Origin of the sequence: Bartonella sp. AA23NXGY (genome assembly GCF_042197165.1) — a bacterium.
Lineage (GTDB): Bacteria > Pseudomonadota > Alphaproteobacteria > Rhizobiales > Rhizobiaceae > Bartonella.
On sequence record NZ_JBHIRO010000004.1, the window covers coordinates 1 to 41,629 of the forward strand.

Consider the following 41,629-nt stretch of genomic DNA (forward strand, 5'->3'; position numbering starts at 1 on the left):
TGAGCAAACCATCCGCCATGCCTACCCTAGTTTTTGCTGGATATTCTTTCCAACCAAACATGCCCGCAAACCGCTGTGCCGCCTCGGTGCGTATTTCTATGATCTCTTTCCCAAAAATGAGACGGTCTGAATAAACAGTCGAAGCTATCGTCCCCCATGTGAGAGGTATCCGTTCACGACGACCTCCCACCAATTGGTGGATAAACTCACTTTGCTGCGAATAAATATTACCTTCATGTTCATAAAGACTCAGTCTTTTTGCACCATAACGCTCTAAATTTTGAATAAGATCTGTGGTAATATCTTCAAGCTTGCGAATGGACTCTGCATCAACTTCTGTCTTTTCTTGCTTGGCTTTGCCTAAACGTTTGAAAAACTCCACTAATTTATCCGTTTGATCAACGTGTGGATTCCACAAAATAGAAAGATAAAGATCATTGCGATAAAGCTCCTGTGAAATCATCCGCTCGCGATATTTATCATCTAATTGCTTGGCAAATGCCGATCTGAAAGTCCCATCCGGATAAATCGTTTCACGCTTTCTGATAATATGGCTATAAAGCGCTATCCGTTCATCCGCTATGTTTTTAAACAGATTATTGAGCTGTTCGTGAAGCACATTCAGATCAATAATATCTGCTGTCTCAAAGTTAATCCCTTCAAGTTTAATAACGCTCATGAGAGCGCGTGAATCCAGCGCAATGATGTGCTTGTTGACATGGCGCACATAAGGAATGATCGCCTCTGGCTGCTTTTCACGTTTGCGCTCTGTTCTATTCATTATAATTCCTCATAATTACGAATTAATCGTAATGGAGAAATACTTCCCCCACCCCATAGACTCGAATTTCTGGCAAAAATAGATGTCTTTTGCCATGTCAGAAGAATACGAAATTTGTTATGGTCATGCTTTAGGATTTCCTTGAATATGAAATGCAGCATCACACCAAAGGTTAGAAGAAAAATATTGCCTGCCATAATGAACAATATCATCGTTCCTATCCCATTTAATCCCATAGCTTCCACCGTCACGCCTGCAATCATTGCAGGGCGCGTGCAAGCAAGAAATAACGTATCTTCTGTTAGCTTGTCGTGCTCTTTCATGGCTTTGAAAGGCAACGTTTAATGGGAAAACATTGATACAATTTGCGTTGCACCCATAACAATGCCGATGCCAACACAAACGAAAAAAGCTTTACGCATTTCAACATAACCAGCAATCCATGCAAGCCCAATACCAGCAACCGCAATGGTTGCAATTGATGTTGCAATTTTTCCTGTTAAAGCTTCAATGATTTTATCAAGAGCAGTTTCAATTTTTCCGAAGCCGCCATCAGCAAATGCTGGTTCACTCAGTGCCATGAAGGCAATAAACAGCATCAATGCTGCTGTTAACCATTTCTTTTGGGTGTTGGATAGAATAGTTTTTTGTAAGGTATGTTCATTAATGAACGAATTATTCATGTTTTTCATGAAAATTCCCCCGCTTTATGTTTAAGTTGATCACAAAATTAATATTCAAAATATTAATCGGGAATCATATAAATGAAAAAAATAAATTTTTCTATCGATAAATTAATAATATTTAATCTTTTATTATTTAATGAACAAAAAATATAGTAATATTCAAAATGATACTTTTAAAATATCTTCGAGCAGCGCCTAAATATATTGTCTTAATTTGTATTATTATTTTAGGATACTTTTATTTCAGTCAACATACTGAAAATATTATGCAATTTTCTCTTTTTGAAGGATCAGAAAAGACAATTGGAAACCCCGTTCAAAATCCGAAGTCACAATTGGTTGATTATGCAAACCAACAAGACGCAATCCAACAAAATGTGGTGTTGCATTCAGAACCAATCGCATCACAATTTTATGAAGAAAATGTGCCGGTCTATTCCGGTGCTATACAGGTTACAAGTGGTGTGACCTTTAAAATGATTACGCTTGTAGATGATGGGTGGAGAAAAAAGATCATCCGTGATATCCGTTTATATGGTGTGGAAAGCTGTGAAATGAGGCAATTTGCCTCACGCAACGGAGTTAAGTGGCCTTGCGGCGCTTTTGTTACGGCTTGGCTTGTCTCAAAAACAATTGATAAAAAGGTTACTTGTCGGCAAGCACGTGTCGTTCAACAGGTTCATTATGCACAATGTTTTGTAGATGGGGTTGATCTGGCGCGGTTGGGGCTGGCAGAAGGGTTGATGGTGTTGACAAAAGATCAGCATCATTTTCCATCCCCCGCAGACTATAAAAACTTACAATCTGCCGCTCAAAAAGCACAAAACGGTTTATGGTCGAGCCAATTTCAACAACCAGAAGATTGGCGAAGAGATCATGGAAGCTATAATCCCATTGACCATAATTAATATTGACCATTATTGATAAAGCGTCTTTTCAAGCGCTATTTAAAAATCAAGACAATATTCTACTGCAAATCTTATCAGAAAAAAGTTAATGATAATCCACACAGTCCTTGGTGGACAACGCTCGTTATGAAAATTTGTTGTGTTTAAAATATCCTTATAGGTTGTTTACTACAGTGCTATGGGAGAGCGCGTTTCCTTGGCTATACGTCATTTCGTTTTGCTTTTTAAATGAAAAGCTCTTCGCTTCTCAAACTCTTAATAATCGCACCCCAAAATCATGACATCAAACCTGCATTTAAATGAGAAGGCTAAAAGCCTTAAGTTTTAAAGGCTGGGAAATTCTGTAAAAGCGTATCGTTAGGCGCACGTGTGCCCCTTATCAATAACCAAAAGGCCTATCTTGTTCTTTTCTCACGCGGCTTTGAGATCATGATTAAAGAGAAAGCTTATAGGGGGATAAGTCAAAAGAAAGTGATGAAAATAATAAGGTATTTTAAGTGATATATATTTGAAAATATTATAAAAAAGACAAGAAAAGATAATAAATGGGTATTTTGTTATATAAATACTTAGCGTTAAGCGGATAGGTTATGAAAAGCCTTTCCAAAGTTTTTAAAACTGATTGTCTTCATACGTGTTAAAGTGTACAATGACGTTGTCGGGTGTGAGTTACACAAAATACTCTTTTAGTTAGAGATTGATAACTCACATTTTATTGTCGTAGGGTATTTTTTAAAATGCATGATCACGATCTGTAGAGGTTAATTCTTCATCAAAAAACTTTTTAGCTTGTTCTTCTTGTTGGGCTCTACGTTTTTCCTCTTCACTTTTACCACAACCTGTAATATTCAATCCTATAGTCAATAGAGCCAAGCATATTAAAATAAATTTTTTCATTTTTCCCCTCTTTAAAAATTATATGTATTAATCTCATCAATTATATCGGAATACAGATTTAATTATCGTGATCTTTTGTTTTTTATTAGTATTGTTAATGGAAAAATATGTGAACAGTTTATTGTAAATATCTTATAAGTTTATCATAATAAAAAATTAGAAGGAAAGAGCCAAAACCTAATATAAACGAACAAATTGTAATGTTTATCAGTGCTTTTGACCAACCTATTGATAATATTATAATAGGAATTGTAAACAATCCCACAAACCCTATTATCACTATAAGGCTTAGTATCAATCTTAAAGGACCACGAAGCCATAAAAGCAAAAGGACGAGCGCCTCTTTGCTTATTTGTGATTTTGACATTATTTTCCCCTCACGCGCTTAAATCAAGATGCTCCACAATATACACAGTACGATAAATGATACAAGTTATTTTGTTATAAAATCTTCAAGATCTGTTTGATGTTCAACGGATGAAATATCCGGTTTGGTAGAAGATGATTCTATTTGATATTCTTTCATAAAAGAAACTTTTTCTTCTTTGAAGAACAGAATAGGATTCACTCAGTATTGATTAGGCAATTTTGGTTTTAAAATTCCTTTTTGTATGAGCTCTCTTAAACCGTTGTGAAAAGTTCTGTCGACCATATCGCGCTTTTTTCCATTTATACCCCCATCAAACCAAATTAAGGTAACGCTGCTGGGATCTTCGTTTGTTGATTTATTAGATCGATATTCTTCTAAAACTATTATCAAAGCACGATGTCCTGTACGAGATAAATTACAAATTGCTTGAATGCCATCAGCAAATATTTCTATAAAATTTTCTTTCTTTATTTTTTCTGTGACGTGAATTGTAGGTATGACCTCTGTTCTATTCGTATCAGAGTTGATAAATTTTTGTTGTGTAATGGACGTTTTTACAACTTTCTTATCGGTAAAAATTTCAGATTTTTTGAAAAAAGAATTTTCATACGGGGAATATTTTTGCTTTATAAATTCAAATCGATGACGTGACCTTTGGTTCTGAAAAAAGCTTATGAAAATATAGAGAAAGGCAGAAACGGAACATCATTTCCTTCAAAAAACAATAAATGGCTTCGAATTAAACTAGGACTTCTAATGCAAGCATTGCCTTATGTTGTTATGTTCATGAAAAATGGGTTGCAATCTGAAAGAGAGTGTAGCGGTTCTATGGAATTTTTAGCAAAATGAAGGGGATTTTTTTCAGGTATTTGAAGAAGCTAAAGAGACTATGAGGAAAAAAATGTGCTTTCTTTTGTTATAAAAGAAAGCACATTGAGAGGGGGATTTAGAGTGACAGCTTTACATATTTTACTCTGAAAAGCGGTCTTTTTTATCTTTTTTCCACAAAAAATAAGTTGCAAGTCCGAGAATGGGAACACCCAATTTGGCAAAAGGGAGATGTTGACTGAGAGCTGCAAGACTGGAAACAGTCGCATCTGTCATGAGTTTGTGGCGTTGTTCTTCTGTCTTTTTTTGTTGGTCATAGCGTTGATAAGTTTTGAGAACGCGACTGATAATAAGACCTAATCCCGCAAGAGAAAGACAAATTAAAAACATGATACTGGCGGCAGCAAGAGGCTTCATAACAGAACATAACGCAATAAAACCGATGGTACATAAAAAAAGCAAAGACATGAAGAATGAAATGCTAATAAACCCATAGAAAATTGCTTGAAGGCGTACTTGCTTGACTGTGCTTTTAAGCCCTACACCGACAAGATGGTTTAAAAGAGGCGCGATAAACTTATGCATTGCTTAACGACGTAGTAATTGAGAAAGAATAAAACCAACCCCTGCGGCAAACAAAACGCTTTTGCCAGGGTTTTTGCGAACGCATTGGTTCAGAGTTTGTTCAAGATCACTGATTTTGTCTTTTGCTTGAGACATCATGTCTTCACCACTTTCTTTCGCTGAGTGATATAGTTTTTCCGCTTTGTCTTTGGCGGCGTTGAATTTGTTTGCACCAAGATCTGTTAGGGTTGAGGTAATCCCTGAAATTTCAGTGCGTAACGTTTCTAATTGTCCTTGTAGGTCTTTTTCTACGGCTGTTTTATCGTGCTGTGTTGTTTTATTATGGGCCATGGTATTTTTCCCTCTTGATTCATTATATTTGTATTGGTGTGTTCATAGTGATCATTTGCATTGGAGTGAAAATTTTCACTGCTTGAGTAACGCCAAAAGCTTTTTTTGGTTCCTTTCATTTTGTCGAATTTAAAATTGTTTTTGATAAAATAAATCTTTCCTATACGATATGCTTTGTCTGTAAAGGGTCGCATCTGTTGAGAATTGCCTTATATGCTTTTATGCTTTTGCAGGAATTTAGCACCATTCTTCAGTTTCTCGTGGCGCAGTTTTTTTATAAAAGTTTTTTAAAAGTGTGCTGAGGCTTATTTTTTAAGCTTGTGACAGCTAAAAAACATTGTTGTTGCGATTTTGCGGCAGAAGTACTGTCATTTTTATACTTTTGCAGCAAAGAAAAAGAAAATAATATTGCGGCTCGTTGCTCTCTATGTATTTGGGGGCAACACGCGCTCCCCATGATACTTTTGGTCAGTTTAAGATATTGCGATCGTTCTTTTTTTTAAACGTAAGGTATATTTTTATTTTAGGATAGGAGAGGTACTTTAGTGCACTGGTTGTTAGAGAAGTGCATATCCTTTTCTCCGAGGATTTTATGATATTTTTGCTGCTTGTTTCATGTAAGAAAATATTTTGTTGGCTTCAAAAGAGCCGCAGAAATGAGAAAAGCTTTGCGATATGAGAGATTTATTTAACAGGAACGATGATAAATTATTCTTATAAATTAAAATATTATATGCGATACTTCTTGTAAGTTTATCATTTTGCCTAATTTATGCAATAAATTGATTGGGTAAGATAAACTTGTTGAATTGTTAGAGAAAAATTTCTTGAGTAATTTCTTTAGAATTAAGAGAGAGCTTGTGAAATAAAACTATACTTGATTTATCAAGTTTTCTTTCTTAAGAGGAATACACAAGTGACGTTAAAAGGGTAGTGGCATTGTGGAACAGTGATGCTATGCGGGGTGACGATCCAGCTCATAAATAAAGATAAGAGCACAAGAATGTGAGATAAAAATGGAATCTGAAACAGTCCCTTTAGATAAAACAGTCCCTTTAGATAATATGTCTGCTGTATTGACAGTGCATGATTTTTCTCCTCTTTCTATGTTTATGGCTGCTGATTGGGTGGTAAAAGCCGTTATCATTATTTTGTTATTTGCTTCACTTATGTCTTGGACAATTGCTTTTGTGAAAATTGTTGAGATCACTTTGGTAAAACGAAGAGTACGTCATGAACTTCAATTGGTTCTAAATGCTCAGACTCTTACGCGTTTGGCAGCTAGCTTGAAAGAAAGCAAAGGAGCTGGTGTGTTTTTTCTCAAAGAAGTCCTTAAAGAGGTGTATCTTTCTGCACAACAGGTTCATTTTTCTGCTCCTGAAGGGATAAACGAAAGCTCTGGTGAAAAAACCAGTACAGAGGAAAGGGCACAAACGATTGAAGATATTCTCTTTTATGAGGAGAGCAATCAATATGAAGATGTTTCCCGCGATGTTCGCGATGCTAGGGTTCGTGATGTTCATGAAGGTTTAAAAGAAAGGGTTCATTCACTTTTGTCACGCTGCTTGCTGGCTGCTACACGCCGTGTTGCATGTGGAAGTGCTGTTCTTGCAACTATTGGCGCAATTGCTCCTTTTGTTGGTCTTTTTGCAACTGTTTGGGGAATTATGAATTCTTTTATTGGGATTGCTCAGTCTCAAACAACGCGACTTGATGTGGTGGCGCCTGGAATTGCTGAAGCCTTATTCGCAACGGCTGTTGGGCTTTTTGTGGCTATTCCCGCCGTTGTTATGTATAATAGCCTTATGCGTGCTTTGAGTGGTTATCGTAGTGATTTAGGTGATATCGCTGCTGCTCTTGAAAGGCTCTTGAGCCGTGAACTTGATAGACAAAGACAACAGAAAAGTCATAAAAAATGAAAGCAAGCCTTAATAATGATTGGGATATAGACGAGAGTGGGTTGCAAAGCGAAATCAATGTGACCCCTTTTATTGATGTTGTATTGGTGTTGCTTATTGTTTTTATGGTTGCTGCGCCTTTGGCAACATCTGCCATTTCCGTTCAGCTTCCTTCTATAACTCAAGCACCTTCAGTGGTTCAGTCTGATGAACCTCTTTATGTTACGTTGCAAAAAGATCGTTCTCTTTACATTGGTGATCATCTTGTAGAACAAGCAGCTTTGAGAGACGCTTTGTTGAGGGAAACGACGCAAAATTTAGAGGCAAAAATTTTAATCAAAGCGGATAGCGAAATTGATTATGGTACTGTCATCGATTTATTAAATCAAATACGTATGGCTGGATATCATAAAATCGGTCTTGTAGGATTGCAAAACTCTACCAATCTTGTCTCGAGAGGTGAGATCAATAATAAAACAACAGGGGTAGCGAACGCTGCTGTCGATGGAGCGGGCGGTAGCGCGGGTGGTAACGTTGTGGGGCATGTGGATGCCGTAACAACGAGCACTACGGGAAACGCTAATATTCCAGCCGATGTCTCTGACCAGTGATAAAAATAGCCTTTGTTGCAGGAAGCAAAGCATATTACTCAAAGTCGTAGAGTGAAATTGATGAGGGTTCCGTGGATTTATTAAACCAAACACGCATGGGTTTGATATTACGCAGGGGGTTCATATATTGAATCGGTTTTTTAGGATTAAGCTCTACTCATCTTGCCGCAAGAGGTGCGATCAAGAAAACAGCAGAGGCGATTGTTGTGTGTCTTAATACATCTTAAAGCCCTTTTTGCGGCGGTGTTCATAAATGGTATAACCGTAAAGCCCCCGTAAAATAATCAAAAAATCTATCGAACCTCACTCTCTTTATGCTGAATAAAAGAGTAAGCGAGCACCATTATCGTATTTATATTTTTTTCCAAGACAGTGTTAATATACGTATTCATTGTAGGCATTTTTTCAGTTTTTATCTGTATGCTAACCACGTTTGGAATGTGAGAAACATGCTTTTGATTGATTTAATATAAATAGGCTTGCCATGAAACAATCTTACAGTATTGAGATTTCTCGTTTAAGTTGAAAGACAATTCATTATTATTATAAATCAATATGATGTATAGATTGTCGACATTACAAGCAGTGTGTGAACGCTCAATGGTTAATGCCAATTTTTTTGTTATGGGGGAGGGGTATCGGGCGATAATGAAGTTTTGTATAGCGTGAGAGACGTAATTGAGAGATGATTATTTAGAGGGGCGTTTAGTGAAAAAACTTTGAAAGCAAATGCGCATTCCCTCTGCACTTTAAAAGCGCAAAGAATTTCCAGTGAAAGAGTGGTTGGAATAAGTATGTGTGTTATTTTGAGAGGAGCGATTTTTCAGAGCTTCTTAAGTGTGTCCCGTTGAACCAAAACCTCCTGTTCCACGGCTCTCGTTATGGCTTTGGGTATTTTGCTCTGGTTCAATGGCGCAAACATTAACTTGGGATACAGGGGCGATGACTGTTTGGGCAATGGCGCGCATGCCCCGTTTAAATGGAAAAGTCTTCTTGGTCTAAATTGATAAGAAGGAGTTTGACTTCACTTCCGGATAGTCACACCCAATCGTTCTTGGAGTGTTGAGGCATGTGATGCCCGTGTTTTAAGGCTAAGCCAGAGCGTGGACGGATGCGTGCTTCAAACCCAAGAGATAAATGAAAAATGAGACCTGTTGGAATAAGTGTCCGCTGCCCAGGGGCAAGAACAAGCGTTTCTTCTTTACCAATTTGCTGCTTGTAAATCCAAGATCCGCAGAACCAGCCGTTGCGTAATGAGGAAGCTTTCTTGTCCCAAGCGTGCGATGCTGAACGGATAAAGTCAAGGGGGGTGTGAAGATTGAGAAGAGACAGGAGAAGAGTAAGGATACTTGTTTAGAGGGGCGTTTAGTGAAAAAACTTTAAAAGCAAATGCGCACTCCTTGTGTACTTTAAAAGCCCAAGGGGTTTTAAGTGAAAGAGTGGTTGGAATAAGTGTGTGTGTTATTTTAAGGATAGCGATTTTTTCAGAGCTTCTTAAGTGTGTCCCGTTGAACCAAAACCTCCTGTTCCACGGCTCTCGTTATGGCTTTGGGTATTTTGCTCTGGTTCAATGGCGCAAACATTAACTTGAGATACGGGGGCGATGACTGTTTGGGCAATGCGCATGCCTCGTTGGATGGAAAAGTCTTCTTGTCCTAAATTGATAAGAAGGACTTTGACCTCACCACGGTAGTCACTATCAATCGTTCCTGGAGTGTTGAGGCATGTGATGCCGTGTTTTAAGGCTAAGCCAGAGCGTGGACGTATTTGTGCTTCAAACCCAAGAGATAAATGAAAAATGAGACCTGTTGGAATAAGCGCCCGCTGCCCAGGGGCAAGAACAAGCGTTTCTTCTTCTCCAATTGCTGCCCGTAGATCAAGACCCGCAGAACCCGCTGTCGCGTAGCAAGGAAGTTCTAAACCTTGTCCGTGTGCAAGACGCTGAACAAATAAAGTCTGGGCATGTGAAGATTGAGAAGAGACAGGATGATTGTTTAGAGAGGCGTTGGTTTCAGTGTGCGACATGATCGAGGCATTTCCAAAATATGAGGTCTAGAAGAAAATGATACTTTAACAAAAGATATCTATAAAACCAAGTCGATAAAGGTGTGTGGATATAGGTTGTCCCCAGAGCTTGCTTATCATCTCTTACTGACCTAAAATATTCCACAACACCACCTAACATTATCAATGGCATTTTTCAATAATGGCATCATCAAGGATGGCTTATGCCTAGGGGCATGCGCTTATTTGAGATCTAAATTGTGGTTACAGATAAGATTTTTTAGATACTACCGATAAGAATACCCGTGGCAAAAACCAGAGCTCCCCCAATGATGACCTGTAAAGAAGCGCGCCAAAAGGGAGTTGACATGAATTTGTTCTGAATCCAGACGATGGCGCCTAGTTCGAAAAAAACAATGATAAAAGCAATAATTGTCGCTACATAAAAAGAGTTGATCAAATAGGGAAGCGTATGGCCTAATCCTCCTAATGTGGTCATAATGCCGCTGGCAAGACCTCTTTTTAATGGCGAACCACGCCCTGATAATTTTCCGTCATCATGGGCTGCTTCTGTGAAACCCATTGAAAGTCCCGCACCAATTGAAGCTGAGAGCCCTATCAAAAAAGTTTGATGCGTGTCTCCCGTGGCAAAAGCTGCGGCAAAAATGGGGGCAAGGGTAGAGACAGAGCCATCCATTAACCCTGCAAGACCTGGTTGAATCCAAGTCAAAAGTGTTTGTCTTTGCGTTTTCGAAGGTTTTTTTATGGTGTGATTTGCCGCTGTTGTTTTTTGGGAGGGATGGCGGTTCTTGCCTTTCACAAGAGAAGTTTTGTCACATAATGAACCGATAGTGTTTGCACGATTATGGCAAGAAAGGCACAAAAGTTGCTTATAATTTTTAAGCTCTTGAAGCCCCATGGCGGTAAAAACCGCGGCTTCCTTAGAGGAATAAGGTTCTAGAGCTTTTGCATATTTTAAATAGAGCGCCGCATGTTGCTCTTTTAATTTGAGCGCTTTAAGTATCACGTTTTGTGCTGAACGAAAGGACAGAGCTTTACGTTGTACAAATGAAAAAAACGATCTCAACATTTTCTGTTCCTCTGCACTTTAGAATAATTCTAAAACATAAGAAAAATAAACCGAAAGTCAATCTAAAAGTTCAAAACTGAAAAATTGCAAAAAGGTTGCACTGAGAAAAAAGGTGCTGGGATGTTGAGAAAGTACAAGGAGATTTGTCAAATGGAGACGACAGGGGCGCATGAAAGAAATGATTACGTGAAAAAATTTAAGAGACAATGTGCTTTATTTTGCTAAAGGGGCGTTTGAATGGAGCATTTCAATGTATTGATGCTCGAGAATATAGGAAAGGAATAAGCTAGCATCATCTTCATTCGATGCGTTCAAAAGACTGTACAGCTCTTAGAATTTGAAATGATTCTTTAAAGGAGATCTTTATTCAAGGGATAAAAGCCCATTTCGCGAGGGGGCCCCGTGAAGAGTATAGAAGGGTAGAGCGGCAAAATTTCCATGAAATAATATAAACTCCATTGAGTCTTCTTAATCTTTACGCTTCATAAAAGAGCAAGCCGGCATCATCATACACCTTAGCTCCCAGTGTTGCGACAGTCTTTAGCACTGTTCATTATAGGCATGACATTTTATTGTACAGTTTTACGCCACTCATTCTGCTTGTGGAGGTGTAAGACAGTATTCTTATGATATTTACGCGCATTTTAGCGTTGTTACAGCTTTTGCATTTAGGTGGATTTGTTAGCGTGTAACGAATTATCTTTTGTGCTGTAATTGCAGGGACAGATAAAGGTGGGAGTGCATAAATGACAGAGATATTATCATATCAAATTGTTTGATCACGCATAAAAATTTATGCTTTATGAAGGGGCATTTATCGCCTTGTAACTGGCCTGATATCTTGCATGAAAGCCCAAAATTCAGTAAAATTCTCTCACTTCAAAACTTCTTATCTTAAATCAATTCAAATCATTTTCTTGTGTATCACAAGGAGGAGTGTGGGTGCTGTGTTTTTATTTAAAGTATGGGATGAATTGAAATGTGAGAAGTGCATAATCTCTACGCGTTAACAAACGTTTTTGATGTTTTTAAAAAAGAGCGAAATTGTGCAGAAAAAAGAGGAACTCTATGGACATTGATGATAGTTTAGAATGGTTTTTGGGTTTGCACAAACTAACAATACCGCAGGCAGCGCTTTTAATAGTTGGATTAAATCCAGGAAAGTGTTTGTTTCACGATGAAATGGAACCAGAAAAGAGTGATATTTACGAAGATAACCTTTCCGTATCATCAGAGAAAACTGCTTGTTTCCGAGGAGCTTATAATGCCATAGTTCAGGCAGGAAAAGACGATCAATTAAAGATAGAATGGTCGAGTTTTTCTAATTATATAGAGACATATTCCTCATATGTTCTCGTTGATGATTTAAAAGAATGGCTTTCGTCGCGTGGTCTACGTCCTGCGTTTTTTTTTCCTGAGGATGATTCTGCTGAGACTAAGGATCAGAAATATTATGCGTTTCAAGATCCAACGCATCCACGTTATGCTCCAAAGCTTGCTGCTATTGTTGCGGCATGGGAAGCGGTGAGTGAGGCTGAGGGTGGTAAAACTGTTAAAGGAACGCTTATAAAGTGGCTTAGTGAACATGCCGTTCAGTACAAGTTGGTGGATGATAATAATTTACCAAGAGAGAAGCTTATTGAGGAGTTAGCGGCTGTTGCGAATTGGGAACCTACCGGAGGGGCGCCTAAGACACCTGCCAGCTCTCTTTTATCAAAAGAAAAAAAATAAAAAGATCACTAAAATTGTGCTGCTTTTTTTGATAATTTTGAAGATAAACTCTTTTTCTGGGGGAGATTTTTACTTTTCTTCCCTAGATTATAAGTAATTGTTTTTCAATAAAAATAATTTTTATAGTGTTCCTCTGACTGTTCAGGCGGGGAAAAATAGACATTTTGGGGCAGTAAAATTTACCCTGTAGTTTTCGTAACTTACCTCTCTATTTTTGTTTGATTTTTTGGGGCACTTTTAAAATCCATTATAAATTGAAATGAGAATGCAACATGAGAAAAATATTTTCTTTTTTTACGGTGCGTGGAAGTGCAAAAAATCCTCAAGTCAATGCACCGATATTGGAGCAGCCTGTTGCCGATGAGGTGGTACATAAATCGTTTAGAGTAGGTGTATTGTCGTGTTGGTTAAAGTTTGAACTTACCCTTGTTATGGAAAAGGTCAAAGCTGAGCGTCATGTGCGCTCTCCATAAAGAAATCTTGTCATCTATGAGCGAATGAGGATTTCTCTTGAAAAATTTGCACAATAGTAAAACTCGTTAGCAAAACCCGTTCTTTGGCGTAACAAAAAGGATGTCATAAATGATTATCTCATCATAAATATGCTTTAAGAATAACCCTTGCGTGGCGAAAGTCTATGGCGTAGTCTCTATAGACTTTTGCTCCGTGTGTGGTGATCAATGCTCTTGTTTATCTCTTGTCAATGCAAGTGCCCATGAAAGTGATGGGTGTCTATTGTTCCATTGTGATGCTTGGTTGTTCATGTTTAGAAACGACAAGTGTATTAAATGTGATAGGGTTGATAGAAAGGAAAACGTATCCTGTAAAAATAGGTGTGTCTTTAAAATAAAGCTGATAAACGAAATTATTTTTTTATCTACCTTTTATATGGTGAGAAAAAAGGCATTCAAAGTGCAAGCATACGCAATTTAGCAGTAAATCCCAAAATAGCTTAACATATATCGTTTTTCGGAGAAGAGGGAAGAAAATCTATCTGCAAAAGCTATGTTAGCTCGTGTGACCGGTGAAATAATGTGGTTAGGGCAATAAACAATTGTTTTTGGTGAAGAGATAGAAATCGGTTGGGTGTTGATTTCTGGTTTATTAGAGAATTTTCTTTGTTATCTCGTCAAATACGATCGTTTGAGGTGTGGTCATATAAAGCGAAGCTTTTTTTCAATCTTGGAAAGATATTCCCATTGCGGAAAATCATATAAAGTTTAAGCAACGGCAGCACGATTTTTTGTGCAATGAAATGATAAGTATGTACAATATCTCGGTAATCTCCATGGGAAACTTTACCGGATCCAAGGTGTGGATATTGTCTTCTGCTTATCCCAAATCGCAGATATTTCAAAACAACAACGGTGGAGAATGAATGTTGGATATGTTCTAGGGAAGGTTGCAAAAAATGGCAGTTTTCAAAAAAATACCAAAAATGACGAAAGGAGCGGTTTCCCACTCCTTCGTTCCTATCTCCCCTTGCGGGGAAGCGGCCACCATTACTGATGCCGTGTATGGTGATATAGATACACTTATTTTTCTCAAAAGTCAATAGTGTAAATGCGGTAAATATTTGAGCATCAGAGCTACAACTTTATGAAAATCTTCGCAGGATAATCTTGGAACGGTACGTGAGCAACTTAAACGACTTACAGAAACTGTTGTGACATAATTGCAGATAATCCATGCTTTTTTATTCTCTATAGGAGATTGTATTGGATACGCAGCGGGATTATTGGGTTGTGATTTCGTTGAAAAAGGTAAAACTGTCACATTTCCATATAATTTTGCATTCTTAGAAAGCACTAAAACAGGCCGCTTTTTCCAAAATTCAGGGAGTATCGAATCATGAGGAAAATCGCACCAAAAAACTTGTCTGATGCGTGGTGCCGATTTGATTCGTGGTTTTATATGAGGTGGTTTTTCGTAAGGCGCATTTAAATCCCTTTCTTTTATATGCTCACGCCATGCATTATGATCATGTTCCATCATAACACATGGTTCTTCAAGTTTGGTTATATCTAAGGAAATAGGTGATAGGGTAGAAGGCTCTGTGTTCTTATCTTCAGCCATAGCAGACCATTTATATTTATTGGTCCCCTCACTTATTATTTTACGGCTTTTCTATCACGAGTTTTTATCAAAATGTTGCTTATAAGTACAGAGAGGTGAAACCATAAAATGGATGTCTCTGCTTATTTTTGTCTTTTGAGTACAACGCTAGAGGAGGGATGTTGGTGACTCGTTGGTGTTGGTGGGTTGGTTTGGCGGTGGGTGGTTTTGGGTGGGGATTGGTGACTGGAGGGTTGGTTGGTAGGGGAAAGCGATTGGAGAGAACGAGTGCACGCGGTTTCGTTTCTATTTTATGGTTAGAGTTTTTTATGGATTGAAAGGAGCCCTTTTGAAGTAATATAGAGGCTTATAAGGGAGAAAAATAGGCTTGAGACGACATTCCAACCGGCAAATGAGAGAAAAAGAAAGCGTGCGGATGCTTCAGAACAAGAAGGGGGATGAATGCTATTTAATTGGTTAAGCAGCTGGTTAATGTCTGAGGTTTTTCTGACTGCGCTTAAACCACAACTGAGGGGAGCAGCCCAAAAGCCATATTCAACACCCGCATGATAAATGGCTAAAACAAGGCTGATGCACATTAAGACAAAAACACACAAAAATAAAAGTTGTACCCAAGCAGTTATGCGAAAAAAATATGCCCCAAAACCTGCTAAGAGCAAAAATGGTATGGCACCATAATAGGGGAAACGCTCTATGAGACATAAATCGCAAGGAAGATATCCTCCGAAATGTTCAAAACCAAGGGCAATACCTATTGTGGCAGACAAGCAAAAAGCGAGAAAAAAAGCCCACAAACTTTGTTCTTTTCTGCTGGGTTCAAGATGAAGGTGCTTGTGTAAAAGTGGGTGAGAAGACAAAACGCATGCCATTAAGTCTGTTCCTTATAAAAGCTTCTTGTTTAAAAAAGCTATGAAAATCCCATAAATTAAAAGGAGGCTAACACAACCAATGAGAACAATCCATTTGAAATGCTGTACTAGAAAATTCATTGCTTTTTGCCCAAAATGTTTAATCAGCCACGCGAGAAGATAAAAACGAGCGCCTCTGGAAAAAATACAAATAAGAATGAAAAATTCAAGACGCACACTCATAACACCGGCCAAAATTGTGACAATCTTGATGGGGGGAAGATGAAAAAAACCTGATGTTATCAGTAAAATGATTAGAAATTGCAGGGTTGCACTATTTTTCAGAGATTCAAAACTTTCAACCTTACCATAAATTTCTAAAATGGGTTTGGCAAGGGTATCATAGGCAAAATGTCCGATAAACCAACCGGCAATGCCTCCTAATACAGAACAGATTGTTGCAATCAAAGCATAGCGATAAACCCGCTTTTGATGGATAAGAAGCATCGGAATATATAAAACATCTATGGGAATTGGAAAAACAGAACTTTCAATAAAGGCAATGAAACCAAGCCAGTGTGGTGCTGTACGCCGATTTGCTAAAGAAATCGTCCAAAGCTTTAATTTGTTTAATATCATGAGGCTTTTATAAGTTTAAGAGGTAAAGACTTTACAAATGAGATTGCTATAAATCCGGTAGAGAAATCCAATAAAGAAAGTATTTCATAAAATAGATAAGAAAATGATATGAATTCTTAAAAAATGAGAAGTCTTCTGTTGACGAATCTGTTCTTCTTCATATAGTGCAAAGGAATAATCGACAAGTCTGTCTTTTATAGTCCTGTCTTTTATAGCAGTGTGCGGGTGTGGTGGAACTGGTAGACGCGCCAGACTCAAAATCTGGTTCCGAGAGGAGTGTCGGTTCGAGTCCGACCACCCGCACCACTTCATAAATATTTTCCTTTATCCTGTTATGGTGCATCACGTTGTTTTATAGAACATGGGATTTATAAAACATGGAATTTATAGACCGTGTTCAATGTTTTGTATGTTGAATGAAAAACCTCGAATACCGTAGGATTCTCTCATTTCAAGTCTGCTTATAGTAAATCAACCAAAATCATGTCGCTCGTGCGTTACAAGCTAGATGAGCTCGCGTGGAGTGAAATTTTACAAAAAATGAATAAAAATGCCTCTTATGCCGTTTCAAGGGCATCATTGGAGGTTAAAGTGTATGATGGATGGGGGTGCCTGCTTGCACTTTTATGAAGTGTAGAGATGGTGCTTTATAGATTTTATATTCTTGTAGGTGCTGTCGCAAAATGGGCTTGAGGGTTTTGAGAGCTGTTTCTTTAAAACATGCATGTGAATTGGCAACCCAAGTGTCTTGAATTTGAGTGTGTTTGGTTTGAAGCGTTGTCGTATGACATGAGGGGCGTGATCGCCAAAAAGATATGTGAGCAACAAAAACATGGGGCAATGTGTAATCTCCTCTCTTTAAAAGACAGGAGCATGAGAGGCTTAAAAGATTATGCTTTAGAGGCTTTATAGATTTTATATTCTTGTAGGTGCTTTCGCAAAATGGGCTTGAGGGTTTTGAGAGCTGTTTCTTTAAAACACGCATGTGAATTGGCAACCAAAGTGTCTTGAATTTGAGTGTGTTTGGTTTGAAGCGTTGTCGTATGACATGAGGGGCGTGATCGCCAAAAAGATATGTGAGCAACAAAAACATGGGGTAGTGCGTAATCTCCACTCTTTAAAAGGCAGGAGCATGAGAGGCTTAAAAGATTATGCTTTAGAGGCTTTCGAAAGTCGTAAAGCAGAGGGAAATGGTAAGATTAGAAATTGGTTTTTTACCTTGACAACTTCATGTTCTCTCCAAATGAAGCTGTCTTCTCGTTACAGAAATTACATAAACAGAGAACCGCAATATTCTCTCTCCACTCTTGGCATATAATAGCGGTAAAATACTGTTGTTTGAAGTGTGGTCATATAGGGCATACTTCCTTGAAACGTTACAGTATTTTTTTCGGTGTGTGTTGGATATTCTTCAGTGTTTGTCTTGCTTGAGATTTAAGGGCATTCCATGAGGAGGAGCCCAAAGAAGCCCGCCCAATATCCCCCAATATCCCCCAATATCCCCCAATATCCCCCAAGAGTCTCCAAGGGTTTTTGTGCTTTTATAAACGGACATGGTGTTTAAAAATGGGTGTTTAGAATCTTTATCCTTTAAGAGCGGGGAGGCCAAGTCAACATCATCTTATAAAACTGCAATTGATGCACAATATCCATATTTATTTTAAAGAAATATCTCTTAAATAACAGCTCTCATTTATTTTACGATGGCGCCCAGTGGTATGATGGTAAAGCTTTTATATTCCAAAGGCATTACATGAAAGGCTGAGAGGATAGAAATTTGCTTTAAGAGAGGGAGAGGCTTTATTGTTTCGTGACTATTTGTTTACAGTTTAGTACAGGTTTTTAGAATCTACGTCTTTTTAGGGGGAAAGGGGCATTAAAAAACCCCGTTTTTAACAGGGTTTTTTAATCGTTCAACTTTTCTAAAAAACTTAGAATTTATAAGCGATACCAAAGCGAACATCATGCGTTTGAGAAGAGATTTTAAGGTTATCGTTTGCAAATTTCTTTTTAAAAAAATCTGAATAACGATATTCTGTCCGCATAATGATATTATCTGTCATTGCAAGATCAAAACCACCACCAACAGTGTAACCAAACATTGTTTTTGTCTCATCTAACACATTGCCAGAAGCAAAAATTGTCGAATCTTCTTGCGATTTTGATAAAAGTGACATGATATATTGCATCTGTCTATAGGCTATACCCCCTGCAATATAAGGCATAAGACGATGGGAAGCAAAACCTATACGCGCGCGCGTGGCACCAGACCACGTTTCTTTCAATGTTACACTGCTAACAACAATGTCACCATAGTTGGATATCGTTTCACCCTGAGCTGCAGGTTTTATGATAGGAATCCCAGCTTTTTTAAAGGCAATGTTAATGGAGTTTGATTCATCTAGAATTTTCTTTCCATTGTCTGTTTGGGTGCTTTTCCTCCCAGACCAGACCATATCGGTATCAAAACTGAAAACAAGATCTCCCAGATCAATATTAGAACCTGCATACAAACCTGCTCTCAATCCTGATAGTTTCGGTGATAAATCTCTATCAACCAAAGCCCATTTTCCGTCCCTGGCTTCTTGTGCGTAATTTAGAGTATTTTTATTGGAAAAATATCCAATTTGTCCTCCAAAATAAAAACCAGACCAAGAAAAAGGCGCAGAAACAGTAACCGGTGAAATACGTGACGATGAAACATCTTGCAATGAAACCTTCGGTTCTGATTGCTTAAAGATTACTGTATCTGCTGCTTGCGCTGTTGAAGCGGTAATGAAGGTGAAAATAGATAGTGCAACTAAACATTTTGTTTTCATAAAAACGTCCCCAATTTATTTCAGATACAAATCGCATTATATACGAATTGGTTAAAAAAATCTATATTTAATATCATTATGAAAACTAAAACATTCAAAAACTCTATAATTATCCATATTTAAGCGTTCTTGAAACTTGTTTTCATGCTATTATCCCGCGTTTATATTGATTTTTCAGTATTTTTATATACTCTTTCAGTGTTCTCTGTGTTTTAGAAAAAATTATAGTATAGTAAACAAGCTTTCTATTTGTTAAAAAAATATTACTTTATATACATTAAAACACTTTTTGTTATTAAATGTATTATCCATTATGATTGACACCAATGTGCTTAAATATTCAATTTATCGTAAAAATGCATATTGGCACCGTCATATTCGTTGCTCGTTTTTGATATTGCATAGCTTTGTATTGCGGTAGCCTTTTGAGCACTCGAGGGGATGGGCGACTTTATTTCTTTTTTATCTATATGCCACTTTTGCTTATAATAATCTAAGCGAATAGTTTTGATTGATTGAATGGAATACGAAGAATCAGAAGGAGTAAAGTGCGAGAATCTCAAGTCTCATGAGGTTTCTTATGCGCCATGTAAAACGGATAAACTCTCCGTTCCGTTCGCTTAAAGCCGGAACGTGGATGAGAGCCTAAAAACTGAATGTCGTTGGCTATTTTAAAGAGATTAGCGCGTGCATTCAGGTTTTTGTGGAAATGGGTGAGGGCGCCATAATGGGCAAATGCCTCCAATTTCTTGCGAGCTGTCAAGGATATCCCCGTTAGAGAGCTGATTGTTTCAGCAAAGGTCAAAACCTTTCGGTGCATTGAATTTTGTTCCAACAGCTGTTCCTCTATTGAGCACCCCCATCTTCACGCTTCATAAAAGAGACATTTTTCAATGTTCCTAAACCCATTTCATGACAGCGATTGTGAATGATATAATAATAAATCTATTGAGCACTCCCATCTTCACGCTTCATAAAAGAGACATTTCGCAATGTTCCTAAACCCATTTCATGACAGCGATTGTGAATGGTATAATAATAAATCTATTGAGCATCTCTTTTACGCTTCATAAAGGAGCACGCCGGTACCATTACTATATTTGCCAGTTCGTGGGGTTGTTGTGACAGTCCTCTCCACAATGTTGTGACAGGAGGCCCCTTTGTCCGTTGTGACAGTCCTTGGCACTTGAGGTGGTTCATTAGAGGCGTTTGTAGTTCTTATCGGATACAATTTCTATTCACATATTCATTGCGTTTGTGATGTGCAAGTCAGTGATTTTGATTGATGCAACATGGGACCGATTTAAAATGAGAAAATCTTACGGTCTTTAGGATTCTCATTCAATATGGATAACGCTAGATTATCATTATAAATAAACACATTATCTCATTGAGATAAGAGTTATCTACCCAATGTTATCAATAATGATAACATTGTAAAGCGTAACTACGATGAATTCATTAATCTTTTTATACTTCGATTGAAATTATGTCTATTAATACCGATTTTTTTGAGCTCATTCTGTTTGGTTGATAGCTAATAGATTTTCAAAATCAAAACGCGAAGCTAGAATGAAAAACACCTTAAGGTCATATCCATTTAAATCACTTTCTGCCAGTATAGCCATTGGGTGTTGAGCTATGACTATCCATGCCTTTGCAAAACCGTTGTGCCTTTTAAGTACAATATAAGCAACAAAACCACCCATAGCATAAATGCGGATCAGAGCCTAAAATGAACGCTGTGGGTAATTGTTATCGGTCATCATCGGGGTGTTTACACCCCGATCTTTTGACAGAAAGATTTGTTTAAGATGTTTGCATCTTTTTTAGTGGGTTGTTTATTGGGGAGCAATCATCTTTTTAGGATCAACTAATCGGTCATAATCCTCTACAAAAACACCTGCTTTTAATGCTTCGGTGCGCAAAGTTGTATCATTTTTATGCGCTGCTTTGGCAATTTCAGCAGCTTTTTCATAGCCAATTTCTGGTGCAAGAGCTGTGACTAACATGAGTGAGCGCTCCATGAGTGAGTGAATATGAACACGATTAGCTCGTAATCCTTGAATGCAATGCATATCAAAAGAACGCATGCAATCACCAAGAAGGGTAATTGATTGTAAAACGTTATAGCCAATAACAGGTTTATAAACGTTGAGTTCAAAATGTCCTTGGCTTGCGGCAAAGGTTACGCTGGTGTGATTACCAAAAACTTGGCATGCAACCATGGTTAAGGCTTCACATTGCGTGGGGTTGACTTTGCCGGGCATAATAGAAGAGCCTGGTTCATTTTCAGGAAGACTGAGTTCCCCTAAACCGGAACGTGGACCAGAGCCTAAAAACCGAATGTCATTGGCAATTTTAAACAGATCAGCAGCGAGAGCATTCAAGCTCCCGTGGAAATGCGCAAGGGCACCATGATGGGCAAGTGCTTCAAATTTATTGCTGGCAGTTTGGAACGTTATTTCTGTGAGAGTGCTCACTGTTTGCGCAAAAGCAACGTCAAAACCTTTTGGCGCATTCAGCCCTGTGCCAACAGCCGTACCACCTTGAGCAAGCATTTGGACATCGGTTAGAGCATTTTCAATACGCTGAAAATTGGCTTCTAATGCGGCACGATAGCCTGAAAATTCTTGCCCTAAGGTTAAAGGGGTTGCATCTTGCGTATGGGTGCGGCCGATTTTAATGATATCTGCAAATTCTTGCTCTTTTTGTTTTAATGTCGCAATAAGAGCTTCAAGGATTGGCAGTAAGTGTTGGCGTGTTTGCAACGTGGTGGCAATGTGAAGCGCCGTGGGAAAGGAATCGTTCGATGATTGGCTCATGTTGACATGGTCATTGGGATGAACTGGTTTTTTGCTTCCAAGTTTTCCTCCCAAAATCTTACTAGCACGATTAGCAATGACTTCATTGACATTCATATTGCTTTGTGTGCCAGAACCTGTTTGCCAGACGGACAGTGGAAAATGCGTATCAAAATCGCCAGCAAGCACTTCATCAGCGGCGGCAATAATTGCTTTTCCAATATTTTCTGGTAGTTTTCCTTTGCCCATATTTACAATCGCTGCTGCTTTTTTGACAAGGACTAAGGCATAGATGATGGCAAGAGGCTGCTTTTCACTGCCAATATTAAAATTATGCAGAGAACGTTCAGTTTGTGCGCCCCAATAACGATCTTGACGTACCGAAATCGTTCCAAAGCTATCCGTTTCCTGACGTGTTTCAACCATGATAAGATCCTTTTTTGTTCACGGGTTCTCAAAAAAGATAGATAACGCGAAAGTGCAATAAGAGGCAAGACTTTGAAGCTTCATTTAGAGAAATTATTTTTATGGCTATTCTTGACATTGAGAGATGCCGATTTTATATCTAACACATGCTAGCACTCGTAATTTGAGAGTGCTAGCAAGAACTTTTAAGATTAATTCAATTATGTTCAGTTTTAAGGATTTAAAACATGGCTAATATACAATTCCGCCCACTTCACGACCGTGTCGTTGTCCGTCGGGTTGAATCTGAAAATAAAACGGCTGGTGGGATTATCATCCCTGATACAGCAAAAGAAAAACCCCAAGAAGGCGAAGTGATTGCTGTTGGCAATGGCGCTCTCGATGATAACGGAAAGCGCGTGCCTTTAGAAGTCAAAACAGGAGACCGTATTTTGTTTGGAAAATGGTCTGGAACTGAAGTCAAGATTAATGGGGAAGACCTCCTCATCATGAAAGAATCTGACATTATGGGAATTATGGGCTAATTGAAGCACTTAGTTTTTCATTGTGTACTATTTTGAGAAAACTCCAAGGAGAAATTAAATGGCTGCTAAAGAAGTCAAATTTGGCCGTGAAGCGCGTGAGCGTTTGTTGCGCGGTGTCGACATCCTTGCTAATGCTGTTAAGGTGACACTCGGCCCTAAAGGTCGCAATGTGGTGATTGATAAATCATTCGGTGCGCCTCGTATCACAAAAGATGGTGTATCCGTTGCAAAGGAAATCGAACTGGAAGATAAGTTCGAAAATATGGGTGCACAAATGTTGCGCGAAGTTGCTTCTAAAACCAATGATATCGCTGGTGATGGAACAACAACAGCAACTGTTTTAGGACAAGCTATTGTGCAAGAAGGTGTTAAAGCTGTTGCTGCGGGCATGAACCCAATGGATCTTAAACGTGGGATTGATGCTGCTGTTGAAGAAGTGGTGGCAAACCTCTTCAAAAAAGCAAAAAAAATTCAAACTTCAGCAGAAATTGCACAGGTGGGAACAATTTCCGCTAATGGCGCTGCTGAAATCGGTAAAATGATCGCTGATGCTATGGAAAAAGTGGGCAATGAAGGCGTCATTACCGTGGAAGAAGCTAAAACCGCTGAAACGGAATTAGAAGTCGTTGAAGGAATGCAATTTGACCGTGGGTATCTTTCCCCTTATTTTGTCACAAATGCTGAGAAAATGGTCGCTGATCTTGATGATCCTTACATTCTCATTCACGAAAAGAAATTGTCTAATTTGCAATCTCTTCTTCCTGTGCTTGAAGCTGTTGTTCAGTCTGGAAAACCACTTCTCATTATCGCTGAAGATGTGGAAGGTGAAGCTTTGGCAACGCTCGTTGTCAACAAATTGCGTGGTGGTTTGAAAATTGCTGCTGTAAAAGCTCCTGGATTTGGTGACCGTCGTAAAGCAATGTTAGAGGATATCGCTATCTTGACATCCGGACAGGTTATTTCTGAAGATGTGGGCATTAAACTTGAAAATGTCACTTTGGATATGCTTGGACGTGCAAAGAAAGTGAATATTTCTAAAGAAAACACCACCATTATTGATGGTGCTGGACAAAAGGCTGAAATTACTGCTCGCGTCAATCAAATCAAGGCTCAGATTGAAGAAACAACTTCTGACTATGACCGTGAAAAATTGCAAGAAAGACTTGCTAAACTCGCTGGTGGTGTTGCTGTTATCCGTGTGGGTGGTGCAACAGAAGTTGAAGTGAAAGAAAAGAAAGACCGTGTTGATGATGCTTTGAATGCAACACGTGCTGCTGTTGAAGAAGGTATTGTTGCTGGAGGTGGTACCGCATTGTTGCGTGCAGCAAATGCGTTGACCGTTAAGGGAAGTAATCCTGACCAAGAAGCTGGTATTAGTATCGTTCGTCGTGCTCTACAAGCACCAGCGCGCCAGATTGCAAGCAATGCTGGTGAAGAAGCCGCTATTATTGTGGGCAAAGTGCTGGAAAATAATGCTGACACTTATGGTTACAATACCGCAACTGGTGAATTCGGTGATTTGATTGCTTTGGGAATTGTTGATCCTGTGAAAGTTGTGCGCTCTGCTCTTCAGAATGCGGCTTCAATTGCGAGCCTTCTGATCACAACAGAAGCAATGGTTGCTGAAGTTCCAAAGAAAGATACACCAATGCCTCCGATGCCTGCTGGCGGAATGGGTGGAATGGGCGGAATGGATTTCTAAGCTCTTATTCCATAGAAGTAATAAAGAAACGGGTCTTCTGTGCCCGTTTTTTTATGCTTTTTCATGTTTTCCAATCGGTGAATTTGGTGATTTGATTGCTTTCAAGAATTGTTGATCCCGTGAAAGTTTTTGCGTTCTGCTCTTCAGAATGCGGCTTCAATTGCGAGCCTTCTGATCATAACAGAAGCAATGGTTGCTGAAGTTCCAAAGAAAGATACACCAATGCCTCCGATGCCTGCTGGTGGAATGGGCGGAATGGATTTCTAAGCTCTTATTCCATAGAAGTAATAAAGAAACGGGCCTTCTGTGCCCGTTTTTTTTTATGCTTTTTCATGTTTTTCAACCGGTGAATTCGGTGATTTGATTGCTTTCAAGAATTGTTGATCCCGTGAAAGTTTTTGCGCTCTGCTCTTCAGAATGCGGCTTCAATTGCGAGCCTTCTGATCACAACAGAAGCAATGGTTGCTGAAGTTCCAAAGAAAGATACACCAATGCCTCCGATGCCTGCTGGCGGAATGGGTGGAATGGATTTCTAAGCTCTTATTCCTAGACGTAATAAAGAAACGGGTCTTCTGTGCCCGTTTTTTTTTATGCTTTTTCACGTTTCATACAGTTTTTCCTTTTATGACAGTTCCTTTATCTTATAGGATTGTTCTATTCTCCTCTGGTTGATCTACCGTTATTGTGAATGAATCTCACTCTTAATCCATAGCTTTTTCTCTTGTTTTTATGAAATGTTTCTATTGTGCGGGGATCGTGGTTTCCTTTGAAAATATTGTGCTAATAAAAATACAATTCTTTGATTTATAGTCAGTTATTCCTAATACAGTTCTGTTTTTTCATTTCAGGTTTATGCATGCATCGTTAAAAAATCCTGGGTTTGTGCTTCATAAGGTGAGAGGTCACTACGGTTTTTATGAACCAACGCAATCATTAAAAGTCAGTAGTTAAGAAGAGTCAGTAGTTAAGAGTTAGTACCTATTGAGCGTTGGAAAGACAGAATTGAAAAGAGCATGATGGGGCTGGTTTGTTTTTTATGAATAAGATGCTGGTATTTCAAGCTTTTGCATAGAGGAATAAGCATCTCTCTGTTTAGTTGATCTCTGAAATGGGGAGACTGCTCCATTTGAGAAGCTTAAAGATAAAAGCTAATTTTTCGCCTTGCTCTCATCTTTTCTTCGGTAAGCTCATCACCTAAATTGGAGCCAAACCCATGTTGTTATACTCAAGTTCTGTTTGTTGCCTATATTGTGACAGAAAATTCTTGAGTGGGGAGCAATTTTTGAACTAAGGGGACCATGACAGTTAGCCGAAAAAAATCATGACAAGACAGTAGGCGTGCTTGTGTTAGAATTTTTAATGCTTCTGATGATAAAGGCACGCGAAATTCTGTTGTAGCCTCATGCCTTCTTTTCATATTTTCGAGCCAAGGATTTTCCATATATTCTCTTCAACTTGACCTTTATGCATAGAACATAAGGGAATTGGGAGGGTGGAAATTGGGAGGGTGGAAATTGGGAGGCAGGGAATTGGGAGGGTGGAAATTGGGAGGCAGGGAATTGGAAGGCAGGGAATTGGGAGGCAGGGAATTGGAAGGCAGGGAATTGGGAGGGTGGAAATTGGGAGGCAGGGCATTGAGAGGCAGGGCATTGGGAAGGTGAGAGGAGCCGGCTTGCTTTTTTATTCAACGTAAAGATGAGAGGCTTTATGTAAGGCTACCATTACATTGCTTGTTTATGCACTTCTTTAAAAGAAATGTCTTTTAATACAAATTCTTGGCAATGCTATTTATGAAGAGTATAAAATCATTTGGATATCAATAGTTTATTAAAAAAATGTATGTTGGTATGATCCTTTTCTTATGTTACCAAAGTTGCTGACTTACGCGTTGGTTAAAAATCTCTCTTCATACCCCTAAATTCATTTCATGAAAGTGTTTGTGAAGAGTGTATAAAAATTTCTCGTGAGACATGAAAAATCATCAATAAAATCTCCATGTTTTCAAAAAATAACGAATGGCTTTTTATATTTAAAAGATTTAACACGTCTCACGTTTTTTATTTATTTTAGAGCTGAATATTCGATTTTTGTGTAAAAATACTTCCCAGCACATCTACGATCCGTGAAAAATCAAGTGCTAATAAGAAAATGATGAATATAATCCATTTCGTATAGCGTGACATCATTTTTACACTTTTATACGTTGTGATGATTTCTTGTAGGACTTCTTTTTCCTTTTCTGTAAGCTCTGTTTGTTTTTCCGTTTTTTTTCTAGCCATGTTTCCACCCACACATGTGTTCCCCTTGTTTGTTATGCTTTAAAATATCTCTTGCGAGATTTGAACTGATGATATTGAGATCTTTGTTGTCTAAATAAATGGGCATCCAACCAACGCAAGAAAAAGGCTCATTGATTGTTTTTATCGCGCAACCAGTGAGTAAGAGCAGCGCGTACATCAGCATCACTTTTTTGATTAATTTCATTTTCCACCTCTAGCCGTGTTGTTGATGACTTTAGCGTTTTTTCTATTTGCTTTTGTTGTTCAACCTTCTTTCCAAGAGTGAAAGCTTTTGCTAAAGCGATAAAAAAAGCGGTCAGAGCCGCTCCTGTTATCATCAGATTTTTTTTCAACCACCACATCATAAGCGCTGCTCCCGAAACCGTTTTGCCACAAAGAAAATGCCAACGCAGGCGGCTAAAACCATAATGGTTGCTAATGCCCATTGGATGGGACCATTGCCTGCCAATAAGCCCCCAAGTCCAGAAAAAGAACCAATAATCGGTGTAAGCGCTTCTGCTTTGAAAAATCCCATTGGAGCTTGCGTTTCTACAGTTTGGTAGTTGGGAGAAACATAAGCCCCTTTTGCCCATAATCCCGATTCTGCTGCACGACGGTGCACTAAACCGTGAAGACGTTTTCCTCCTGCTTTAGTCCACTTTTGTAACTCAGCAGGGACGGCTTCATATTCGCCATTATTGAGTTTTTTGAGCAGGGTCGAATTACAAAAAGCCGATGTTCCTATATTATAGCAAAACGATACGAGCGCGGCGAATTGTTCATCCGTTAAAGAAACCGTCACATGTTTTTCAACGGTATTTTCAAATTGTCTTAAATCTTGAGAAAGAACTTCTTCTGCTTGTTTTTCAGTAATGATCATGCCCTTGTGAACGAACGGTTTGCCAGCCGCGCTGGTATGACCATAGCCAATTGTCCACACCCCGATGGCATCTTTATAGGCTTGTAAACGCAATCCTTCCCATTGTTTAATGAGCGCAAGCCCTGCTGATGATATTTTTCTCATTTGCTTCTCCATAAAATAAAGCCTCACGTTAACGTGAGGCTGGTTGACAGATTAAAAATGAATTTTTCACGCTTCAAAAACAGAAGAGATGTGAAACTTTTATGAAATCAAAAGGTTGGTTATGACATCTTAGGGAATGGGGGAATGGTTGGTCAAAAGGGATAATAGTTGGGTAAGTGGAATAATGGCTGGGCAAGAGGAGTAATAGTTGGGCTGGTGTTTTCCGTTAAGAGAGGTTGTAGATTTTAAGAGCTTTTCCTGGTGTTTTTGATGGAGCCTTCTTGGGGTGCGGGAAGCTGTTGGGTTGATGCACGATAAGTGTTGGTCTATTGCGGTTGTTTGGTCGTATGGCATTGATGTGGGGGTGTTTGAGATACGAAGTGGATACTCTCAGAAAAAAAAGACATATGCTTTTACTGAAGACGAAAGCATTAAATATTTTATGTATCAAACGTTTTGCTTATCCAAAGAGTCTCATTGTTACACAGAGCTTTGGGTTAACAAGAGCTGTGGAATTTTGATACAATTTTAAGAGGGGCTGGTTTTTATAGGACAATGGTGCTTTTTCTTTAAGAGGAAAGTTGTTGGCTATTTTTGTTTTATGAACGCAAAAGCTGGTTTTCTTAGAGAAATCTTAGCCGTAAAGCAGCATCTCTTCGTTCTTTGATGAATAGGAATATGGAAAAGCCTCAATTACATCGTTAAAGATTTGTATTCAGTAATCCTTTTTTGGTGAGAGGAAATAGAAACAGTTTTTCCCTCTGTTGTTTTTAAGTTTTTTTCAAATCTCTCTCTCAGGGTTTCGCCTTTTTTGTTGACTGTTTCATGTTCAGCTTCCGGATGGACTTTTAAATATTGTTCTAGACGTCTTCTTCCTTGCGCATGTTTATAAAAAGTGGTTGGAAGATAGGAATCTAACTTTTCAGCAGATAAAGATGAGTTGGGTTCACATAATACACCCTTAACATTATCTTTGTGCAATCTTGCTAATTTATCAGATTCAAGATGAAGCTTTTTGGCAAGGCTTAAGCTGAACATCCCACATTCAGAAGAGCTTCGCTGAATATCCATTTCTGCCGTGGTAAAAGAATAAGGAGGCAGTTGAAGACATTGAAGGGTTTGATTTATTTTTATCCCTAGTTTGCAAGCTGTGATATTCTGAAATGTTGTAGGTTCAAGCATAATCAAAGAGATTTTGTCATCAACTTTTTGATAATCAAGGACGGCAAAGTGGATTTTGCTTCCCGAATTTACTATAAATCGGGCAGATTTTGCGTCGCTCTCAACGACTTCTTTTAGGGCGTGCGAAAACTCTTCTGCTGTAAGAGCCAATTTGAGATTCATTTCTGGATATTTGCTGTTTGCTTTTTCTACGAGAGCCGGCATCAATCTAATATCTGTGTTTTCATAATAAGCGTTAATCCAACGGCCGGTGACAAGATCATCTTCTAAGCCTGTAATAATATCTTTTAATTCGTCAGAACTCGGTGCAACATGTTCTTCTTCTGTTTGGATGGAACTTTGCATCAAACGTGCAATAAGGTCTTCTAAAGATTCATTTGCACCTGCTCCTTCTGGTGTTTGTGAGGAATGAGGGAGGGAAGAATCTTGTGGCTTCATAAGCTTAGCCTCTATATTGATGATCGATAAATGATATTATTTCTTCAATTCTGGCTAAACAATGTTTGCAGGAAAGATTTTTATCTAAAAAAAACAAAGAGATGAAATCATCTTTATTTTAAAAAATTTTTGTTACGAAAGACAAAATCCCCCGCTTTTCAGAGTCAAAGGTAAGGTATCTTTTTGTCTTTTAAGAGGTCACGTTGCTTACTGTTTGCATCTTTACCTCAAAAGAAGATTTGCTAACAGCAATTTATGCCTTACCGTAAAGCCGCAGAGCTTCATTCTTTGTGGATGTGGAATATGGCTATGGCCAAAACGCTTATTACATCATTAGAGATTTGTATTCTGTGGCTCTTTTTCTGTGTTGTGAAACGGAAACAGTTTTTCCCTCTGTTGCTACCAAGCTTCTCTCAAACCTCTCGTTTAGGGTTTCGCCTTTTTTGTTTACTTTCTCCTGTGCTGCTTCTGGATTGGCTTTTAGATATTCCCCAAGACGTCTTCTTCCTTGCACGTGTTTGTAAAAAGAGGTTGGAAGATATGTATCTAACTTTTCAGGAGATAGAGGTGTATCTGGTTCACATAATACACCCTTAACATTATCCTTATGCAGTCTTTCTAATTTTTGAGATTCGGTATGAAGCTTTTTAGCGAGCGCTAAGCTGAACATTCCACATTCAGAAGAGCTTCGCTGAATATCCATTTCTACCATGGCAAAAGAACAATTGGGCAACTCATGCGCTTTAAGAGCCAATTGTGTTCTTAATGCCAGCACTGCTGGTTTCATATTGTTGAGTGTTGTAGGTTCAAAAAATATCACGGAGGTTTTGTCATCGATGGTTTGATGATCAATCACTGAAAAATGGATTCCCCTGTCCTTTGTGTGAATGATAAATCTAGAAGATTGAACGCCGTTTTCGATGGCTTCTTTGAGTGCAAGGGCAAAGTCGTGAGATGACGCTGCCAATTGAAGACGCATGTCGGGATATTTACGATTTGCCTGATCGACCAAGGCTGGCATTAGTTTAAGGTCTGTACTTGCATAATCAGCTGTAAACCAACGACCCATTAAGATGTCATCTTCTAAACGGGCAACAATATCTTTTAATTCCGCACGATTGAATGGGATATTTCTTCCTTTTTCGCTACTGGGTTGTTCTAAATGTGCAGTAAGAGTGTCTAACGATGCATTTGCACTTGCTCCTTCTGGTGTTTGTGAGGAATGAGGGAGGGAAGAATCTTGTGGCTTCATACTATTAGCCTCCATATTGATAATCGATAGGTGATATTATCTTCTTCAATTCTGGCTAAACAATGTTTGCAGGAAAGATTTTTATCTAAAAAAAACAAAGAGATGAAATCATCTTTATTTTAAAAAATTTTTGTTACGAAAGACAAAATCCCCCGCTTTTCAGAGTCAAAGGTAAGGTATCTTTTTGTCTTTTAAGAGGTCACGTTGCTTACTGTTTGCATCTTTACCTCAAAAGAAGATTTGCTAACAGCAATTTATGCCTTACCGTAAAGCCGCAGAGCTTCATTCTTTGTGGATGTGGAATATGGCTATGGCCAAAACGCTTATTACATCATTAGAGATTTGTATTCTGTGGCTCTTTTTCTGTGTTGTGAAACGGAAACAGTTTTTCCCTCTGTTGCTACCAAGCTTCTCTCAAACCTCTCGTTTAGGGTTTCGCCTTTTTTGTTTACTTTCTCCTGTGCTGCTTCTGGATTGGCTTTTAGATATTCCCCAAGACGTCTTCTTCCTTGCACGTGTTTGTATAAACGAGCTGGAAGATATGGATCTAATTTTTCAGCAGGTAAAGGCGTGTCTGGTTCACATAACACACCCTTAATATTATCTTTGTGTAGTCTTTCTAATTTTTGAGCTTCGAGATAAAGCTTTTTGGCAAGGCTTAAGCTGAACATCCCACATTCAGAGGAGCTTCGTTGAATATCCATTTCTACCATGGCAAAATGAATATTCGGAAATTGGTGATGTTCAATGGATTGTCGCGTTCTTAATGCAAGTAATGCGGGAAGCGTGTCACGCAGTAAGGTCGGTTCAAAAAAGATCAAAGATGTTTTATTATCAATGGTTTGATGATCGACAACCGCAAAATGAATTCCCCTATCTTGTGCGTTAACGATCAGCCTAGAAGATTTTATGCCCTTTTCGAGCGTTTCTTTGAGTGCAAGGGCAAAGCCGTCAGGGGGGCTTGTAAGTTTGAGATTCATCTCTGGATATTTACGATTTGCTTGATCGACCAAGGCTGGCATCATGTACAGATCTAAAATATCATAATAATTTTTGATCCAACTGCCATCGGCATTATGCTTTTCTAAACCGGCAATAATATCTTTTAATTCTGCACGATTAAAAGGGGTGTTTTTTATTTTTTCAATGTTAAGCCGTTCTAAATGTGCAGTAAGAGTGTCTAATGATGCATTTGCATGCGCCCCTTCAGGTGCACTTGCACCTTCTGGGGTTTGTGAGGAATGTGGTGGGGGAGAATCTTGTGGCTTCATAATCTTAGCCTCTATGTTGATGATCGATAAGTGATATTATCTTCTTCAATTCTGGCTAAACAATGTTTTGAAAAACAAGCCTTTGCATCTTGAAAGGTGAGGCGATGAGAGCATAATAATGCCGTTTTCATATTTTTATGCGTGTAGTGCTCATCATTGCTGTGATGTATGATATTGGTATTTTATGGGGGGATTATTAGGGCGTTCTATTGGGAGCCCTTATTGAATACCACTTGTTTTGAAAATCTCAAAATTATGGGGCTGTTGGTGATGCAAATTGTGTAATGCAAAAGAAAACAGTCAGAAAAGGACGAAAGATACCTTCAAACCGTAAAGTTTTAAACATTGTCGCGAAACACACTGTTTTATAACAGTCTATAATAATGCGAAAATTTTACGGTGAAATCTGGACGCAGAAAACCCCTTACCGCGTCTACCATTAAATACGATTTTTCATATTCTGTCAACCGCAAAACGATTATTTTTCCTCCTTTATCGCGGGAAAAATCTACAGAAAAAAGCTCATTCATTAGCTATGCAGCAAAATATCTTGTTTTAATGGAAAAGTTTTTGATGTGGCAAAAAACATTTTCTCCTTTGAGAAAGGCGTGGACAAGATGAAGGGAGAATTGTGGTTTTGAAATCCGTGGTATTTTATTGATGGAATTAGGAAGGCGGTGGTTGGAAGGTGTTGCGGGGCAAAGCTTTAGGTGTTGGCGATTTGTGGGGGTGATTGGGGCTGTGCTGGCTGTCGTATTAGTGGTGGTGTGATAGGTGTGGAGGGTTATCGGTGCAGTTGTTGATGAGGGAGGAGATTGTTGGTAGGGGCTTTTTCTTTCGTTTAAGGGATGATGCTTTTAATTGTGTCAAAAATCAACGGGTTATTTTAATGATAAGCTATTGATTTATAGTGGATATTTTATCATTATTTATCTTGAATGAGAAAACCAGATTATGCTGAAATAAAAGCCATAGTTTTTGTCCGTCATAAGATCAGAAGAGCCATATAGAATTGTACAAGAAAAGACGTAAAATGACGATAATGAATTGTCTGAAGAGCTAAGGATGTTGCGATATTGGGTGAATTGTATGATGAGGGTGGTTTGTTACAATGGGGGTAGAGGGAAGAATGTTGCTGTTTTTTAAAGAGGGGGCAATATTTATCCTGTCCATGCCGTGAAATATTGTCCTTTGAGGCATGGATTAAGTGAGGCACTGGTAGGTATAAGGTTAAGTCTCTTTGACAGTTGAAGTATTTTTTTAAAGGGTGTGGTGGATATTTTTAAGCTTGTTTGTTGTGCGCTTTAAGCTTGTCAATCCCATGAAATTCTATGAAAGGGCATGCTCAGAGGTTCTCAAGTGTCATTTGCCAAAGGGGGACTTTATAAAGGCGCTGGTTATAAAGAGGCATGTTATAAAAGAAGGGGGAGAATCTTTATCCTGTGAGGGGGAGGAAATGATGGGTGTTTTAGCCAAGGCTCTTTTGGGTAGAACTGTCAAAATGTTTATAAAGGGCATCAAGAATAATACGCAACGAACCAACAAGATTAGGCAGCGGTTGATCTTCTATAACAAGATAGTGTAATGCCGCATGGAAGTTGTGTTGACGATGTAGATATTGTGCTTCTTTAATCGCTTCTTGCATAGCTTCATAGTGTTCCGTTGCTCTTTGGACCCATTGCTTTTTTGCTTTCTCATCTGATGCGCTGTGCGTAAAACCATCATAATAACCGTTTGGTAAACCTTTTGCACATAAATAGTCGTTTCTAATTTGCAAGTATTGTTGCGCCGTGTCATATTGCTCTTTACTGATGCCTGATGAAGCCTCTTTATAGCCAAGCAAACAAAGACGCCCAATATAGGTTCCGACAAGCGGATTTTTCGCTTCTTCGAAGCTTAAACCAAAGTGTTTTGCACGCATTTCAATCGCAGATTGAAGCGCAGATTCGCTGGAATTTTGGGCACGTGAAATACAGCTATTGGGCTCTCGCTTTCCTGTTATTTTCGATCTACCGCGTTTTTTACGTATTTTCATGAACTTAACCATTTGAATGAAAAAGAAACTGTCTGTTGATGGGGGACAGTGATGTAAAAAGCACTTGGCGCAAATATTGGGGGGAGCAAATACTTAAGAGGGGGAAAATACTTAAAAAGAGGAAAATACTTAAAAGGAGGAAAATACTGGGGGGGAGTGAGCAAATACTGGGAAATATCAGCCGTTGCAGATCAAAAAACAAACGATACTAAAGGCGTTTTAAATGCAAAGAAAAGCAACGGTGTGGGGCGAAAAAATCATCTTTAAGGTGGTTTCTTACCTTTTTTATCTTATCCCTATCAGTCTTATCTTCCGCCCCTGTCATGCTTATTTTTTTATTGCTAGCGGATTATTTGCTTTTTAAATATTTCTTAACTGTTCTTGAGAGATTGAAGGAAAATTTTTGTCAAATGTGAATGAAAAAATAACAATGGATTTCAAGGGCATGTCATCGTCTTTCTAATGGGAAGTTTTTTTTAATGGGATTATTTGTCTCTTTTTTCACGAGCGCTTTGTGGAAATTTTTCAATTCCACTTTTGAAAGGTCATTGTTTTCTTAAGTTGGAAGCTTTTTATTTGGGTTCTCTTATTTTTTTGTTGTTGGGCGCTTTCCCAAGATATTTGATATACATCACGCTGTTAAGCATACTTTTATCCTTTATAGGAGATATATTGTCTTCTGTTGAGTGGCAGAGAGCGGCAAAAAGCAAACCTCCGCATTCTATTATAATAGCATAAGATGCCCTATATTTTCAAATAAAATATCGTTTATCGGCTTAAAATAAACTGTGAATGATCTCGCTATTTTGTTTGGTGTATCCTTTGTAAGTATCCTTTATAGAGTATAAGTTTTCCGTTTTAATGGATCTCATCATAAGACGAGGGGATGTCGTTTAAAGGACGGAATGCATTATCGAAAGAGGCTGTTTTTATAAGAAGAAAATGCCTTTATAAAAATGCCTTTATAAGAAGATGCTTTTATAAGAAATGCCTTGATGAATGTAGGGGCTATACAAATGTGGGGGCTGTGAGATATTTCATCTTTAATGAAGAATTTTTAAAATGAAGCCTTTTTGATTAAGAAGCTTTCAAATGAGGATTAAGGTTGTTTGTCGCACGTTTTTCATACTGGATAATCGATTGCTTGTTTGACTTTGTTTTGTGTTGCTTTTTAAAGAGCCATGTCTTAGGGCTCTCTTTTGCCCATTTTTCAAGGGTGCTCATGAAGGGTATAACGATAAAGTCCCCAATGAAATCCATATAAAGTTTGAATAATATAAAATCTATTGCACACTTCCATTTTTACGCTTGTGAAGAAGAAAGTCTATAGCATCACACATTTTGCCAGTTCTCATTGTTGGACAGCCCTTGGCATTTGAGGCGCTTCCTTAGAGGCATTTATCATCCTTTCTTAATGTTTTACTCTATATGGCTCTTTCTGCTTGTAACGCACAAGAGACATGGTTTGGGTTGATTTAATATGGAATAGGTTTGGAATAAGACAATCCTACGGTATTTAGGGTTCTCATTTAATATGAAAAACAATAAATTGTTATAAATCAGTGTATTGTTTGTAAACTTTACACATCAGATATTTCTTAGATTGAATATTTTTGCTTGTTGAGTTTTGTGAAACATTGTCTTTTGAAGTGTGGGTAATAGATAAGAGGATACAATGGCATTTGTGCTTGTAAGGTTTAGGGATTGTATGTTGTCACGTATGAGAAATTTTAAAAATAGACTTAAAGGGGCTTATAGCGCGTGTTTCATGGTGAAAAGAGTGCTAGATAAACCGGTTTTGCTGGTTGCATGTTCTCAAAGAGTGAGTGGGCATGTTAGAAGTGAGAAAATATCCGTATGATCGAAGATAAATCACAACACCAATCTGCCCATAAGGGAAATACGGCTTTTGCGTCACAGCCCGTGTTAAATCAGTGTGCGGTTTTCAAAAAATGGACGGCTCTCTCAAGAAAAGATTACGTCATCATTTTGTGTTTGGCTATCCTCTTGTTGGTGCTTTTTGCCGCGACTGTCTATATGAATCCTTTGGAGTTTTTTCACTTTATATCCAAAGAACAGTTTCAAGCACTGGGACAAATGGAACAAGGAGATCTTCGAAAAATGATTAAGGAGATCTTGAAACAGCCTTTTGAAAATAATCCTGCAATCGTGTTTTTGCGTGACGCGGGATGGAATAGTGTTTGGGCTTTTTTATGTCTCTTGCCGCAAATGATTTTTGGTGTTCTTGTGGTGTTCTTTCCACTCTTTTTTGTCTTTAACGCTATCTCTAAACGGGAGGTGAAGGAAATGATGAAGCTGTGGGATACATTGCCAGAGCTGCAACAGCTAGACAACCAATTTCTCAACAGAACACAATAGGAAAATAAGTGGCTGCTTCTTTTATAAGTACTTTTGTAATTTTGACTACAGTATGGTGGAGTACTGTCATGTTTCTCGGGGAGATCATGATACTTTTTTCTACTCTGATGACAATCTTGGTACTTTATTATTCTTTGATAAAACGGACAATATTGTTGTGTGGGATGCGGCGGAAATTAAAAAAGGGTGCATTACAGAATTTGGGGCATAATCAGAAAGTCAGCATAGGACAAAATACAGTTTGTGCAATAAAGTTCAGCCCCCTTTCTTTTCAAGAATCTTTGGAACTTTCAAGAAAAGATTATTGTATCATCTTTTTTCTAGCTTTCATTGTGATTGTGGTTTTCGCAGTTTTGCTCGCTTTTTTTGCTTTTTTTCCAAAATCTGTGATTTTTTTACACAATTATATGCCTCTATTGTTTAAGGTTGGCGTTTTTGGCATGCAGCTGCTGTTTTGGTTTTGTGCGTGTATTGTTGTCGCTTTACCTGTCATTTTAATCTTCCATAGTCTCCTTCATTATGGCGTGAAAAAAACAATAAAGAAATTAGAAATGGTTGCTTGAGAAGAGAATAAAAATGATGATTTCACATCAATGCGATAGGGGAAACACGTGACTATTGTTATAAAATTTTTGGCTTTTTTAGGGTTCACCATCATTGCCATTGTAATGTTTATGGTTATGATCCGGCTTCCTTACCGGTTGATCAAGCATATGAGGTTATCTTTTAAACTCTCTCAAGACTTGAAAAAGAGTACAACGCAAAAAAAGCAAGCCATACAACAATTGCGCAATGATCTGGGAGAAATGAAAAGACACAATCTCGCCCATAAGACCCTTGATGCGACAATGCGCTTTCTTAACTTCAAAGAATTTCTGCCTCTTTCTTCAAAAGAATGTAAAATAATCTTTTTTATCTTTATCCTCTTTACTGTTTTGCAATCTGCTTTCTTTGTCGCAAATTTGGTATGGTGGAAGAGCGATATGGTCGGCGTTATCATGCAGCTGTTGAGCATTCTATGGTTTGGGCTTCTTCTCTTTTTTCCGATCATTGGGATCATGTGTATAAAATTAACGAGAAAATTGAACAAAAAACTTCAACAATTGAAAGAAGCAATACAACAACGCGATCAGGCAATTCGTATGAAGAATGGGCGTGGAGGATAAAATGACCAGTAGTCTTATAACATTAATGGCCTTTTCTTTCCTGTTCTTTATGGTCTTAAATGTTTTATTGTGGGTGCCAATCGTTGTCATTTATTACCTGTTTATCAAGCGTGCGCGGTTGTATTGCCGCGTGAAAAAGGAACTGAAATGCGTGCTGAATGAACGCGATATCGCCTTAAAACAGATCTCTCAAAAATAAAAAACAGCTTTCTCTTGTTTGGCAAGACTATAAAAAAATATGCTATCTTTCTACGGTCATAGTGACAGCTCCAACGGTTATAACTGTTGTCGTTAAGATATGGAGAGGGCAGGACTTTGTTTCTTTTGTCGTATTCGAGCCATTGGCATGGATGTTTGCCTGTACTTTTTTATTCTTACCGATTGTTTTTATTATGCGCGTTATCGTGACACGTCAGTTGAACAAAATGATACGGCAATTAGAAGAAGAGGTTGAGCAGAAAGGAGCTCCCGTCATATTATACGATGTGAGTGAAGGAAAAGTGAGTGAGGGAAAAGTGAGCGAGGGGAAAATGAGCGAGGGGAAAATGAGCGAGGGGAAAATGAGCGAGGGGAAAATGAGCGAGGGGAAAATGAGCGAGGGGAAAAAGTGAAGAGAGGCTTTCGTTGAGCCTTGCTTTTGACTTGTTCATTAAGGAGCATGGGGTGCACTTCTCGTTTTATGCCTTTTTATATTTGTGTCGTGTTTTTTTAAAGAATTGAGGCTCTTACTTGAGTAAGATCCTTGCTTGAGTGCTGAGGGGAAAGTGAAGAGAGGCCGCTCTTGGACTTTACTTGCTGTTTCTGTTCTCTTAAAGAGAGAAAATCTTGTAACTTATTTTCTTTTTATCAAGCATAAAAATGTGTTTTACCAAGCGATATTGAGAGCGAAAAATCTATACTTAAAGCAAAAGATATTCTGGTGTTTGGGGAAAAAAAGCCCATTTTCTTGCAGTTGGAGAGGCAAGACGCATAGAGAAGGTGAGCCAAAAGCACACGTTTTGCTCCATAGAAAGTGTAACAGTGCTTTTAAAGAGCTTGGGGTGGAGGGGGAAAATTGAAAGAAAAGAGGGACATCTATTTATTTACGAGACCGTGAAGGACAGTTTCTCATCTCTGGATGAAAAAGGTTTTGTGCAATTTGGTTATGGAATTGTGAGAGACGCTGGTATTCATGCGGCGGCTTGCCAAATGATTAATCCTTATCATTTTGGGGCTTTATCATTTTGGGGGGGCCAGATTGACAACGAGGCATTGAGGCAAAGGGGTGGATTTTAAGGCAAAGGGATTGGAAATTTTTTGAGGAAGAGGTAAGCGTAAGGCATTTATGCTGTGTACTTGAGGAAGTTTTTGATGAGGGCAATGAATGAGGTTGATCTGGGACTGAGGTTGATCTTGGCCGCGTGCTTGGCTTTCAAGATGGGGGCACCACCTTGGGAAAAGGAGGGGGGTGGCTTGTAAGCGCCTCACGTATAGTGCTTCATGTATAAGCGCGTATAGGGCAAATAAACAAAATACGTAGAGGGGATTTATAGTACTTGCATTACTCTGAGAAGGGTGCTAAGCGAATTTACCGCGCTGGTGGCGTGCTATCAAATATTGAAGAGTGGGAATTTTAGAAGTGGGGGAGTATCCGTATGATCGAAGATAAATCACAACACCAATCTGCCCATAAGGGAGATAAGGCTTTTGTATCGCAGCCAGTGTTGGATCAATCGGCAACTTTCAAAAAATGGATGATGCTTTCAACAGGCGATTATATCATCATTTGTTGTTTGGCTATCCTCTTGTTGGTGCTTTTTTCCGCGTCTGCCTATATGAGCCCTTTGGAATTTTTTCACGTTATATCCAAGGAACAGTTCCAAGCACTGGGAAAAATGAAACAAGAAAGTTTTCAGGAAAGTCTTAAACACCCATTCCAAAATCCTATAATTCAGCATGTTCTTGATGCGGGGTGGAATAGTGTTTGGGCTTTTTTATGTCTCTTGCCGCAAATAATTTTTGGCGTTCTTTTTGGGTTGTTTCCGCTCTTTTTTGTCTTTAACGCCGTATTTAAACGGGATGTGAAGGAAATGATGCTACAATGGGAAAACTTACCAGAGCAGAAACAGCTAGACAACCAATCTCTTAACAGAAGACAATAGGGGGAAAAGTGAGCGCTTCTTTAATCATTGGAATGTTGATTGCCGTAGGGACGGTAATTTTTATTTGTTCTGCAATTTTTATGGTATTCCTTTCTACCGTGGTGACAATCGTTGCACTTTATTATTCTTTGATAAAACGGACAATCTTGTTATTGGTGACGCAGCGAAAATTAAAAAAGGGTGCAGCGCAGAATTTGAGGCATAATCAGGCAGAGGGTAGGGGACAGAATACAGTTCTTGCAACACAGTTGCGTGCCTTTTCTTTTCAAGAATCTTTGCTTCTCTCAAAAAAAGATTATTTTATGATCTTTTCTATCGCCTTCGTTATGGTTGCACTTAGCACAGGTGTTGTCGTTTTTTCAGCTTTTCTTCCAAAATCTGCGGTTTTTTTGCACAATTACGTGCCTATGATAGTGCTTCACATTATTGATTTTGTCATGCGACTGCTGTTTTGGGTCTGGACATGTATTGTTGTTTCTTTACCTGTCATTTTAATTCTCCATAGTCTCCTTCAGTATGGCGTGCAAGAAACAGTAAAGGAATTAGAAACATTTGCTTGAGCAGAGGATAAAAATGATGATTTCACATCAATGCGATAGGGAAAAAAAGGGAGCATTATGATGCAGCATTTGGTTTTTTTAGGGTTCATTATCATTGCCATTTTAATGGTTATGGTTATGGTCAGGTTTCCTTACCTGTTGATCAAATATATCAGGTTATCTTTTAAACTCGCTCAAGGCTTGAAAAAGAGTACGACGCAACAAAAGCAAGCCATACAACAATTGCGCAATGATCGGGGAGAAATGAAAAGACACAATCTCGCCCATAAGACCCTTGATGCGAAAATGCGCTTTCTTAACTTCAAAGAATCTCTGCCTTTTTATTCAAAAGAATGTAAAATAATCTTTTTTATCCTTATTCTCTTTTCTGTTTTGCAATCTGCTTTCTCTATCGCAAATTTTGTATGGTGGAAAAATGATAATGTTGCCTTTATCATGCAGCTGTTGAGCCTTATATGGTTAGGGGTTCTTCTCTTTTTTCCGATCATTGGGATCATGTGTATAAAATTAACGAGAAAATTGAACAAAATACTTCAACAATTGGAAGAAGCGATACAACAACGCGATCAGGCAATGCGTATGCAGAATGTGGAAGGGGGACAAAATGACGAGTAGTCTTATAACATTAATAGCCATTTCTTTCCTGTTCTTTACGCTCTTAGGTGTTTTAATGTGGGCGCCAATCGTTGTCATTTATTACCTGTTTATCAAGCGTGCGCGGCTTTATTGTCGCGTGAAAAAGGAACTGAAATGCGTGCTGAATGAACGCGATATTGCCTTAAAACAGAACTCCCCAAAATAAAAAGCAGCAGAATGTTTGATAAAAAGCAGCTTTCTCTTGTTTGGCAAGACTATAAAAAAATATTCTATCTTTCTACGGTCATGGCGACTGCTCCAATAGTTATAACTGTTGTCGTTAAGATATGGAGAGGGCAGGACTTTGTTTCTCTTGTCGTATTCGAGCCACTAGCATGGATGCTTGCCTGTACTTTTTTATTCTTACCGATTGTTTTTATTATGCGTTTTATCGTGACCCGTCAGTTGAACAAAATGATACGGCAATTAGAAGAAGAGGTTGAGCAGAAAGGAGCTCCCGTCATATTATACGATGTGAGCGAGGGGAAAGTGAGCGAGGGAAAAGTGAGCGAAGGGAAAATGAGCGAGGGAAAGTGAGCGAGGGGAAAGTGAGCGAGGGGAAAATGAGCGAGGGAAAGTGAGCGAGGGGAAAGTGAGCGAAGGGAAAGTGAGCGAGGGGAAAATGAGCGAGGGGAAAGTGAGAGAGGGGAAAATGAGCGAGGGGAAAGTGAGAGAGGGAAAGTGAGCGAGAGGAAAGTGAGCAAGGGGA

General features: G+C 38.6%; 43 protein-coding genes, 1 tRNA gene and 4 pseudogenes. 23 read left to right on the forward strand and 25 right to left on the reverse strand.

The genetic code is table 11. The features are described 5' to 3' along the window. The 3 genes and pseudogenes from ACFINY_RS02975 to ACFINY_RS02985 form a co-directional block, all read right to left on the reverse strand. Nucleotides 1-781 (reverse strand): annotated as a pseudogene (locus tag ACFINY_RS02975) (transporter); the annotation flags it as partial. Beyond that, a complete protein-coding gene (locus ACFINY_RS02980) occupies nucleotides 781-1,104 on the reverse strand; it encodes a type IV secretion system protein VirB3 (protein ID WP_375617900.1) in 324 nt (107 codons plus the stop codon). The pseudogene ACFINY_RS02975 and the gene ACFINY_RS02980, both read right to left, overlap by 1 nt. Before the next feature lie 18 nt (nucleotides 1,105-1,122). Then, nucleotides 1,123-1,473: a TrbC/VirB2 family protein gene (locus ACFINY_RS02985; RefSeq protein ID WP_375613238.1), complete on the reverse strand. Its 351-nt coding sequence runs from the start codon at nucleotides 1,471-1,473 to the stop codon at nucleotides 1,123-1,125. Between the two features lie 158 nt (nucleotides 1,474-1,631). Between ACFINY_RS02985 and ACFINY_RS02990 the strand changes: the two genes are divergently transcribed. Further along, a complete protein-coding gene (locus ACFINY_RS02990; RefSeq protein WP_375681290.1) occupies nucleotides 1,632-2,375 on the forward strand; it encodes a nuclease in 744 nt (247 codons plus the stop codon). Nucleotides 2,376-3,107: 732 nt separating this feature from the next. On the opposite strand, the gene ACFINY_RS02995 is transcribed toward ACFINY_RS02990, so the two are convergent. After that, on the reverse strand, nucleotides 3,108-3,272 hold the full coding sequence (locus tag ACFINY_RS02995) for a hypothetical protein (RefSeq protein ID WP_375610246.1): 165 nt from the start codon (nucleotides 3,270-3,272) through the stop codon (nucleotides 3,108-3,110). 1,024 nt (nucleotides 3,273-4,296) lie between these two features. On the opposite strand from ACFINY_RS02995, the gene ACFINY_RS03000 reads away from it, so the two are divergent. Continuing rightward, the gene (locus tag ACFINY_RS03000; RefSeq protein WP_375612520.1) at nucleotides 4,297-4,491 is read left to right on the forward strand and encodes a hypothetical protein; all 195 of its coding nucleotides are present in this window, start codon (nucleotides 4,297-4,299) and stop codon (nucleotides 4,489-4,491) included. A 120-nt stretch (nucleotides 4,492-4,611) separates the two neighbouring features. On the opposite strand, the gene ACFINY_RS03005 is transcribed toward ACFINY_RS03000, so the two are convergent. Further along, a complete protein-coding gene (locus ACFINY_RS03005) occupies nucleotides 4,612-5,055 on the reverse strand; it encodes a hypothetical protein (protein ID WP_375681291.1) in 444 nt (147 codons plus the stop codon). A gap of 3 nt (nucleotides 5,056-5,058) precedes the next feature. Continuing rightward, nucleotides 5,059-5,385, reverse strand: a complete 327-nt coding sequence (locus ACFINY_RS03010; protein WP_375640905.1) for a YqjD family protein — start codon at nucleotides 5,383-5,385, stop codon at nucleotides 5,059-5,061. 1,016 nt (nucleotides 5,386-6,401) lie between these two features. Between ACFINY_RS03010 and ACFINY_RS03015 the strand changes: the two genes are divergently transcribed. Both ACFINY_RS03015 and ACFINY_RS03020 read left to right on the forward strand, forming a co-directional pair. After that, nucleotides 6,402-7,304, forward strand: coding sequence for a MotA/TolQ/ExbB proton channel family protein (locus ACFINY_RS03015; protein ID WP_375638298.1), 903 nt, complete (start codon nucleotides 6,402-6,404; stop codon nucleotides 7,302-7,304). Continuing rightward, on the forward strand, nucleotides 7,301-7,894 hold the full coding sequence (locus ACFINY_RS03020; protein ID WP_375700808.1) for a biopolymer transporter ExbD: 594 nt from the start codon (nucleotides 7,301-7,303) through the stop codon (nucleotides 7,892-7,894). Before ACFINY_RS03015 ends, ACFINY_RS03020 begins: the two co-directional genes overlap by 4 nt. 833 nt (nucleotides 7,895-8,727) lie before the next feature. On the opposite strand, the pseudogene dut (ACFINY_RS03025) reads toward ACFINY_RS03020, so the two are convergent. The 3 genes and pseudogenes from dut (ACFINY_RS03025) to ACFINY_RS03035 form a co-directional block, all read right to left on the reverse strand. Continuing rightward, nucleotides 8,728-9,198: pseudogene (gene dut, locus ACFINY_RS03025) on the reverse strand (dUTP diphosphatase); the annotation flags it as partial. 190 nt (nucleotides 9,199-9,388) lie between these two features. Beyond that, nucleotides 9,389-9,919: a dUTP diphosphatase gene (dut, locus tag ACFINY_RS03030; RefSeq protein ID WP_375640903.1), complete on the reverse strand. Its 531-nt coding sequence runs from the start codon at nucleotides 9,917-9,919 to the stop codon at nucleotides 9,389-9,391. Nucleotides 9,920-10,178: 259 nt separating this feature from the next. After that, the gene (locus ACFINY_RS03035; protein WP_375611594.1) at nucleotides 10,179-10,988 is read right to left on the reverse strand and encodes a VIT1/CCC1 transporter family protein; all 810 of its coding nucleotides are present in this window, start codon (nucleotides 10,986-10,988) and stop codon (nucleotides 10,179-10,181) included. A gap of 1,068 nt (nucleotides 10,989-12,056) precedes the next feature. Here ACFINY_RS03035 and ACFINY_RS03040 point away from each other — a divergent pair. Continuing rightward, a complete protein-coding gene (locus ACFINY_RS03040) occupies nucleotides 12,057-12,719 on the forward strand; it encodes a hypothetical protein (RefSeq protein ID WP_375700809.1) in 663 nt (220 codons plus the stop codon). A 272-nt stretch (nucleotides 12,720-12,991) separates the two neighbouring features. Further along, nucleotides 12,992-13,192 carry a hypothetical protein gene (locus ACFINY_RS03045; RefSeq protein WP_375631973.1) on the forward strand — a complete coding sequence of 67 codons (201 nt, stop codon included), beginning with the start codon at nucleotides 12,992-12,994 and terminating at the stop codon, nucleotides 13,190-13,192. Between the two features lie 1,078 nt (nucleotides 13,193-14,270). On the opposite strand, the gene ACFINY_RS03050 is transcribed toward ACFINY_RS03045, so the two are convergent. Next, nucleotides 14,271-14,795: a type II toxin-antitoxin system PemK/MazF family toxin gene (locus ACFINY_RS03050; protein WP_375613249.1), complete on the reverse strand. Its 525-nt coding sequence runs from the start codon at nucleotides 14,793-14,795 to the stop codon at nucleotides 14,271-14,273. A 164-nt stretch (nucleotides 14,796-14,959) separates the two neighbouring features. Between ACFINY_RS03050 and ACFINY_RS03055 the strand changes: the two genes are divergently transcribed. After that, nucleotides 14,960-15,112, forward strand: a complete 153-nt coding sequence (locus ACFINY_RS03055; RefSeq protein ID WP_375700810.1) for a hypothetical protein — start codon at nucleotides 14,960-14,962, stop codon at nucleotides 15,110-15,112. On the opposite strand, the gene ACFINY_RS03060 is transcribed toward ACFINY_RS03055, so the two are convergent. Together ACFINY_RS03060 and ACFINY_RS03065 are read right to left on the reverse strand one after the other, a co-directional pair. Then, nucleotides 15,092-15,664, reverse strand: a complete 573-nt coding sequence (locus tag ACFINY_RS03060) for a disulfide bond formation protein B (protein WP_375638303.1) — start codon at nucleotides 15,662-15,664, stop codon at nucleotides 15,092-15,094. The two genes, ACFINY_RS03055 and ACFINY_RS03060, sit on opposite strands and share 21 nt — an antisense overlap. Nucleotides 15,665-15,676: 12 nt before the next feature. Further along, a complete protein-coding gene (locus ACFINY_RS03065) occupies nucleotides 15,677-16,282 on the reverse strand; it encodes a YqaA family protein (protein WP_375662473.1) in 606 nt (201 codons plus the stop codon). 221 nt (nucleotides 16,283-16,503) lie between these two features. Here ACFINY_RS03065 and ACFINY_RS03070 point away from each other — a divergent pair. Beyond that, nucleotides 16,504-16,588, forward strand: a tRNA-Leu gene (locus ACFINY_RS03070). 826 nt (nucleotides 16,589-17,414) lie between these two features. Beyond that, complete coding sequence (locus tag ACFINY_RS03075) at nucleotides 17,415-17,600, forward strand: hypothetical protein (protein WP_375700811.1); 186 nt, start codon at nucleotides 17,415-17,417, stop codon at nucleotides 17,598-17,600. 613 nt (nucleotides 17,601-18,213) lie between these two features. Here the strand turns inward: ACFINY_RS03075 and ACFINY_RS03080 are convergent. The 4 genes and pseudogenes from ACFINY_RS03080 to fumC form a co-directional block, all read right to left on the reverse strand. Further along, on the reverse strand, nucleotides 18,214-19,101 hold the full coding sequence (locus tag ACFINY_RS03080) for an outer membrane protein (RefSeq protein ID WP_375630099.1): 888 nt from the start codon (nucleotides 19,099-19,101) through the stop codon (nucleotides 18,214-18,216). Nucleotides 19,102-19,726: 625 nt separating this feature from the next. Then, nucleotides 19,727-19,946 (reverse strand): annotated as a pseudogene (locus tag ACFINY_RS03085) (lyase family protein); the annotation flags it as partial. Between the two features lie 672 nt (nucleotides 19,947-20,618). Continuing rightward, nucleotides 20,619-20,810: a hypothetical protein gene (locus ACFINY_RS03090; protein WP_375611601.1), complete on the reverse strand. Its 192-nt coding sequence runs from the start codon at nucleotides 20,808-20,810 to the stop codon at nucleotides 20,619-20,621. 132 nt (nucleotides 20,811-20,942) lie between these two features. Beyond that, nucleotides 20,943-22,331 carry a class II fumarate hydratase gene (gene fumC, locus ACFINY_RS03095; RefSeq protein ID WP_375611602.1) on the reverse strand — a complete coding sequence of 463 codons (1,389 nt, stop codon included), beginning with the start codon at nucleotides 22,329-22,331 and terminating at the stop codon, nucleotides 20,943-20,945. A gap of 227 nt (nucleotides 22,332-22,558) precedes the next feature. On the opposite strand from fumC, the gene groES reads away from it, so the two are divergent. From groES to groEL, 4 genes and pseudogenes are all read left to right on the forward strand, one after another. Next, on the forward strand, nucleotides 22,559-22,855 hold the full coding sequence (gene groES, locus ACFINY_RS03100) for a co-chaperone GroES (protein WP_005774667.1): 297 nt from the start codon (nucleotides 22,559-22,561) through the stop codon (nucleotides 22,853-22,855). A gap of 58 nt (nucleotides 22,856-22,913) precedes the next feature. Then, a complete protein-coding gene (gene groL / locus ACFINY_RS03105) occupies nucleotides 22,914-24,557 on the forward strand; it encodes a chaperonin GroEL (RefSeq protein ID WP_375606493.1) in 1,644 nt (547 codons plus the stop codon). Nucleotides 24,558-24,686: 129 nt separating this feature from the next. Then, nucleotides 24,687-24,824, forward strand: a complete 138-nt coding sequence (locus ACFINY_RS03110; protein WP_375650197.1) for a hypothetical protein — start codon at nucleotides 24,687-24,689, stop codon at nucleotides 24,822-24,824. A gap of 72 nt (nucleotides 24,825-24,896) precedes the next feature. Beyond that, a pseudogene (gene groEL / locus ACFINY_RS03115) lies at nucleotides 24,897-25,093 on the forward strand (chaperonin GroEL); the annotation flags it as partial. 707 nt (nucleotides 25,094-25,800) lie between these two features. Here groEL and ACFINY_RS03120 read toward each other — a convergent pair. Further along, the gene (locus tag ACFINY_RS03120) at nucleotides 25,801-25,998 is read right to left on the reverse strand and encodes a hypothetical protein (RefSeq protein ID WP_375638307.1); all 198 of its coding nucleotides are present in this window, start codon (nucleotides 25,996-25,998) and stop codon (nucleotides 25,801-25,803) included. A 58-nt stretch (nucleotides 25,999-26,056) separates the two neighbouring features. Here ACFINY_RS03120 and ACFINY_RS03125 point away from each other — a divergent pair, with 58 nt between their 5' ends. Further along, nucleotides 26,057-26,218 (forward strand): hypothetical protein, encoded by a 162-nt coding sequence (locus ACFINY_RS03125; RefSeq protein WP_375700812.1) that lies wholly within the window; start codon nucleotides 26,057-26,059, stop codon nucleotides 26,216-26,218. 405 nt (nucleotides 26,219-26,623) lie between these two features. Here ACFINY_RS03125 and ACFINY_RS03130 read toward each other — a convergent pair whose 3' ends face one another. The 8 genes from ACFINY_RS03130 to ACFINY_RS03165 all read right to left on the reverse strand — a co-directional run bounded on the left by ACFINY_RS03130 (nucleotide 26,624) and on the right by ACFINY_RS03165 (nucleotide 34,038). Further along, on the reverse strand, nucleotides 26,624-26,836 hold the full coding sequence (locus ACFINY_RS03130) for a hypothetical protein (protein ID WP_375610233.1): 213 nt from the start codon (nucleotides 26,834-26,836) through the stop codon (nucleotides 26,624-26,626). After that, nucleotides 26,829-27,041, reverse strand: a complete 213-nt coding sequence (locus ACFINY_RS03135) for a hypothetical protein (protein ID WP_375627760.1) — start codon at nucleotides 27,039-27,041, stop codon at nucleotides 26,829-26,831. Before ACFINY_RS03135 ends, ACFINY_RS03130 begins: the two co-directional genes overlap by 8 nt. Beyond that, complete coding sequence (locus ACFINY_RS03140; RefSeq protein ID WP_273790902.1) at nucleotides 26,965-27,201, reverse strand: hypothetical protein; 237 nt, start codon at nucleotides 27,199-27,201, stop codon at nucleotides 26,965-26,967. The genes ACFINY_RS03135 and ACFINY_RS03140 overlap by 77 nt, the downstream gene beginning before the upstream one ends. Continuing rightward, on the reverse strand, nucleotides 27,198-27,860 hold the full coding sequence (locus ACFINY_RS03145) for a lysozyme (protein ID WP_375611604.1): 663 nt from the start codon (nucleotides 27,858-27,860) through the stop codon (nucleotides 27,198-27,200). Before ACFINY_RS03145 ends, ACFINY_RS03140 begins: the two co-directional genes overlap by 4 nt. A 693-nt stretch (nucleotides 27,861-28,553) precedes the next feature. Continuing rightward, complete coding sequence (locus tag ACFINY_RS03150) at nucleotides 28,554-29,480, reverse strand: YopJ/AvrA family T3SS effector serine/threonine acetyltransferase (RefSeq protein WP_375611605.1); 927 nt, start codon at nucleotides 29,478-29,480, stop codon at nucleotides 28,554-28,556. Nucleotides 29,481-29,805: 325 nt separating this feature from the next. After that, nucleotides 29,806-30,732, reverse strand: coding sequence for a YopJ/AvrA family T3SS effector serine/threonine acetyltransferase (locus ACFINY_RS03155; RefSeq protein WP_375700813.1), 927 nt, complete (start codon nucleotides 30,730-30,732; stop codon nucleotides 29,806-29,808). A gap of 326 nt (nucleotides 30,733-31,058) precedes the next feature. Further along, nucleotides 31,059-32,003 carry a YopJ/AvrA family T3SS effector serine/threonine acetyltransferase gene (locus ACFINY_RS03160; RefSeq protein ID WP_375700814.1) on the reverse strand — a complete coding sequence of 315 codons (945 nt, stop codon included), beginning with the start codon at nucleotides 32,001-32,003 and terminating at the stop codon, nucleotides 31,059-31,061. A 1,468-nt stretch (nucleotides 32,004-33,471) separates the two neighbouring features. Next, nucleotides 33,472-34,038 (reverse strand): hypothetical protein, encoded by a 567-nt coding sequence (locus tag ACFINY_RS03165; RefSeq protein ID WP_375633370.1) that lies wholly within the window; start codon nucleotides 34,036-34,038, stop codon nucleotides 33,472-33,474. A 1,857-nt stretch (nucleotides 34,039-35,895) separates the two neighbouring features. Here ACFINY_RS03165 and ACFINY_RS03170 point away from each other — a divergent pair. The 9 genes from ACFINY_RS03170 (at nucleotide 35,896) to ACFINY_RS03210 (ending at nucleotide 41,457) form a co-directional block, all read left to right on the forward strand. After that, on the forward strand, nucleotides 35,896-36,417 hold the full coding sequence (locus ACFINY_RS03170; RefSeq protein WP_375700815.1) for a hypothetical protein: 522 nt from the start codon (nucleotides 35,896-35,898) through the stop codon (nucleotides 36,415-36,417). Nucleotides 36,418-36,425: 8 nt separating this feature from the next. Next, entirely contained in the window at nucleotides 36,426-36,980 is a 555-nt protein-coding gene (locus ACFINY_RS03175) for a hypothetical protein (RefSeq protein ID WP_375621574.1), read from the forward strand. Between the two features lie 48 nt (nucleotides 36,981-37,028). Then, entirely contained in the window at nucleotides 37,029-37,583 is a 555-nt protein-coding gene (locus ACFINY_RS03180) for a hypothetical protein (protein WP_375700816.1), read from the forward strand. Nucleotides 37,584-37,843: 260 nt separating this feature from the next. Next, nucleotides 37,844-38,194, forward strand: coding sequence for a hypothetical protein (locus ACFINY_RS03185; RefSeq protein ID WP_375700817.1), 351 nt, complete (start codon nucleotides 37,844-37,846; stop codon nucleotides 38,192-38,194). A 409-nt stretch (nucleotides 38,195-38,603) separates the two neighbouring features. Beyond that, nucleotides 38,604-38,858: a hypothetical protein gene (locus ACFINY_RS03190; protein ID WP_375700818.1), complete on the forward strand. Its 255-nt coding sequence runs from the start codon at nucleotides 38,604-38,606 to the stop codon at nucleotides 38,856-38,858. Between the two features lie 359 nt (nucleotides 38,859-39,217). Continuing rightward, nucleotides 39,218-39,724, forward strand: coding sequence for a hypothetical protein (locus tag ACFINY_RS03195; RefSeq protein ID WP_375611613.1), 507 nt, complete (start codon nucleotides 39,218-39,220; stop codon nucleotides 39,722-39,724). An 8-nt stretch (nucleotides 39,725-39,732) separates the two neighbouring features. Next, nucleotides 39,733-40,284, forward strand: a complete 552-nt coding sequence (locus ACFINY_RS03200) for a hypothetical protein (protein ID WP_375611614.1) — start codon at nucleotides 39,733-39,735, stop codon at nucleotides 40,282-40,284. Between the two features lie 57 nt (nucleotides 40,285-40,341). Next, entirely contained in the window at nucleotides 40,342-40,899 is a 558-nt protein-coding gene (locus ACFINY_RS03205) for a hypothetical protein (protein ID WP_375627748.1), read from the forward strand. Between the two features lie 198 nt (nucleotides 40,900-41,097). After that, entirely contained in the window at nucleotides 41,098-41,457 is a 360-nt protein-coding gene (locus tag ACFINY_RS03210) for a hypothetical protein (protein ID WP_375700819.1), read from the forward strand. Nucleotides 41,458-41,629: the final 172 nt, after the last annotated feature.

Excerpts from the sequence above, each read along its gene's own strand:
- ACFINY_RS03080 (WP_375630099.1), bottom strand. The coding sequence starts at position 19,101 with ATGAAAACAAAATGTTTAGTTGCACTATCTATTTTCACCTTCATTACC.
- ACFINY_RS03065 (WP_375662473.1), bottom strand. The coding sequence starts at position 16,282 with ATGATATTAAACAAATTAAAGCTTTGGACGATTTCTTTAGCAAATCGG.
- ACFINY_RS03015 (WP_375638298.1), top strand. The coding sequence starts at position 6,402 with ATGGAATCTGAAACAGTCCCTTTAGATAAAACAGTCCCTTTAGATAAT.
- ACFINY_RS03090 (WP_375611601.1), bottom strand. The coding sequence starts at position 20,810 with ATGGGTGGTTTTGTTGCTTATATTGTACTTAAAAGGCACAACGGTTTT.
- ACFINY_RS02985 (WP_375613238.1), bottom strand. The coding sequence starts at position 1,473 with ATGAAAAACATGAATAATTCGTTCATTAATGAACATACCTTACAAAAA.
- ACFINY_RS02995 (WP_375610246.1), bottom strand. The coding sequence starts at position 3,272 with ATGAAAAAATTTATTTTAATATGCTTGGCTCTATTGACTATAGGATTG.
- ACFINY_RS03050 (WP_375613249.1), bottom strand. The coding sequence starts at position 14,795 with ATGGCTGAAGATAAGAACACAGAGCCTTCTACCCTATCACCTATTTCC.
- ACFINY_RS03005 (WP_375681291.1), bottom strand. The coding sequence starts at position 5,055 with ATGCATAAGTTTATCGCGCCTCTTTTAAACCATCTTGTCGGTGTAGGG.
- ACFINY_RS02980 (WP_375617900.1), bottom strand. The coding sequence starts at position 1,104 with ATGAAAGAGCACGACAAGCTAACAGAAGATACGTTATTTCTTGCTTGC.
- ACFINY_RS03035 (WP_375611594.1), bottom strand. The coding sequence starts at position 10,988 with ATGTTGAGATCGTTTTTTTCATTTGTACAACGTAAAGCTCTGTCCTTT.
- ACFINY_RS03170 (WP_375700815.1), top strand. The coding sequence starts at position 35,896 with ATGATCGAAGATAAATCACAACACCAATCTGCCCATAAGGGAAATACG.
- groES (WP_005774667.1), top strand. The coding sequence starts at position 22,559 with ATGGCTAATATACAATTCCGCCCACTTCACGACCGTGTCGTTGTCCGT.
- ACFINY_RS03210 (WP_375700819.1), top strand. The coding sequence starts at position 41,098 with ATGTTTGATAAAAAGCAGCTTTCTCTTGTTTGGCAAGACTATAAAAAA.
- ACFINY_RS03205 (WP_375627748.1), top strand. The coding sequence starts at position 40,342 with ATGATGCAGCATTTGGTTTTTTTAGGGTTCATTATCATTGCCATTTTA.
- ACFINY_RS03145 (WP_375611604.1), bottom strand. The coding sequence starts at position 27,860 with ATGAGAAAAATATCATCAGCAGGGCTTGCGCTCATTAAACAATGGGAA.
- ACFINY_RS03020 (WP_375700808.1), top strand. The coding sequence starts at position 7,301 with ATGAAAGCAAGCCTTAATAATGATTGGGATATAGACGAGAGTGGGTTG.
- ACFINY_RS03160 (WP_375700814.1), bottom strand. The coding sequence starts at position 32,003 with ATGAAGCCACAAGATTCTCCCCCACCACATTCCTCACAAACCCCAGAA.
- ACFINY_RS03150 (WP_375611605.1), bottom strand. The coding sequence starts at position 29,480 with ATGAAGCCACAAGATTCTTCCCTCCCTCATTCCTCACAAACACCAGAA.
- ACFINY_RS03040 (WP_375700809.1), top strand. The coding sequence starts at position 12,057 with ATGGACATTGATGATAGTTTAGAATGGTTTTTGGGTTTGCACAAACTA.
- ACFINY_RS03130 (WP_375610233.1), bottom strand. The coding sequence starts at position 26,836 with ATGGCTAGAAAAAAAACGGAAAAACAAACAGAGCTTACAGAAAAGGAA.
- fumC (WP_375611602.1), bottom strand. The coding sequence starts at position 22,331 with ATGGTTGAAACACGTCAGGAAACGGATAGCTTTGGAACGATTTCGGTA.
- groL (WP_375606493.1), top strand. The coding sequence starts at position 22,914 with ATGGCTGCTAAAGAAGTCAAATTTGGCCGTGAAGCGCGTGAGCGTTTG.
- dut (WP_375640903.1), bottom strand. The coding sequence starts at position 9,919 with ATGTCGCACACTGAAACCAACGCCTCTCTAAACAATCATCCTGTCTCT.
- ACFINY_RS03155 (WP_375700813.1), bottom strand. The coding sequence starts at position 30,732 with ATGAAGCCACAAGATTCTTCCCTCCCTCATTCCTCACAAACACCAGAA.
- ACFINY_RS03075 (WP_375700811.1), top strand. The coding sequence starts at position 17,415 with ATGAGAGGCTTAAAAGATTATGCTTTAGAGGCTTTCGAAAGTCGTAAA.
- ACFINY_RS03010 (WP_375640905.1), bottom strand. The coding sequence starts at position 5,385 with ATGGCCCATAATAAAACAACACAGCACGATAAAACAGCCGTAGAAAAA.
- ACFINY_RS03045 (WP_375631973.1), top strand. The coding sequence starts at position 12,992 with ATGAGAAAAATATTTTCTTTTTTTACGGTGCGTGGAAGTGCAAAAAAT.
- ACFINY_RS03165 (WP_375633370.1), bottom strand. The coding sequence starts at position 34,038 with ATGAAAATACGTAAAAAACGCGGTAGATCGAAAATAACAGGAAAGCGA.
- ACFINY_RS02990 (WP_375681290.1), top strand. The coding sequence starts at position 1,632 with ATGATACTTTTAAAATATCTTCGAGCAGCGCCTAAATATATTGTCTTA.
- ACFINY_RS03120 (WP_375638307.1), bottom strand. The coding sequence starts at position 25,998 with ATGGAAAATCCTTGGCTCGAAAATATGAAAAGAAGGCATGAGGCTACA.
- ACFINY_RS03060 (WP_375638303.1), bottom strand. The coding sequence starts at position 15,664 with ATGGCATGCGTTTTGTCTTCTCACCCACTTTTACACAAGCACCTTCAT.
- ACFINY_RS03135 (WP_375627760.1), bottom strand. The coding sequence starts at position 27,041 with ATGAAATTAATCAAAAAAGTGATGCTGATGTACGCGCTGCTCTTACTC.
- ACFINY_RS03140 (WP_273790902.1), bottom strand. The coding sequence starts at position 27,201 with ATGATGTGGTGGTTGAAAAAAAATCTGATGATAACAGGAGCGGCTCTG.
- ACFINY_RS03195 (WP_375611613.1), top strand. The coding sequence starts at position 39,218 with ATGATCGAAGATAAATCACAACACCAATCTGCCCATAAGGGAGATAAG.